At 59.8% G+C, this 56,677-nt stretch carries 52 protein-coding genes and 1 pseudogene; 28 read left to right on the plus strand and 25 right to left on the minus strand.

The features are described from left to right. Nucleotides 1–262: 262 nt before the first annotated feature. Both ACIQTW_RS20475 and ACIQTW_RS20480 read left to right on the plus strand, forming a co-directional pair. Nucleotides 263–340, plus strand: a pseudogene (locus ACIQTW_RS20475) (SEC-C metal-binding domain-containing protein); the annotation flags it as partial. 135 nt (nucleotides 341–475) lie between these two features. Then, nucleotides 476–1,831 carry a hypothetical protein gene (locus tag ACIQTW_RS20480; RefSeq protein WP_402941075.1) on the plus strand — a complete coding sequence of 452 codons (1,356 nt, stop codon included), beginning with the start codon at nucleotides 476–478 and terminating at the stop codon, nucleotides 1,829–1,831. A 381-nt stretch (nucleotides 1,832–2,212) separates the two neighbouring features. Here the strand turns inward: ACIQTW_RS20480 and ACIQTW_RS20485 are convergent, their stop codons facing one another. Further along, nucleotides 2,213–2,953: an ANTAR domain-containing protein gene (locus ACIQTW_RS20485; protein ID WP_402940935.1), complete on the minus strand. Its 741-nt coding sequence runs from the start codon at nucleotides 2,951–2,953 to the stop codon at nucleotides 2,213–2,215. A gap of 185 nt (nucleotides 2,954–3,138) precedes the next feature. On the opposite strand from ACIQTW_RS20485, the gene ACIQTW_RS20490 reads away from it, so the two are divergent. Next, nucleotides 3,139–3,318: a hypothetical protein gene (locus ACIQTW_RS20490; RefSeq protein ID WP_402940938.1), complete on the plus strand. Its 180-nt coding sequence runs from the start codon at nucleotides 3,139–3,141 to the stop codon at nucleotides 3,316–3,318. A gap of 1,011 nt (nucleotides 3,319–4,329) precedes the next feature. On the opposite strand, the gene ACIQTW_RS20495 is transcribed toward ACIQTW_RS20490, so the two are convergent. Continuing rightward, the gene (locus ACIQTW_RS20495; RefSeq protein WP_402940941.1) at nucleotides 4,330–4,512 is read right to left on the minus strand and encodes a hypothetical protein; all 183 of its coding nucleotides are present in this window, start codon (nucleotides 4,510–4,512) and stop codon (nucleotides 4,330–4,332) included. A 489-nt stretch (nucleotides 4,513–5,001) separates the two neighbouring features. Here ACIQTW_RS20495 and ACIQTW_RS20500 point away from each other — a divergent pair, with 489 nt between their 5' ends. From ACIQTW_RS20500 to ACIQTW_RS20510, 3 genes are all read left to right on the plus strand, one after another. Then, nucleotides 5,002–5,772, plus strand: coding sequence for a hypothetical protein (locus ACIQTW_RS20500; protein ID WP_402940943.1), 771 nt, complete (start codon nucleotides 5,002–5,004; stop codon nucleotides 5,770–5,772). Between the two features lie 42 nt (nucleotides 5,773–5,814). Next, complete coding sequence (locus ACIQTW_RS20505) at nucleotides 5,815–6,600, plus strand: DUF2382 domain-containing protein (protein WP_402940946.1); 786 nt, start codon at nucleotides 5,815–5,817, stop codon at nucleotides 6,598–6,600. A 69-nt stretch (nucleotides 6,601–6,669) separates the two neighbouring features. Then, on the plus strand, nucleotides 6,670–7,293 hold the full coding sequence (locus tag ACIQTW_RS20510; RefSeq protein ID WP_402940949.1) for a hypothetical protein: 624 nt from the start codon (nucleotides 6,670–6,672) through the stop codon (nucleotides 7,291–7,293). A gap of 850 nt (nucleotides 7,294–8,143) precedes the next feature. Here the strand turns inward: ACIQTW_RS20510 and ACIQTW_RS20515 are convergent. After that, entirely contained in the window at nucleotides 8,144–9,208 is a 1,065-nt protein-coding gene (locus ACIQTW_RS20515; RefSeq protein WP_402940952.1) for a ketopantoate reductase family protein, read from the minus strand. A 360-nt stretch (nucleotides 9,209–9,568) separates the two neighbouring features. Here ACIQTW_RS20515 and ACIQTW_RS20520 point away from each other — a divergent pair, with 360 nt between their 5' ends. Further along, nucleotides 9,569–10,990: an MFS transporter gene (locus ACIQTW_RS20520; protein WP_402940955.1), complete on the plus strand. Its 1,422-nt coding sequence runs from the start codon at nucleotides 9,569–9,571 to the stop codon at nucleotides 10,988–10,990. Nucleotides 10,991–11,057: 67 nt separating this feature from the next. Here the strand turns inward: ACIQTW_RS20520 and ACIQTW_RS20525 are convergent, their stop codons facing one another. The 3 genes from ACIQTW_RS20525 to ACIQTW_RS20535 all read right to left on the minus strand — a co-directional run bounded on the left by ACIQTW_RS20525 (nucleotide 11,058) and on the right by ACIQTW_RS20535 (nucleotide 13,155). Beyond that, nucleotides 11,058–11,459: an SRPBCC family protein gene (locus tag ACIQTW_RS20525; RefSeq protein ID WP_402940958.1), complete on the minus strand. Its 402-nt coding sequence runs from the start codon at nucleotides 11,457–11,459 to the stop codon at nucleotides 11,058–11,060. Between the two features lie 152 nt (nucleotides 11,460–11,611). Beyond that, entirely contained in the window at nucleotides 11,612–12,559 is a 948-nt protein-coding gene (locus tag ACIQTW_RS20530) for an alpha/beta hydrolase (RefSeq protein ID WP_402940961.1), read from the minus strand. Beyond that, nucleotides 12,556–13,155 (minus strand): TetR/AcrR family transcriptional regulator, encoded by a 600-nt coding sequence (locus tag ACIQTW_RS20535; RefSeq protein ID WP_402940963.1) that lies wholly within the window; start codon nucleotides 13,153–13,155, stop codon nucleotides 12,556–12,558. The genes ACIQTW_RS20530 and ACIQTW_RS20535 overlap by 4 nt, the downstream gene beginning before the upstream one ends. A gap of 325 nt (nucleotides 13,156–13,480) precedes the next feature. Between ACIQTW_RS20535 and ACIQTW_RS20540 the strand changes: the two genes are divergently transcribed. Together ACIQTW_RS20540 and ACIQTW_RS20545 are read left to right on the plus strand one after the other, a co-directional pair. Next, on the plus strand, nucleotides 13,481–14,233 hold the full coding sequence (locus tag ACIQTW_RS20540; protein ID WP_402940966.1) for an SDR family NAD(P)-dependent oxidoreductase: 753 nt from the start codon (nucleotides 13,481–13,483) through the stop codon (nucleotides 14,231–14,233). Nucleotides 14,234–14,389: 156 nt separating this feature from the next. Then, nucleotides 14,390–15,619 (plus strand): MFS transporter, encoded by a 1,230-nt coding sequence (locus tag ACIQTW_RS20545; RefSeq protein ID WP_402940968.1) that lies wholly within the window; start codon nucleotides 14,390–14,392, stop codon nucleotides 15,617–15,619. 37 nt (nucleotides 15,620–15,656) lie between these two features. On the opposite strand, the gene ACIQTW_RS20550 is transcribed toward ACIQTW_RS20545, so the two are convergent. From ACIQTW_RS20550 to ACIQTW_RS20585, 8 genes are all read right to left on the minus strand, one after another. Continuing rightward, on the minus strand, nucleotides 15,657–16,259 hold the full coding sequence (locus tag ACIQTW_RS20550) for a TetR/AcrR family transcriptional regulator (RefSeq protein ID WP_402940970.1): 603 nt from the start codon (nucleotides 16,257–16,259) through the stop codon (nucleotides 15,657–15,659). Between the two features lie 525 nt (nucleotides 16,260–16,784). Then, nucleotides 16,785–17,249: a VOC family protein gene (locus tag ACIQTW_RS20555; RefSeq protein WP_402940973.1), complete on the minus strand. Its 465-nt coding sequence runs from the start codon at nucleotides 17,247–17,249 to the stop codon at nucleotides 16,785–16,787. Continuing rightward, nucleotides 17,188–17,679: a MerR family transcriptional regulator gene (locus tag ACIQTW_RS20560; protein ID WP_402941067.1), complete on the minus strand. Its 492-nt coding sequence runs from the start codon at nucleotides 17,677–17,679 to the stop codon at nucleotides 17,188–17,190. The genes ACIQTW_RS20555 and ACIQTW_RS20560 overlap by 62 nt, the downstream gene beginning before the upstream one ends. 150 nt (nucleotides 17,680–17,829) lie before the next feature. After that, the gene (locus ACIQTW_RS20565; protein WP_402940976.1) at nucleotides 17,830–18,171 is read right to left on the minus strand and encodes a hypothetical protein; all 342 of its coding nucleotides are present in this window, start codon (nucleotides 18,169–18,171) and stop codon (nucleotides 17,830–17,832) included. A gap of 3 nt (nucleotides 18,172–18,174) precedes the next feature. Next, the gene (locus ACIQTW_RS20570) at nucleotides 18,175–18,630 is read right to left on the minus strand and encodes a prevent-host-death protein (protein WP_402940979.1); all 456 of its coding nucleotides are present in this window, start codon (nucleotides 18,628–18,630) and stop codon (nucleotides 18,175–18,177) included. A gap of 128 nt (nucleotides 18,631–18,758) precedes the next feature. Beyond that, on the minus strand, nucleotides 18,759–19,310 hold the full coding sequence (locus tag ACIQTW_RS20575; RefSeq protein WP_402940981.1) for a hypothetical protein: 552 nt from the start codon (nucleotides 19,308–19,310) through the stop codon (nucleotides 18,759–18,761). Between the two features lie 189 nt (nucleotides 19,311–19,499). Next, nucleotides 19,500–20,078, minus strand: a complete 579-nt coding sequence (locus ACIQTW_RS20580) for a recombinase family protein (RefSeq protein ID WP_402940984.1) — start codon at nucleotides 20,076–20,078, stop codon at nucleotides 19,500–19,502. Between the two features lie 308 nt (nucleotides 20,079–20,386). Further along, nucleotides 20,387–20,677 (minus strand): hypothetical protein, encoded by a 291-nt coding sequence (locus tag ACIQTW_RS20585; protein WP_402940987.1) that lies wholly within the window; start codon nucleotides 20,675–20,677, stop codon nucleotides 20,387–20,389. Between the two features lie 511 nt (nucleotides 20,678–21,188). Here ACIQTW_RS20585 and ACIQTW_RS20590 point away from each other — a divergent pair. Continuing rightward, the gene (locus ACIQTW_RS20590; protein WP_402940990.1) at nucleotides 21,189–24,014 is read left to right on the plus strand and encodes an NACHT domain-containing protein; all 2,826 of its coding nucleotides are present in this window, start codon (nucleotides 21,189–21,191) and stop codon (nucleotides 24,012–24,014) included. 339 nt (nucleotides 24,015–24,353) lie between these two features. Here ACIQTW_RS20590 and ACIQTW_RS20595 read toward each other — a convergent pair whose 3' ends face one another. Together ACIQTW_RS20595 and ACIQTW_RS20600 are read right to left on the minus strand one after the other, a co-directional pair. Continuing rightward, nucleotides 24,354–24,854 (minus strand): hypothetical protein, encoded by a 501-nt coding sequence (locus tag ACIQTW_RS20595; protein ID WP_402940993.1) that lies wholly within the window; start codon nucleotides 24,852–24,854, stop codon nucleotides 24,354–24,356. Between the two features lie 85 nt (nucleotides 24,855–24,939). Next, nucleotides 24,940–25,926, minus strand: a complete 987-nt coding sequence (locus tag ACIQTW_RS20600) for a helix-turn-helix transcriptional regulator (protein WP_402940996.1) — start codon at nucleotides 25,924–25,926, stop codon at nucleotides 24,940–24,942. Between the two features lie 105 nt (nucleotides 25,927–26,031). On the opposite strand from ACIQTW_RS20600, the gene ACIQTW_RS20605 reads away from it, so the two are divergent. Both ACIQTW_RS20605 and ACIQTW_RS20610 read left to right on the plus strand, forming a co-directional pair. Further along, a complete protein-coding gene (locus tag ACIQTW_RS20605) occupies nucleotides 26,032–26,487 on the plus strand; it encodes a VOC family protein (protein ID WP_402940999.1) in 456 nt (151 codons plus the stop codon). Nucleotides 26,488–26,686: 199 nt separating this feature from the next. Further along, nucleotides 26,687–26,902, plus strand: coding sequence for a hypothetical protein (locus ACIQTW_RS20610; RefSeq protein ID WP_402941002.1), 216 nt, complete (start codon nucleotides 26,687–26,689; stop codon nucleotides 26,900–26,902). 96 nt (nucleotides 26,903–26,998) lie between these two features. Here ACIQTW_RS20610 and ACIQTW_RS20615 read toward each other — a convergent pair whose 3' ends face one another. From ACIQTW_RS20615 to ACIQTW_RS20635, 5 genes are all read right to left on the minus strand, one after another. Further along, nucleotides 26,999–31,726 carry a helicase-related protein gene (locus ACIQTW_RS20615; protein WP_402941070.1) on the minus strand — a complete coding sequence of 1,576 codons (4,728 nt, stop codon included), beginning with the start codon at nucleotides 31,724–31,726 and terminating at the stop codon, nucleotides 26,999–27,001. A gap of 329 nt (nucleotides 31,727–32,055) precedes the next feature. Further along, nucleotides 32,056–32,412 (minus strand): TnpV protein, encoded by a 357-nt coding sequence (locus ACIQTW_RS20620; protein WP_402941004.1) that lies wholly within the window; start codon nucleotides 32,410–32,412, stop codon nucleotides 32,056–32,058. Between the two features lie 573 nt (nucleotides 32,413–32,985). Beyond that, a complete protein-coding gene (locus ACIQTW_RS20625) occupies nucleotides 32,986–33,756 on the minus strand; it encodes a ParA family protein (RefSeq protein WP_193594585.1) in 771 nt (256 codons plus the stop codon). Between the two features lie 1,171 nt (nucleotides 33,757–34,927). Then, a complete protein-coding gene (locus ACIQTW_RS20630; protein ID WP_402941007.1) occupies nucleotides 34,928–36,769 on the minus strand; it encodes a MarR family transcriptional regulator in 1,842 nt (613 codons plus the stop codon). A 194-nt stretch (nucleotides 36,770–36,963) separates the two neighbouring features. Beyond that, nucleotides 36,964–37,197, minus strand: coding sequence for a hypothetical protein (locus ACIQTW_RS20635; protein WP_017197895.1), 234 nt, complete (start codon nucleotides 37,195–37,197; stop codon nucleotides 36,964–36,966). A 624-nt stretch (nucleotides 37,198–37,821) separates the two neighbouring features. On the opposite strand from ACIQTW_RS20635, the gene ACIQTW_RS20640 reads away from it, so the two are divergent. The 3 genes from ACIQTW_RS20640 to ACIQTW_RS20650 are packed head-to-tail and all read left to right on the plus strand — an operon-like array spanning nucleotide 37,822 to nucleotide 39,635. After that, nucleotides 37,822–38,271: a hypothetical protein gene (locus tag ACIQTW_RS20640; protein WP_402941009.1), complete on the plus strand. Its 450-nt coding sequence runs from the start codon at nucleotides 37,822–37,824 to the stop codon at nucleotides 38,269–38,271. Next, the gene (locus ACIQTW_RS20645; RefSeq protein WP_311214553.1) at nucleotides 38,268–38,714 is read left to right on the plus strand and encodes a hypothetical protein; all 447 of its coding nucleotides are present in this window, start codon (nucleotides 38,268–38,270) and stop codon (nucleotides 38,712–38,714) included. Before ACIQTW_RS20640 ends, ACIQTW_RS20645 begins: the two co-directional genes overlap by 4 nt. A 6-nt stretch (nucleotides 38,715–38,720) precedes the next feature. Next, complete coding sequence (locus ACIQTW_RS20650; protein WP_402941014.1) at nucleotides 38,721–39,635, plus strand: hypothetical protein; 915 nt, start codon at nucleotides 38,721–38,723, stop codon at nucleotides 39,633–39,635. On the opposite strand, the gene ACIQTW_RS20655 is transcribed toward ACIQTW_RS20650, so the two are convergent. Together ACIQTW_RS20655 and ACIQTW_RS20660 are read right to left on the minus strand one after the other, a co-directional pair. Beyond that, nucleotides 39,632–40,810, minus strand: a complete 1,179-nt coding sequence (locus ACIQTW_RS20655) for an alpha/beta hydrolase family protein (protein WP_402941016.1) — start codon at nucleotides 40,808–40,810, stop codon at nucleotides 39,632–39,634. The two genes, ACIQTW_RS20650 and ACIQTW_RS20655, sit on opposite strands and share 4 nt — an antisense overlap. Nucleotides 40,811–41,100: 290 nt before the next feature. Then, nucleotides 41,101–41,424 (minus strand): ArsR/SmtB family transcription factor, encoded by a 324-nt coding sequence (locus ACIQTW_RS20660; protein ID WP_402941019.1) that lies wholly within the window; start codon nucleotides 41,422–41,424, stop codon nucleotides 41,101–41,103. A gap of 352 nt (nucleotides 41,425–41,776) precedes the next feature. Between ACIQTW_RS20660 and ACIQTW_RS20665 the strand changes: the two genes are divergently transcribed. From ACIQTW_RS20665 to ACIQTW_RS20725, 13 genes are all read left to right on the plus strand, one after another. After that, on the plus strand, nucleotides 41,777–42,853 hold the full coding sequence (locus tag ACIQTW_RS20665; protein ID WP_402941073.1) for a CHAP domain-containing protein: 1,077 nt from the start codon (nucleotides 41,777–41,779) through the stop codon (nucleotides 42,851–42,853). After that, complete coding sequence (locus ACIQTW_RS20670; protein ID WP_402941021.1) at nucleotides 42,850–43,362, plus strand: hypothetical protein; 513 nt, start codon at nucleotides 42,850–42,852, stop codon at nucleotides 43,360–43,362. The genes ACIQTW_RS20665 and ACIQTW_RS20670 overlap by 4 nt, the downstream gene beginning before the upstream one ends. 39 nt (nucleotides 43,363–43,401) lie before the next feature. Beyond that, nucleotides 43,402–44,925, plus strand: a complete 1,524-nt coding sequence (locus ACIQTW_RS20675) for a chromosome partitioning protein ParA (protein ID WP_402941024.1) — start codon at nucleotides 43,402–43,404, stop codon at nucleotides 44,923–44,925. Nucleotides 44,926–44,958: 33 nt separating this feature from the next. Next, complete coding sequence (locus ACIQTW_RS20680) at nucleotides 44,959–45,567, plus strand: DUF6668 family protein (RefSeq protein WP_402941027.1); 609 nt, start codon at nucleotides 44,959–44,961, stop codon at nucleotides 45,565–45,567. 11 nt (nucleotides 45,568–45,578) lie between these two features. Then, complete coding sequence (locus tag ACIQTW_RS20685; protein WP_402941030.1) at nucleotides 45,579–45,848, plus strand: hypothetical protein; 270 nt, start codon at nucleotides 45,579–45,581, stop codon at nucleotides 45,846–45,848. A 28-nt stretch (nucleotides 45,849–45,876) separates the two neighbouring features. Further along, nucleotides 45,877–46,605 (plus strand): hypothetical protein, encoded by a 729-nt coding sequence (locus ACIQTW_RS20690; protein ID WP_402941033.1) that lies wholly within the window; start codon nucleotides 45,877–45,879, stop codon nucleotides 46,603–46,605. Then, the gene (locus tag ACIQTW_RS20695; RefSeq protein WP_402941036.1) at nucleotides 46,602–47,909 is read left to right on the plus strand and encodes a hypothetical protein; all 1,308 of its coding nucleotides are present in this window, start codon (nucleotides 46,602–46,604) and stop codon (nucleotides 47,907–47,909) included. Before ACIQTW_RS20690 ends, ACIQTW_RS20695 begins: the two co-directional genes overlap by 4 nt. Then, nucleotides 47,896–49,404 carry an SCO6880 family protein gene (locus ACIQTW_RS20700; RefSeq protein WP_402941039.1) on the plus strand — a complete coding sequence of 503 codons (1,509 nt, stop codon included), beginning with the start codon at nucleotides 47,896–47,898 and terminating at the stop codon, nucleotides 49,402–49,404. Before ACIQTW_RS20695 ends, ACIQTW_RS20700 begins: the two co-directional genes overlap by 14 nt. After that, entirely contained in the window at nucleotides 49,404–50,999 is a 1,596-nt protein-coding gene (locus ACIQTW_RS20705; RefSeq protein WP_402941042.1) for an ATP/GTP-binding protein, read from the plus strand. Before ACIQTW_RS20700 ends, ACIQTW_RS20705 begins: the two co-directional genes overlap by 1 nt. Nucleotides 51,000–51,001: 2 nt before the next feature. Then, on the plus strand, nucleotides 51,002–51,664 hold the full coding sequence (locus ACIQTW_RS20710) for a hypothetical protein (RefSeq protein ID WP_402941043.1): 663 nt from the start codon (nucleotides 51,002–51,004) through the stop codon (nucleotides 51,662–51,664). After that, complete coding sequence (locus ACIQTW_RS20715; protein ID WP_402941046.1) at nucleotides 51,661–53,430, plus strand: type IV secretory system conjugative DNA transfer family protein; 1,770 nt, start codon at nucleotides 51,661–51,663, stop codon at nucleotides 53,428–53,430. Before ACIQTW_RS20710 ends, ACIQTW_RS20715 begins: the two co-directional genes overlap by 4 nt. A gap of 11 nt (nucleotides 53,431–53,441) precedes the next feature. Then, a complete protein-coding gene (locus tag ACIQTW_RS20720) occupies nucleotides 53,442–53,885 on the plus strand; it encodes a DUF4913 domain-containing protein (protein ID WP_402941049.1) in 444 nt (147 codons plus the stop codon). A 244-nt stretch (nucleotides 53,886–54,129) separates the two neighbouring features. Next, nucleotides 54,130–55,179 (plus strand): YhcG family protein, encoded by a 1,050-nt coding sequence (locus tag ACIQTW_RS20725; RefSeq protein ID WP_402941051.1) that lies wholly within the window; start codon nucleotides 54,130–54,132, stop codon nucleotides 55,177–55,179. Between the two features lie 257 nt (nucleotides 55,180–55,436). On the opposite strand, the gene ACIQTW_RS20730 is transcribed toward ACIQTW_RS20725, so the two are convergent. Both ACIQTW_RS20730 and ACIQTW_RS20735 read right to left on the minus strand, forming a co-directional pair. Beyond that, entirely contained in the window at nucleotides 55,437–56,009 is a 573-nt protein-coding gene (locus tag ACIQTW_RS20730) for a hypothetical protein (protein ID WP_402941053.1), read from the minus strand. 109 nt (nucleotides 56,010–56,118) lie between these two features. After that, nucleotides 56,119–56,535 carry a carboxymuconolactone decarboxylase family protein gene (locus ACIQTW_RS20735; RefSeq protein WP_402941055.1) on the minus strand — a complete coding sequence of 139 codons (417 nt, stop codon included), beginning with the start codon at nucleotides 56,533–56,535 and terminating at the stop codon, nucleotides 56,119–56,121. Nucleotides 56,536–56,677 lie beyond the last annotated feature (142 nt).

A 56,677-nucleotide genomic window follows, 5' to 3' on the forward strand; every position in this document is an offset into this window, starting at 1 on the left:
CCCGTACTAGGCACGCCATAGAACGCGCGTCGGAATCGTTGGATCAGCCAGCCGCACCAGAAGGAGATCTTCAATGGCACGTTAAGTAAAGATCATTACATTTATGAGGTCAAGACCTTGTTTTGAAACACGGGTTTCACTACCATCCGATGCCAAAGTTGCGTGCCCATCCGCTCCGTAAGGAACCGTAGTACGTCCTTGCGGGAGAATGAGACTCGCGCCGGGGTCGTTCCCTGCCACATAGACAACCTGAAGGAGACCCGTGGATCCGCTGGCACCGTTGAACCGCCAAGACCCGTGCTGGTGCGGTTCGGGGAAGACATACCGACTTTGCCACCGGAAGTTCCACACCCCGCGCTCACAGCCAGGGGACCCTGTACCGGAGGATGATCACGATACGACCTGGTTAAGCCCAAGCATCCGAATAAGCCGCTCACTCTTGCCGGAGATGATGCCTGCCGGGGGATTTCCCATCATGGCCCCGACAGCCGAGCCCGGCCCCAGGTCAGTCCACTACAGCGAACTTGATCGCCTTGCCGCCCACGGCCGACACGAAGGTGCAGTAAAGAGCCCTGAGGCGCTCGGCAAGCTCCGGGTGGAAGTTCTCAAAGAACTTGTGAAGTGCCCTGATAATGACGCATCCGTCTCAGACGCCCATCTCGAAAGCATCCTCGCCTTAGCGGTCATGACCATTCAAACCGCCAGCAGCCTCACCAAAAGGAAAAAGGACCTGACGGTCTTGTGGAACGAGGACCTCGAAGCCGACGTATTCCTCAGTCGCACTCTTCTGCTCGCAGACCACATTTTCGTTCCCGACTCCCTTCTAAAGGCAGTATCAGAAGACCCCACCAACCGCTCTTTGAAAGAAGCCGCCCAAAAGCTCCTCAGGCACAAAAGTCTCCTGACAGCCGGCATTGTGATTCCGATACCCGATGGTGTCAGTCGCGCGGTCCAGGGTCGCAGCGTCCAAGAGCAAACCGCCCAGGACCTCCACCAAACAGAGATCGTCGAGTTCGTCCGCAGCCAACTCGTACTTGAAGGCCCCACAGCCCGGGAAGTCATTTTTGGTTCGGTGAAAGACGACCTGCAGAAGGAACTGTTTTCTAAAATATGGTTCCATGCCCGTATCGACCCTGAAAGCGTCAACTCAGGAACCAGAGAATTCACCACCCAGCTGCTGCAGCGTTATGACACTGACTACGACTACACGCCGTGGATCCGTGAGTGCCAGAATGCTGCCATTTCCTATTACGTGCAGCGCACCAACGAACGGTTAGTCTCGGCAGATGTCTTCGGCGCCCAATACGTCTCAGCTTCCCCTTTCGAAGCCCGACTGCTGCAACGCCGGGCGGCTACGGTCTCACCTCACCCGGCCCAGGCAGCCATCTGGGCGGGTGTCCCGATGCTTAGCGATCTTTCCAGTGCTGGCTTAGCGTCCCTTCTACGGCATGAAGAGCCCATCCAAGACCTGCGTAAGCGCATCCGGCGGGCTCTCATGACGGCCCAGGACACCAACCAAGAAATTCTCGCGGTCCGACAAGTCGCGCAGGAAATTCAAGACGCCTCCGAGGCGCTGACCAAGCGCATTAGAACTGACCGGCTTCTGTCCGGCATTATTCCCGCAGCTGGGTCCACACTCGGCATGGGCATAGCCTCCGTTGGAGGCTTGCCCGGTCTAACCGGAGCGGCAGTTGGGACACTCACCACCATGGCCCCATACCTTGCGACCCGTATCGGCTCACGCCGAGAAGCCTCGTACCTATATGTGGCTGCTAGGCGAGTCCGTCAGCGCGAAAGCAAACGAGCGCAGAGGAGATCAAAAATACGATAGGCCCGCTCTTTCCCGCTTCTCGGTCTGTTTAGTCGAGACAAGCCTTCTAATAGAGGCTCCTGCATGCAGGTGTAAACGGCCCACGGGCGCTTCGCCCGCTCATGGAACAGCATGTCAGGTACTTCATTGTTCTGGACTAGGGATCGCACCTCACCCCCAAGGTCTCCCATTTCCTTAGAAGTGGGACAGCCATGAGTGGTTGCCAGGTGCTGAGGTCAGTAGTCGCGCTCAGCCTAGGGGCCAGTACATGCACTTCCCCACGTGTTAGTGCCAGCTCATTGGCGTTCGTGACGAGAAAACTGAGAGATTTTTGCAAACTCATCTGGGCTGGCGCTACTTGCGCTGGGGCGAAACGGCCGGGGCGCTGCGCTGGTTCGGCTTTCAGTTCTCGAAGTACGTCGTGGCCGGGCCGGTTTCTCCTGTCAGTCCGCTGATAATGCCGTCGGCGACGTCGTGAAGTTTTTGGTTCCGGTTCTGGGACGCTTTGTGCAGGAACGCAAAGGCTTCATCCTGGGTGCAGCGGTTCTGGGCCATGATCATGCCGCAGGCTACGTCGATGGCTGTCCGGCGTGCCATGGCCGCTTTGAGGTCTTCAGCGAGCAGGTCTGCAGCGGCGATCCTCAACACCAGGCGCAGGGCATGGGATGCGATGTCAGCGAAAACCTGTGCCTCAGTGGTGGCTTCTTCGGTGAATACCCCCGTTTCGGGGGCGAAGAAGTTCAGGGCCGCCGAGGCGTCCTGTCCCAGGGGCAGCGGCACACCCAGGACGCTACGGACACCGGCCAGGGCCAGGTCTTTGCAGTATTTGGGCCAGCGCGGATCCGTGTTTGTATCTGCCAGCAGTATGGGCCCGCCCGTTTCGAGCGCCGCCAGAGCTGGACCCTCTCCAAGGGATTGTTCGATGCCATCGAGCACGATCGCTTCATCGTTGCTGCCGGCGATGGTCACAGCCCGTTTGCGCCGCCCCAAGGTCACCCCGCATTCGACCGGGGCACCGGTGACCCTGGACATGGTCGTGGCCGCGTACCGGGTCATGCCGTTCAGGAAGGCCCTGATGTCGGCTGTGCTGGTGATGAGCTGGTGGAGGCGCTGGAAGTCCTCGTTCTGTTCCTCAGTGTCCACGCCCCCATAGTAAAACCAGAACCCCACGACCCACGCCTCACCCCAATCGAGGGTCACGAATGGACGAAGCCGATGCGTCAGGGCAGGATGGAGTCATCCGCTGAGGCAGTCCGGCGGCCAGGAGACAGCAGATCTCTTGACCACACCCACACCGGCTAAGGTTCATGTCCGGAGGAGCAGGACTCATGAGCAACCTTCAAATCGGCGATACCCTCCCGTTGGAACGACTAAGTTTCAGCGCCACCGAATGCCCGATCTCAACCGGAGCTCCTGGCGCGGAAGAGATCTGCGTCCTGGATGCCGGGCACATCGGCCGTCACCTGTCCGCAGGCGCAGACCTGGTAGTCCGCGCAGTCTGGGGCTAGCCAACCCATGCACCCACTGGTTCTGATGGGCATCGTTCTGGGGGTCGCCATCATATGGTCAGGGTTCGTCTTCTTCATGCTTTCACGACTCGAAAGAGAGGAACGCAGAGCCATGCGTGCCGCCCGTAAAGCAGCTGAAGCAGCCCTCACGCAGAAACGCTCTCCCCGGAAACCCAAACGGGCGTAGAAGAAGTGCCCACGCCCCGGACCCTGGGCCAGCCGAGCAGGCGAAAGGCCGGACAGGCTTCTGATTACCGCTATCCGGCCTTGCCAGCAGATACAGGGGCAAGTTGTCGGCCACTAGGGGGAATAGTGCCGGCTGCTGTCATCCGCTTCCTCCAGTAGACCCCTGAACGAGGGTGCGGGCACGAGTAGTCAGTACTCATCTTTTCGCCCTCAAGTAATGATGACTACCTAGGCTCTCTAGGAACTTCTCCTTTGTCCTGTTCACGGAGAGGAGATGCTCTGCGGAGGTTCCTTTCCTGGGAAGCTCCCAACGGGACCGAGTACACCCAAGTAGCCGCACAAGTGCGATGCCCGCAAACCCGAGTACCAATTACTGGTGCCCACGCGAAAACCATCCGATTAACTTGAAGCAAGCCGGCAGCGACAGAGTGACATCCTTTCATGAAGCTCTCCCCCAGCCGCTGCCGGCTCACAAGCACATGGGCGTTCCGGAAGAGCCGAATGCATCACGAAGTTCTCCCCGAAGGCCTCCACCCCTCAAGGGCCAACCGCGCGAGCATGTGCGCAGGCATAGGCACCTTGCGCGCTGCTTTCACATCGTCAGGAGCTTCAAGTAGTTCCGAAGGGGCCACTGACGTTCTGCCTGGGTGGGAGCAACCCGTTCCAGTATTCGTTGGTGGGAAACTCACCAAACCTCCACTGATACCCCTCGACACAGTCATCAGGGGTTACCAAGGGATTGTTCATAGGAACTCGGTATCGACAACGGTGCGCGTACCAATGCCTGGAGTCGGAACAGCGAAAGAGGCGGTCCGTTGTAGACCTCTAGTAGCCCACTTCAACATCAAAATCATCCTTGGACCGCCCCGTCAGGATTGCAGCTGCCTCTCTGACAGTCTCGGGAATCTCGGCAACCCTCTGCGCCTGAGCTTCCAGTTCGGGCAATTCGACCACGTACAGATCCAACCTGCCGTCCGTGGCTTTGCTGATTCGTACCGTGAGCCTCATACGGACCTCCTGCCCTGGTCTCCAAGCATTTTCATTTTTTGGACGTGGAACACTATGTAGGTTCGACGGATGAAATTCTCGGGGCCAGTCTATGGTGTTCCACTTCCTTGGAAGTGGGACGTCATAAACAGGCACACTCCCCGATCGCCGGCTTGATTGTCCGCCGAGATCCTGTGTAAGGGGATCCCGAACGGGCGGGGTGGCATCTCCGATCGACGGCAATGGGCCCCGGACCTCTCCTGCCGTAGCGGGTGGGGCTGCGGGCGGTATCTGTCCCCGTATGAACCGCTCTTAGCCCACCGACAGGTCTTCTCGCACACCCCAGCGAACCGTCTTGCAAGGACGAGTGGCGAAGATACCTAGATTTTCTATTAGTAAGGGTGCTTGCTATTTCGTGTGGGTTTGCTGTTTCATGGGTGGGACGGGTGGGGGGCCCGGGATCACCACGAAGCAATTCCATCTTCAAGGCTCGCACCCCCCGGAGGAAACATGCTCGAAACGCTGCAGGCAGGACTTATCCAGGTAGTGGAGTTCGTCCCGAAACTGCTTTTATTCCTGGTCATTTTGATCGTCGGTCTTCTGATCGCCAAAGCCATTTCCAAGGCGCTGAACAAGCTTCTGGAGAAAGTTGGTTTCGATCGGCTGGTCGAACGCGGCGGCATCAAGAAGGCCCTGGCCCGGTCCTCGATGGACGCCAGTGACATCATCAGCAAGATCGTTTACTACGCCTTGGTGCTGTTCGTTCTTCAGTTCGCCTTCGGCGTCTTCGGACCGAACCCGGTCAGTGACCTGCTCAGCGGCATCATTGCTTTCCTGCCCAAGATTGTCGTGGCGATCATCATTGTCATCATCAGCGCGGCCATCGCAGCCGGGGTGAAGACCCTGATCCAGGGATCCCTCGGGGGCCTGTCCTACGGCAAGGCCCTGGCCAACATCGCGAGTATCTTCATTCTGGGTATCGGCATCATCGCCGCCCTGAACCAGGTCGATATCGCCACCACGGTCACGACACCCATCCTCATCGCCGTGCTCGCCGCGCTGGTGGGTGTCATCGTCGTCGGAGTCGGCGGTGGCCTGATCGGACCGATGTCCCGGCGCTGGGAAAGCTATCTCAGCAAAGCCGAGGCAGAAGCACCCAGAATTAAGGCCGAAGCCGCTTCCGCCCCGCCGGCTACGGACCAGCTGAAAGCCAAGGCTCAGGAAGCTACCGGCACCCCTGCCACGGGCGGCGCCCACGCGACCCGTAATCCCATGGCCTGAAACCCCTCAAGAACCCAACCGCAGTAACAGAAGGAGAACATCATGATTAACGCTGAGAACCTCACTTCACTGTCCAACACCGGTGGCAACGTCATCGATCAGGACGGCACCAAAATCGGTGGCATCGGACAAATTTACGTTGATGACGAAACCTCACAGCCGAGCTGGGTCACGGTCAAGACCGGCCTCTTCGGCAGCGGGGAGTCCTTCGTCCCGCTGGATTCTGCCTCGCAGGACGGCGATGACATCGTGGTCCCGTACACCAAGGACAAGGTCAAGGACGCTCCCCGTGTCGCCCCTGACGGGCACCTGGAACCCGAGGAAGAAGAACAGCTCTACAGCTACTACGGACTCTCCGGCGGTTACACCCGGACCGGTACTGACGATACAACCGGTCGTGGAACAGGTGGCCGGGAAACAGTAGGCCATGACACCTCCGGTCCGACCACCGATGAGGCGATGACCCGCTCGGAGGAACAACTGAACGTCGGCACCCGCAGGGAAGAAACCGGAAAGGCGCGGCTGCGGAAATACATCACAACCGAGAACGTCACCACGACCGTCCCGGTCCAGCGCGAGGAAATCCGTGTTGAACGTGAACCCATAACCGATGCGAACATCGGCCAGGCCATGGACGGGCCCGAGATCAGCGAGGAGGAACACGAAGTGGTCCTCCACGAGGAACGCCCCGTCGTGGAGAAAGAAACCGTCCCGGTCGAACGGGTACGGCTGGACAAGCAGACCGTCACTGAAGAACGAGCCGTCAACGAAGAAGTCCGCAAGGAAAACATCGAAGTCGACGACGAGGGCCGCACCGGCCGCCAATAACAGCCGCCGGGCTGGCTGGCGTCCCCCGGGACAGCCAGCCGGCCTGCCCGGCTGGGGAAAGGACAGGACATGGCTGGCATCAACCATTCAGGATCCAGCAGTCCCCGCGGTCACCGGGACGGGCTCGTTGCCGCGGAAAGAGAACGCTTCGGCGGCATCAAATGGGGTTCAGCCTTCTTCGGGTGGTTGACCGCGATCGGCATGACGGTTCTCCTCAGCGCCCTGGCCACCGCAATCGGTGCAGGTGTGGGGGCGGCGAACACCACCAACGCCCAGGAGGCAGCGCACCAGGCAACGCAGAACGCCCAAACCCTTGGCATCCTCAGCGGGATCCTTCTGGTCATCATCTTGTTCCTCGCCTACTACTGCGGCGGCTACGTCGCCGGTCGCATGGCCCGCTTCGACGGCATCAAGCAGGGACTCGCTGTCTGGCTATGGGGCATCATCATCGCCATCATCGTCGCGGTCCTGGCCGCGGTGGCCGGTAGCCAGTTCAACATCCTCGGCAACCTCGGCGTCGCTCCCCGGATACCCGTCGATGGAAGCCTCCTGACCACCAGCGGCATCATCGGACTCGTCATCGCCGTGCTCGTCCCGCTCGCATGGGCCATCGTCGGAGGTAAAGCCGGAATGCATTTCCACCGGAAAGTGGACCAGGCAGGCATCAACCACCGCGCCGCAACCACCAACTAAGGGCCCAACAAAAGCCGATAGCCCACCAGCCCACGCCGGTGCGCTATCGGCGTGCAGGAGCCGTCCCGGACTCCGGACCCCCAGCCTCCCGGCGAACCCGGCCGACGGCCGGCTCGCTCCCGCCACCACCGAACCAAACGAGGGTGTGACCATCCCGGCGCGCTGACCGCACCCGCCCGTCCGGACAGCTTGCGAAAGACCCCTAGGGGAAATATTTGTTATCTCCTGCAAAGCTTTTGGGATTTTCGCGTCACGATCCTGGTCCTGCGCGCACTGTAACCGTATGGGCGTCTCTTGCCGTCTGTAGCAACAGTGCAGCGAAACGCGGCCCCCGCTACGGGCCGGTAAAGTACCCGCCCACCATTTCTGACGTGATGGAGAGCCGCCTCTTGATCGAATCTTGAGGTAAAGCATGCCTTGATCTTGAGAGGCAGATGTCACTTTTGGATGGTCTCGCGCAAGCACAGGCATTGATCGGGTGGTCCGTCATGCAGCCGGCCGCCCACCCGGTTCCTCCTCACCGTCAGCCTGTTCCGGACCTTGGCCGCTCCGGCCAACATCCTCATGGGGCTGACTGGGAGCCGCAGTCCCGATGGCTGCCCGTTGGCACTCCCAACGCCAACCCAGCCACGTTAGACCTTCGGACGCCCTCGGAATGGGCTGATGTGCCCGTTCGCTGTCTGCGCTCGTGGCTGCCCTGGGTTCAGCTTCTAGCGCTGTCCTGCACTTCAGGCAAGAACCTGGACCTCTCCAGAGTCGAGGGAATTACTAGGCAGTCTAGGTAGTCGTTGGGTTCCACGGGCGAAAAGACGAGTACTGGCTACTCGGGTGGGCGGGCTGCTTTCCTGTCTTACTTAAGGGAGCGGATGACAGCAGCCGGCGCTATTTCCCCCATAGTCAGCCGACACTTTGCCCCTGTATCTGCTGGCGAGGCCGGACAGCGGTACCCAGAAGCCTGTCCGGCCTTTCGCCTGCCCGGTTGCCCCGCCTGGTGAGTGATTCTGGCTTGTCGTTCGCGCGGCAGCTGGGACCGCAGAATAAACGAGTGGGTTGGGGTGGGCACCCCTGCCTGTGAGGCGCGGGCAACAATCGCTCCGGTCTGATTCTCCAATTCGGAAGGCAGCCCGGCGGCGAGGTCACGTTGCATTGATGACGTTGTTAATGGGTCGAAAACGTCAAGATAAACAGAGAAGACCTCCTTAATATCCTCCTCCGAGAACTTCACACCACAGGCATGAGCCACCGAAGCGCACTCGGTAATGCCCTCACGAACCATCGACCGGGTCTCGGGGTGCGCACGGCTCACTCCCACCGGGACACCGGCCACAGCCCCTACCCCACCATAGGAGGCGATAAGAGCAATCTTTTTCCACAAGGCACGCTGCACGTCTTCGACCACGGTGGTGGCCATGGAACTGCCGTTGAAGGCACCCGCCATCTGCTCTGCGATGCCGCTGCCGGCGCCGACGGCGTCGAAAAGCCCGGCGCTGAGAATCGCTTCCCCTCCGATCAATTCAACAGCCAGCGGGGCAGTTCGCTTGACTATCACCACGCACGTTGTGGCGATAACGGGAGAGTTAGGGAAGTGGCGTCGGGCGAGCTCGGGCGCGTCTATTCCGTTTTGCAAGGTAACCAAGGCCGTTCCATCATCAACCTTGCCCCGAAGGTCGCAGAGAGCTTCCTCCACCTGCCACGCTTTCGTGGCGAGCAGTACGGCATCGACTTCCAATGGGACGGGAAGCTCTGAAACGACACGCACACCTGGTATGGATTCTTGTTGGCGTGCACTGTCCAACTGTATCTGGGCGTCCTTGACGGTCGACCGGGCCTTGAGGGTAACGTCGTGCCCTCCCAGGGCAAGACGGGCAGAAAAATAGAGGCCCATGGCCCCGGCACCATATACGAGTATCTTCATCGATTCATCCTTACATTGTGGCCAGAACGGAGTTGAGCTGTGGCCCAGCTTGCCATTGGCGGGCATCTTGACGGCTGGATAGTAGAACTCACATCGCTGTAGACGTGCTCATTCATCTTCTCGGGATCTTTGCTGTGACCGGCATAGCTGGTCCACGGGACCTCGGTCGAGGGACTTGGGGAGTCCTAACCTCGCCTTCGCGCGAGCCATTACACGCCCCTAAGGCCGAGTGAACCGCAAGTGAGGTGGTCGCTCCAAATGATGTCCGGTTGCATTCGGTTACTAAGAAACACTCTGGTTACCCTGCCGAAAAGAATGTAATCTAACTCACATTCAGCATTATGGAATACCGATTCCATAATGCGAAATACTTCCGTCCACAATGAGGTGGCGGAAAACTCTTTGGGAGGCATCGTGGAAATCGCTAAAACTGGGCATCCGCCATCGACAACTTCAACTCTCGAGGAGAGGAACCGTACCTTCCGGCGTGTGGTGTTCCGCCTCATCCCTTTCCTTACCCTGGTATGGTTCCTGGCCTGGATTGACCGGGTTAACATCGGCTTCGCCAAACTGACCATGATGGATGACCTCCAGTGGACCGAAGTGGTCTACGGTGCCGGGGCCGGTATTTTCTTCATCGGTTACTTTTTCTTCGAGGTTCCCAGCAACTTGTTGCTGCAAAAGATCGGCGCACCGAAAACCATCATGCGGATAGCCCTGGGCTGGGGCATCGTTTCGATACTGATGGCCTTCGTTCAGGAGGAATGGCAGTTCTATACCCTCCGGTTTCTCCTCGGTGCCTTTGAGGCGGGGCTGCAGCCCGGTGTGATCCTGTTCCTGACGTTCTGGCTGCCGGCGCACCGCCGCGGTAAAGCCATGGCGATCTTCATGTCCGCTTCCGCGATGTCCCTGATGGTGGGATCCCCGCTGGCCGGGTTCATCATGGACACCTTCAACGGCTCTCTGGATCTGGCCGGCTGGCAGTGGCTCTTCATCATTGAAGGCATCCCCTCGGTAGTGGTGGGCGTCGCTGCGGTCTTCATTCTGACCAACAAGCCCATCAACGCCAAGTGGCTCTCACCCGCGGAAAAAGAGCATGTCGCCTATGAACTCGCTGTTGAGGACACCACGCTGGGGAATCGTGACCATAATTTCTGGTCCTCGCTCAGGAAGCCCAGCACATGGGTACTGATCCTCACCTTCTTTTGCATCGTCGCCGGCAACGCCACCCTGACTTTTTACGGCCCCAGCCTGGTCAAGGCTGTCGGCATCACCGACATCACGACATTGGGTTGGGTCATGTCCGGCATCTACGCCTGCGGTTGGATTGGGATGGTCGTTAACGGCTGGCTCTCAGACCGCAACCATGAATCACGATGGCATACCGCCTTCGCTGCAGGGCTGGGAGCTGCCGGACTCGTACTGGCTGCGATCTTCCTCAACCAGGGCAGCACCCTCGGAGTTATCTTCGCCTTGGCCCTGTCTGCTGCCGGGACCATGGGCGCTATTCCAGTGTTCTGGAACCTGCCCGCGCGCTTTATGTCGGGCACCGCGTTAGTGGCGGGTCTTGCGGTCATCAACTCCATCGCCAACTTGGCCGGCTACTTCGCACCCCAGGTTCTAGGGGGAATCAAGGCATCCACCGGTGACTACACCGGCGGGCTCTACCTGATTGCCGCAGTCGAGTTCCTAGCCGTCGGTCTGGTCCTGTTTTTCATCAAAAAACAAGCCAAAGCAAATGTGGAAGCACCCCAGGGTAAGGACATGACCGAGGTCCGCTGACAAGGGCGACAGAGGTTGCGTCAATCTGACGCAGCCTCTGTCCTTCCAAGGTCTAAGTGCGAGGTGTTCAGGCCTCACGTGAGGCGAGGTCGCTGATAACCCTCAGCTGCTTGCGCATCATCAGCAGGTCACCCCAGGCAAGGAGATAGCGTCGCAGCCGCGGCAGGAACCTCCCTACAAGGGGGACCCACATCTCAACATGGACAAACGTGTCTCCGTTACCGGTGTCTTCCACCGCGTAAACCAGGGCAATATCACCGAAGACTCGTGAGGGCCAACCGGCCGTTATTTTCAGGGCGATGTACTCTTCCTCGGCGAAACCAACCACCGTGAAGATCGTCATGAATTCCTGGTCAAGGGCAAGATCAGCGAAGCTGCGGTCAGCTACGCGCGGGCTGCGTTTTCCAAAGTTGTCGATCCAGTCGTAGCTGTATGGGGCTCGGCGCAGCTGGCACAACCACAAAAACACTTCCGGGGCTCTGGCGGGGCTTTGGATACTCCGGCGCAACCGTACCCAGTCAGAATCATAGAGCGGGCTCGTAAGGGGAGTTTCTCGTGTAGGCCCCCAGACCCACGGGAGCCCTCGCCCTTCATCAGGTTTAGGGCTGAACGGCCCGTTCATCAGCTTGATTCCTGAATCGTCGCCGGATGCCTGGGACCAGGGGTGCCAGTGGGTTTGGCCTGGACCGGGATGCGCTGGAGATCCTCAAGGAACGTTGACACGGCCTCGACGTAGAGGTCCGGGTGAGTTTTCAGTGCCTGCAGGTGCCCCGCGGGAAAAACCGCCACCCGGGCCTGTGCGTACAGCGCCGCGAATTGTTCAGTTTGGTGGGCACTGATGTATGCGTCATCGGCCCCCACCAGGTACAGCATGGGGATGTTTTGGACTTCGGCGGATCCCGGGTCCGGCGGCCACTCTGCTTCCAGCATGTCAACCGCAGCTGACGCGAAGCTGCGGCCAAGCGAGCGAGACCGCATCATTGTTTTTAGCGGGAAGGGGGCAGGTATTCCACCTCCCGTCAGGAACCCTTCCAGGACAGCGACCAAGTCCAGCCCCGGACCGCTGTCACAGATGACCGCGGAAATGCAGTGCGTGCTGTTCATGAGCGAGTACACAGTTGGAAAAGTGGAAAACGAAAACCCCCACACGACAGTGACCGTGGACTCGGGCCACAGTTGCGCAGCCAACTGCAGGCAGACTTGGATGTCGGCGCTGTAGCGTGCGGCCAGACCGGACCGTGCGGTATCGGTCCCGGAGAGACCATGGTTCCGGTGATCGAAAAGGATGACGTTGTATCCCAGCGAGTTCAAGAACTTGGCCTGGGCCAGGCTTGCCGATTTCGTGAGTCCTATCCCATGGCCCAGAATCACGTTGCCCTTGGCTCTACCTTCGATGATCCAGGTATGGACCCTCACACCATCGATCGCTGTCAGCTCCAAAACTGTAGCGTCCAACCCGAGGTCGGAAGGTTGGCGGTGGTGCTTCTTTCGGGGCGGGTGGAACAGCTTGAAGGCCAAAAAACTACCAACTTTTCCGAGAAGGACCTTGGTAACGTCAGCGGGTGTCATCGTGGTTCATCCGTGAGCTGGAGGACCGCATGGGCAGCGGCAAGAACGGAGCCAGTGAGCCATGCCGGCTGGGTAGTTCCTTCGATCAGGTGCTGCCGGGCTGCCGCGTAGGGAAGTTCCACCAGCGCCAGCCGCGTCCTGCCCATTCCCTCGGATGTAAATGCACCGAAATGTCCTTCGGTAAAAGTGCGTAACACCGCCTTGATCCCGTTGTTCAACTCCTTTAACTCCGCCCCCAGCTCATCAGGCCACCGTGCGATAAGGTCCTCGCGTCGATACAGCAGTAGCACCCGGGCTTCAATAGCGTGTTTCCGGGACCAGTCAAGGGTGTGGGAGACGGCCTGCCTGATGATCGCTTCGGTCTCGTCCCGTCTGAAGGATGCCAGGAATCCCTCCTGGAAGTTCTTAATGGTTTTGATCCACAGACGGGCCATGATGAAGTCCCGGGAGGGAAATCGGTGGTAGATAGAGCCGGACGGCGCTCCCATCCGTGCAGCAATAGCAACAGCAGTCGTTCCCATGGGGCCGTGTTCCGCGAAGACAGCCAAAGCTGCCGTGAGGACGTCTTCATCACTGAATTTCGCCGCCCTACCCATCGTCCTCCCCTACCCTTCATCGTCTGATCAATCGCATTTCACCCCATATTAGAGACACTTCTCTAATATAAGAAATGCAGCAGAGTCCGATCCGGAGTTGCGGCGGGACCTCTTTCCTCCAGGCGCAGCCGCTGCCGGCCGACGACCCGGCTGCGTCCGACCCGGCCACAAGCCCGATTGAGGGGCCATTTCCAAGGACCGAACCACGCCGCCATCACCAGCATTTGAGAGGGAACGATGGGAATCATTACCAACTTATGTATCGATCGTTACATAACATGCTACGGTCGATTCTGTAACGATCGATACAGAAATGGGGAATGAAATGGTTCTGACTGGAAAGACCGCGTTGGTAACGGGGGGCGGAAGGGGAATAGGTCGCGCTGTCTCCCGGCGGCTCGCGGCCGAAGGCGCCCACGTGATTATTCACTACGGCTCCAACGAGCAAGAAGCGAGGGCAACTGCGGCGGGTATCAGGCAGGACGGCGGGCGGGCCAATGTGATCCAAGCCGAGTTAGGCCGAGGGAATGCCGAGGATGAAGCGGCAGCACTGTGGAAAGAATTTGATGAGGTCACAGATGAACTGCACATCCTCGTCAACAACGCTGGGATCGCCCAGGGCAGGGCAACTATCGAATCGGTCGACTTCGACGGGTTTACCAAGCTGTTGGCCGTCAACACCCTAGCGCCCTTTTTCGTCACGAAGCATGCCTTACCCCGCCTCGCCGACGGTGGGCGGATCGTCAACGTTTCCACTCATTTGACGAGGGGTGCTGCACTGCCGGACTTGATCGGCTACTCGATGACCAAAGGGGCCATCGACGTCTTCACTGCCACTTTGGGTAAACACCTGGGGCCACGTGGGATCACCGTCAACGCAGTAGCACCAGGAGCAGTCGATACAGATATGAATGCGGACTGGCTCGGGGATGCACGCGAGGCGGTCGCTGGGCTGTCTCCGTTGGGCCGAGTAGCGGTTCCCTCCGACATTGGGGACGTCGTCGCCTTTTTGGCCTCAGACGACAGCCGCTGGATAACCGGTCAACATATCGATACCTCAGGCGGCGCCCTACTTTAGAGGTGACTCCCCTGCCATCAAGGCTCGTGGCGCAAAGAACAGGCGTGGGCGTCATAGCGCCGCCCACGCCAGTCCGCCACACACATGAATGTCTGCGGGTACGTTCGCCTCTGATCAATGCCCCGCGGAGACGGTAGCCATCGAAGGAGATTGGCCATGCAACAAGAAGTACACACGTCTTCCCTGCTGTCCAAAGTGCCTGCAGGAGTACACATCCTTGCTGTGGGGATTTTCGCGATGGTTATGAGTGAATTCGCTACCGCGGGCCTCATGCCTCAACTTTCCAAAGGGCTTCAAGTCTCCACGGCAGAGATCGGATACCTTGTAACGGTTTTTGCTGTTTCGATGGCAGTCGGCGGACCGGTGCTCGTATTTATTCTCCGGAAAACGGATCCGAAGACGTCTCTGATTCTCATTCTTGTCATCTTCCTGATGGGTAACGTCGTCGCAGTCTTCGCTGCCAATTTCGCCATGATGGTCCTGGCGCGGGTGGTAACAGGTGCAGCAGCCCAGGCATTTCTCGGGTCAGCTTTGTCGCTATGCGTTGCTTTGGTGCCCGAGCATATGCGGGGCAGGGCCATAGGGGTGGCCATGAACGGTCTGATGCTGGGAACACTTCTGGGACTCCCGGTTGCCACCTACATCGGAGGACAATTGGGCTGGCGCTACGCCTTCGTCGCCATCACAGCGGTTGCTGCAGGAGCGGGATTATTGTTCGTCTTCTTCGGCACCGCTGTGGGCTATCAGCAGCCAGAGGCCCGGACGGATTCATCCCAACCTTTGACGGTCCTGAAGCAGCCCCAGCTCATCCTGGCGCTTCTCTCCAGCACGCTGATCATCGGATCGACGTTTTCAGCCTTCAATTTTTTCGCTCCCATACTCACAGAGATCGCTTCCGTCGAGCTGGAAGCTGTGCCATTACTGTTACTGGCACATGGGGCAGCCAGCCTTCTTGGTAACTGGATTGTTTCCCGATTGGCTGACAAACACACAGTGCTGGTGTTGCTGGCAGGCACGTCCCTCAACGGCATGCTCCTTCTCGGCTTCACCCTCTGGACCAGCACTCAGCCGGCCGCAGTTTTCTTCATGATCGCCATCGGGATCACAGGAATAACCCTCAACCCCGCCATGACAATTCGGATACACAGAGCAGCCGGCAACGCCTCACCACTGATTAACACGATCCACTCGTCCTTCATATCGCTTGGCATCATCATCAGTAGCGCTGCCGGATCCGCCCTCGTCAGCCGGTTTGGACTCCACTCCACCCTGATTCTAGGGATCACCCTGGCCGTACTCGCCATCACAGCCATACTTCCCGCGCTCAGCAGCCCCTACATACGAACAGGCCAGAAACCGGCACCTCTAGCTGAAGCTAGCGGCTAGGTAAAGTAAGCAGTCAGCACTGTCACCGCCCCCGAAGTTAGGGCTTCTTTGGCCACGCCTGCATGGCCATTGACACCGCACTTTCGAGGTCTCGGCGTGGCCGACCATCCCGGGCAAGCTGTGCCAAGCCCTGCCAGACTGTGGCGGTAAACGCGGCAAGACTTCCAGAATCAGTCTCTTCGGGCAGTTCCCCTTTTGCAACGTCGATAGCTATTACCTGCTCAATCCGGGCAACGGTATCGGCCCGGCGTTGGCGAAGCCTTTCAGCGACACCTTCCGAACCCGGAGTATAGTTCGTTGCCCCATTCAGGATCAGGCACCCAGCAGGGCGACCCATAAGGGTCGATTGAATAGCTGACTGAAGGAGGAATCGTTCCACTACACGATAGGCAGTGGGCTCATCATCGATAGCCTCCTGAATATAGCTCCCATACTGGCTCGCATAAACTTCCACAGCCTCAAGAAACAGCGTCTCTTTGCCGGTGAAAGCCCCATACAAACTGGGCGACGCGATGCCCATGACGGCCGTCAGGTCCCGTACTGAGACGGCATCATAGCCACGTTCCCAAAACAGCAGCATGGCTTTCTCCAGCGCACTGTCACGGTCAAACTGCCTTGGGCGTCCCGCTGTAGTGTTCATCGAGCTATTTTATAACGACCGATCCATAATCGATGGGCTGCTGTTAGCGTCGGCGTAGCGGGCTACTAAGTCGACACGGCCCCGCTGGACGATGTTACTCACGAATTCAGGGCCCAATGGACGAATTCGCACGCACAATTAGCCACCCCCCGCGGGCCGTTACCGGCTCACGCTCCTGTCTGGCCAGAGGCTCCGGATCGTCGCCTGCCTCCAAGGCGGCTCACCGGCGCCAGCGAAGGAAGTGTCCCTGTATCAGGTCAGGGTTGTAGCCAAAGCCTTCGTCCCTGATCGACGCTGAAAGCTGGAGTAAAGTCCCCGTCCGATTTCCTTTGAAGTGGGACACAGACAGGAGGGGACTGCAGCAGTCCCAATGACGCTCATCATGCCGCCGAACCTTAAGGCTTGTCGTTAGGCAGTCGCGGCATCGGCCGCGACTTCTCGTGGTGGGTTTCGATGTGACCGGCGCTAAGTCTCGGCTTGGCACCGCGCCATGTTGGCGCCTTTGCAGCCCTCAAGGGGGATACTTTAGCGGCCCCGATGAGCGTCGGTGGTGAAGCTTTTCCTCCTGGCGCGTTCTTGCAAAGTCTCGAGTTCTTGGAAGAAGGTCAATTGCCAGCCGTCAGGACCTTGGACTCGTCCGTTGATGGTCTCGAAGGGGGTTTTGATTGGGGGCGCTAGTACCGTCAGCCCAGCCTCTTCGGCGCAGGTCATCGCAGCTTCGGTGTTGTCCACTTCTAGGGCGATGCGAAGTGTGGGACCTTCTGCAGATGGCGCATTTTCGATCGCATCGATGTTGCGAACGTGTGTGGGTGTGGCAAGTTCAATTGTCGCCGTCCCAATGTTCAGTATTGACACTCGATCCTCACCATCAGTTGCGAAAGCGGGCTGTTCTTCAAGACCAAGGACATCACGGTAGAAACGCAGGGCGCTATCGAAGTCGTCTGTTTCGATGATCAAACGCAGTTGCTTGGGCTGTTGTGGAAGAATCATGTTCCTCATTTTGGAGGGTGACATGGGCGTCAGGTTCAAGCCCGTACTGAGCGCCAAGCCGTTTCAGTTTCCTAAGTTCAGCTGCGATGGATTCCTTCTCGCTCTCGAGCCGCGCCTGCGCAGCAGCCAAGGCCGTTTGGAGCATCTCGCGATTTCCCACAGGATTGCTTAGAGCAGGAAGCAATTTCCGTATTACGGAACTGCAAAAACCAGCTTCAAACAAGTCCTGGATCTGACGTACTAGGGGTTCATCCTGGGGCGAGTAGAAACGATGACCTGCCGACGTGCGCTGCGGCTGAAGCAGGTCTTGCTGTTCGTAGTAGCGTAACGATCTGACGCTAACGCCAGTGTTATTGGATAATTCTCCAATCCTCATGCCCCCATCTTCGTTGATTCCGGCCTCCCGTAGCGAACAGGACTGTTGATACATCAAGGACACTCCCTGTTTGGGTGTTAGACCAACATCGGGGTTCCTAACCGCTACACCGCTGGGTGTGTCCACTTTCTTAAAAGCGGTTCATGCCATCGATGGGACTTCCGTTGCAGATTCGGGTTTCTTTTGGTACGGCCGAGGACGGCACTACTTTGTCTCGTTGGGGTGGCTGGTGTGAACCTGCTCCAGGTAGACGACCTGTCCCTCAACGTAGAACCAGAGGCGGGCGGTGCCCTTGAGGGTCGGCTTGTGCTGCCACCTGTCATGGGAGGAACCGTTTCGGGTCACCAGACCCAACTCACCCTTCAGCTGGTAGTTGAAGGGTGTTTCGAGTTGAGGTGTCCTGGTCAGGAAATCCCATGAATCGACAAGGGAGTTCCTGATCGTGGCCGAAAGATCAGTCCAGCCTTTCTTGGCTTGGGCTGAGGCGAATCTGATCTCATATTCGCTCTTTTTGGTTGGCCGCTCAACCTTAGATTCCTTCCCCATCTGTTAGGGGCGCTCGACAGCTTCGTCTTCTTCGAGCCATTCCACCGGCTCCCTGCCAAGTCCCGCAGCGATGGCAGTCGCCGTTTCGCGCCAAGAGGTAAGTTCAGCGATCGCAAGGTGGGGTTGGTGGGTGGCGAAAGAGGCACGAGCTGCGGCCAGCACAGCCGTCGCGCAGGCTTCCTGGTCAACCGGGCTCAGTGCCAACATCCAGGGGAACCGGTCACTCATTCGGCCGGCGAGGGTTCCATCGGTGCTCGTGGAAACAGCGACGAGCTGCGCTGCGAGCTCCAGCAGCGCATCGCGCGCTTTGTCGGCACTCTCGGACATCAGCACCAGGGATTCGCCGTCACGGCGTGTGACTTGGACAGGATGGTCCACCGCGGCCGCGAAGACGTCTGCGGATGCGCGGCTTAGCTCAGAGGACTTGAATGTCGTTTTTGATAGGGTTGCTGCGCTCATACAACAAACACTATCTCAGAACGTGTTCTGAAGTCCATTGATCCCGCGACCTGGCAACTACAGTCATGTGGAGAAGCCCAACCGTCTGCACGCGCCACCTCACGGCCGCCAGTTCTCAGGCCGGGCGTTCAGCGGGTGTTGGTCCGCAACCGAGCACGGAGCGCTTCCACCCGCTGATGTAAGTGCACGGAATACCTCCTCGACGCATCGAGGTCATCGATCTTGCGGTGCAAAATAATGACGAGGGTTGCGATGATTTGAGCGAGGCCCTTAGGGAATTCAGATCGTTTAGGGTCTACGCCGGCTATGTGGCGCAGCCGTTCGCTACAAGATCCCAAGAGTTGCGCCTGATCTTCTTCGCGCGGAAGGTCATGCAGGCGATGGGCGGCTCGATTTCTGAGTTGGTTGATCTGTCGCATAACTCGGGCCTCGTCTTCATCGAGCAGACCCAATGCATCGGCAAGGAGAAGCCGCTGATTAAAGGAGAGTCCAGCCTTCTCAATGGCTCTCGGGCGTGGCAGACTCCTTTGGACGAGGCTGGTCAACGCAGACTCGATCCAAAGGTGACCGCGGATTAGCAACTCCAGGGGCTCGTTGCTGTCGATATGTTGACCGAACGCTTCAGCCACGTCGTCGAAGCTGTCTGTCGTTCGGAAACGGTGGAGTTCATTCGGAGACATAGTACGAGGGTACTAATAGAGGATCACCTACTCTCCGCGGCCTTCCAATGGATCTCCCAGGTTTCAGGTCGACAGAATCTACACCCAACAGCAGGACCTCTCGTAACATTTTTGTCCCGGATGTTGTCCCAAACCATCTCCAGTGATCAGTCGTCACAAAGACAACTTCCGGGACAGTTACCTTGTGGCTCAGGAGTCCATCGCTAAGTAGCGGTATACGGTGGCGCGGCTGGCTCCGATGATCTTTCCGATGTCCGTCGGCTTGAGACCGCGAGCTTTCAGTTCATGCGCCCTCTTGACCTTCTCGTGCGCTGTCGTGACCTCCCGGCGGCCTGCTTTGCGGCCGTTAGCAGCTGCAGCGGCCATGCCGGCCTTGGTGCGCTCGGAAAGCTGGTCTCGTTCAAGCTGGGCGAAAGCGGAAATAATGGTGACCATCGCCTGGGCCATCGCTCCCCCGACCTCGCTGGCCGGGTCAGTGGCGATGCCATCCCTTAAGGAACGGAACTTGATGCCTCGCCCCTTGAAGTCATCCAGGAGCTCGAGCAGGTGGCGGGTGTTGCGTCCCAACCGGTCCAGCTTCCACACCACGACCTCATCTCCTGGGCCGAGTCGGTCCAGCATCCTGTCCAGCTCCGGACGACTTACTCGGGTACCGCTGATCCCCTGGTCTTTGTAGATTCGCTCGCACCCAGCTGCTTCCAGTTCCCGGATCTGCAAATCGGTGTTCTGGTCTGCCAGGCTGACGCGGGCGTATCCAAGGCGTGCCATCGCTTCTCCGGTTCTTATCAAAGGACAAATACAAGCGATGTTGAGAATATCTTAGTAAGACACATTGTTGGGACAGGCATCAGCCCGGAAACCCGCGAACTGAAGTCGACAACGAACCACAGCCTAACGGTTCCTATCAAAGGATCCATTGATGAGATGAGCGCAGGGAGCCGACAGGTTGCTGTTATCCCCCCGCTATCGTGCATTGTCACCGTGCGGGTCTTACGTACATGCCGGGGTCGTCATCAGACGGCGTCCCGGATACGCCTTCATGGATGGGCGCTGAGCGACCGGCTACGGGCGCGGTCCTAGTGGGCCTGCTGCTTGTTCGCTTCTGTTTTAGTTTTCTCCAAAATCTCGGCGAAGTGCTGCCGGTCGAGGAAGTCAGCGCCGGCGAGTCGGATGATGCGTCCCATGTGTGGGTCGCGTTGCATGAGCTTTTTGTCGCCAAAACGAAGAGTCGTATATCCAGCCTTCCGCTCGGCGCTTTCGCGCCGGCCCGCCCAAGCGACAAGAAAGGCCAGAACGAGTCCACTAACGAAGAGTAGGATCACCATCAGATTGGTGAAAAAGGATTGAGGGACACCTGCGTTGTTCATGTAGAGCGTTGCCAGGCCGATCGTCGCTAGGACGGCGGTGGCACGGTAGCGCCATCGCTGAAGCTCAAAGGCGGTTGGGCCACTGATCAGATCCTGACGGGATCCTGTGTTTACCAAGTCGTAGCTCCATATCAAGTGGTCCGTAGGAGGCAATGCTTCCGCTTGGGCAGTCTCCGACTCTCATCGTGTCACGGCCGCAGGACGTCTTGGGCAATCCGACTGTCCGGTTAGGGATCCCCTTACGTTCCCTCACTCGGAAACCCCCTCCCCCACCGATACTGAGACGCTTCACGGCGCGACGACTAAACGAGACCCCGCCGTGCGCGGAAATCCTGAGTAGCTGATGTGCCGGCCGCAGCTGAAGCACTGCCTCATAAACCTTTAGCTTTTCGAGACACCCCGAGACGTCATGCCCGAGTGCTTGAAGACGACAACCCCAAAACGCTAGTAATACTTGTGCGGGGCACCTCGTGGATCCGGGGGATAGGAAAGTCTGCCATAGCCTGTAGAAATGGAATACGACCTGGTGCGCATGGGCCCTACCCAATTCGAAGACATTGCAGTGGCATTGTGCAGTGCTGAGTTTGGCCCAGGTGGACAGTCCTTCGGCGTCGGCGCCGACGGCGGACGAGAGTGGACTTACACAGGACGCCTACCACTACCTCCTAACGGCCCCCGCGGCGAAGGCGACGAAGTCCTTGGGGAGACCGATGGCTGGTCTGGTTACACAGTCGTACAGGCCAAACACAAGCACGCCTTGGACGACGTGAAATCTGATGTGGACTGGCTTCTCACTACTATCCAGAAGGAAGTCAACGACTGGGTAAGCGAAAAGAAGGATCGCAAGCCAAAGCCTGAGAACTTCCTTGTGATCACCAACGTTCGGCTGTCCGCTGTCCAAGACCGCGGAGGAATTGATCGCGTGTCTGAAGCGATGAAGAAGCATGCCACCGCAATGAAACTAAAGGGGTGGGCTGTCTGGCCCTCTTCACACGTATCACGGCTTTTGGATAACCACACGGCCATTCGACAAAGGCATCTTGGACAGCTAGTCGTTGGCGACCTGCTGGCCGTGCTCATCGATGACCTGAAAGTCCACAACCCTGATGCAGTCCAGACCATCAACAACTTTGTGACCAAGGAACTGGTTGCTCATCGGCACCTCAGACTTACTCGTGCTGGCGGTGGGCCAGATCGTGAGCGCTTGGCTGACATTGGCATAGACCTACCGGCAATCGACCGGGCGCGTCCAGAAGATGAGAACGGACAAGAACTCACACTCGATGTAGCCAAACAGATAATTCAAGACGGCGACAGCCCCAAAAGCATCCACACAGGGCAATTCAGTACTGTGCTCATCGGTGGCCCAGGGCAGGGAAAGTCCACGGTGGGGCAGCTGATTTGCCAAGCCTATAGGGCCGCTCACTTGAAGGGCAGCTCCGATCTGCTTGCCCCTGAGCACAAACAGGTCCTCAACGAAACCCTTGATCATTTAGCCTCTATCGGCGTCCCGCTCCCTCGCATGCTGCGATGGCCCATATACATTCAGCTAAGCGAATACAGCGAACGAATTCTCGGCGCAGAAGATTTCTCCATCCAGACTTTCATTGCGGAGAAGATCACCCAGCGAAGCCCCGAGAGCCTGCAGAAGCATCAAATCCACACCTGGCTTCGGCAGTGGCCGTGGATGGTTGTGTTCGATGGTCTCGACGAAGTCCCAGACGCACATACGCGAACCACACTGATCGAGAAGATTAGCGAGTTTGTTGCAGATGCCGCCCAGCAAAAGGCAGACGTCAGCATTCTGGCTACAACACGGCCTCAAGGTTATCAACAGGATCTCAGCATCCTTGAACCCAGGGAACTCGAACTCATCGAGCTCAACCGTGAGCAAGCTTTGTCCTACGGCCAAAAGCTTCTGCAGTCCCGGAATCGCGGCGATGATGCTCGGGCCCTAGAGATCTACGAACGTCTCGAACTTGCATCAAGGGAATCAACAACCGCCAGCTTGATGGGAACACCTTTGCAAGTGAGCATCATGGCTTCGCTGCTGGAAGACCGCGTTAGATTGCCTAGAACGCGGCAAGCTCTATTTGCGGAGTTCTACGAGACCGTCTTCCGCCGTGAATCCAACAAGCTCGGAAGCGTTGGGGCCCGGGTGGAGCAACATAAGGCAAATATCGACGGTCTCCACGACGCGGCCGGGATCCGCCTCCACCTGGAGTCCGAAAAGTCGGGCCAAGCCGACGTCCACCTAACTCGCGATGATCTTAAATCAATCGCCAGCAATCATCTCGTTAGAGTCCAAACGTATGATCCTGCAGCGGCTGAGAAAACCGGTTCCCAGCTGGTGGATCTGGCAACAGACCGACTCGTCCTCTTGGTTGAATCCTCAAACGATCATTGGGGCTTCGAGGTCAGAAGTTTCCAAGAGTTCATGGCGTCGCGGTATCTCACTACGGGCACCGACGAATTAGTGCTGATGAGACTTAGGGCGCTGGCTCGGAGCAGCCATTGGCGTAACACCTGGCTGTTCGCTGCCGCTCACGTTTTCGAAACGCGGACCTACATTCGAGACCGCCTAGTCGACCTGCTCCTCGAAAGTGACAGCGATTCGGTCGCAAGCCAAATCGCCCAACCGGGCGCGATGCTCTGCGGGGATCTTATAGAAGACAATTTCGCAATCGACGCCCCTGGCATCAGGCGACGTCTCCTTCTTCACTGCGTGGAACTTCTGGACAGCCCCTTGCTTCGCCGGCATCTTATACCGCTACTCAACGCGGCAGCGGACCAGGACCCCGTTCTGCGACGCAAGATCCAAGAGAAGTTTAATGAGGCTCTAGCTGTGGGCGGCCACCGAGCCCGACGGGCAACGAGCGTAATGATCTTTTGGAACAAGCACTACAAAGGCGGAGTTGCGACCTACATACGGACCAAAATCAACGCCAGAACATCATCGCCGCAGATTAGCGAGCACCCCTTTGACAGAGAGAAGAATGTCGGCTTTCGTCAGGTGGTGGAGGGCCCGCTCCGGGACATTGACCTAAGTTCCGATGCTTCTGTCATCGTGAAAGACTTTTTGCAAGAGGAGGCGGCCGTCTTCCTCAGGTCAAAGGCAACTCGTCAGCTATTTATCTTCAATGAAAAGCCAATGACGCCGGAAGTAGCGTCTAGCCTGATCCACTCCGATGAGAGTTGCAGCGCGTTGGACGACGCTTGCCAGAAGCTGCCGATCGAAGACTCCCTAGCCGCCGACTGGTTCATCAAGCAGATCGCGCAAACCATTGGTCAAGAGATCGTGGGATGCGAGCCTCAGTTGAGTCTCAGTGATGCATAGTCTGCACTCAAGTCCTAGGCTCCTGTCCGCCCTAATAACCTGACACCCGGGGACCAAACCCTCCAACGGTTTGGAGAGCCAAAGCTGGCTCTTGACGGCGCTCCACGAGACGCTGGCTTCCATTCTCATCCAGCCAGCAAAATCACGCACCCCAACTTTTGACCAACTTTGATACCGGCAACAAGTTTTGACTGGCACAAGCTGGGGTGCACTCCCCGTTCCCAGTATTCGGGCTCACCTCAGGTCAGAAACGGTCGTTTCTGACCGATATCGCCGAGAGATGCCGCAGTGTGTCCGGGACGACCCAACCCAAACATGCCCTCATGGATCAGGAATCGTTCACCATCGCCCCTTCCTAACTGGTTGTAATTGCGTATACGACTCGGGAAGCTTGGTCTTGGCCCCGGAGATGCGAAGTGGATCAGGCGATCCCCGCCGGAGACGTTCCTCCCGACCGCGATACACAACCACCATTTCCCAGATGAGGTAAACGACTCCGAGGGCCATCAACACTGCACCGAACAAGGTTGCCCATTGCGCACTCGGCTTGCCAACTGGATTAGTGACGAATACGTATATGCCGAGGGACAGCATTGGGAGCAGGAACAGCAGCCCGGGCAGATTCTGCCACCAGCGTGTACTTCCGTTAGGTGGACCGCCCAGCTCTTTTTTGGTGTAGCTGTGCAGCATCCCATCCTTGGTTAAGTACAAAACCCGTTGCTCCCCACGGGCAAGAGCCGCTTCATGCTCGGCATGCACCGCATCATCGTGTTCCTGGTGGCTGTTGACTGCCAAAATTCCCCCCGACATCAAGCATTCTCCGGCCTTTCCGGCCCTCAAACCACCGATTTTACGGTCGTTTTGAGTGCCTCAAGGCCGACTGACGGATGATTGTGACGGGACGGCTGGGCGGGCTTGTGAGACCTCATTGGGTCATGGTGGCAGCGCTGCTGTAACGGTTGGCGAGTACGGCGAATGCCTCGGCGAGTTGAGGAGGATCGAGGACCTCCATCGGCACTTCGAAGCGGCCGTATGACGCTGCGAGTGAGCCCCACGACCACGATCCGGACTCGAGCGTGCAGCGCTCGTCGCCGTAGGGACGGACGGTGCCGTCGCCTGCGAACGGCAGCACTTCTTCGATGGGGAGGTCAAGAATAACGGTGCCGCGGCAGGGCCACTGATTGACATTGGCACCTTTGAAGCGGGCGGAGACGAATTCGTTCACGTCACCTCCCGGTACCTCGCGTGGGGTGAATCGGGGACCGGTGGGGGTACGCGGTGTGATCCGGCCGGCACTGAACATGCGCCAGTCGTCTCGCTGGAGGTCCCATGCGAGGAGGTACCAACGGCCCTGCGCGGCGATGAGGTGGTGCGGCTCGACCCGGCGAGGAGGGTGAAATGGGTCCTCTGGAGGCACGGTGCACGGCGCGTAGTCGAAGCGGAGAACCTCGCAGGCGCGGATCGTAGCCGCCACCGACAGAAGCACCTCCATGGAGATAGCGTCGGGCATTCCTGCTCCTGGCCGCTGCCGGATCGCGGTGACCTCCAGCGCGTTGAGGCGTTGACGTAGACGCGGGGGCATCACCTGCCGCATCGTTGCCAGGGCCCGGATGGCACCCTCACCGATTTCGGCCCCCGCGACGGTGGCGGTCTGCAGCGCGACAGCAATAGCCACGATCTGATCGTCGTCGAAGAGCATCGGCGGCAGTTCACTGCCTGCTGCGAGCCGGTACCCGCCGTCGCTTCCCATGGTCGCGTCAATCGAGTAGCCCATCTCACGGAGGCGCTCGATGTCTCGTCGCACGGTCCGGTCGCTGACCTCAAGCCGCTTAGCGAGCACTGAGCCCGGCCAGTCACGCCGGGTCTGCAGCAAAGACAGCAAGTTCAGGAGTCGCGACGTCGGCGTGGTCATGTCTCGAACTCTACGACCAAAGTAGGACACTATCTGACCTACTGGACTGGAAGGCTGAAACATACCTGCCGGGTTCGGTCGGTATCCAACGTTAAGGAGCAACAAATGAGCATCCAGACCACCACCCACCTGAACTTCCTCGGCGACGCCCGCGCAGCGCTGGAGTTCTACGGCTCAGTCTTCGGCGGCAACACCATGATCAACACCTACGCCGACTTCGGAATGCCCGCAGACGTCCCGGGCTCGGACAAGGTCGTCTTCGGCGCCGTAGCCGCCGAGAACGGCTTCCGCATCATGGGCTACGACATCCCCGGCCAGACCGAGGGCGGTATCGCCAATGGCGGCGCGACCCACCGCGAGAACCACACGACGATCACTGAGCAGGCCCTGTTCGTCTCCATCAGCTCCGACAGCATCGAAGAGCTGCAGGGCTACTGGGACAGCCTAGCGTCCGACGCCAAGATCATCGAGCCCCTCGCCGCCTCCGCTTGGAGCGCCGGCTTCGGAATGCTCACCGACCAGTTCGGCGTCACCTGGAGCCTCAGCGTCACCGCCTACTGATCGCACCCGGCACCCACCGCAGTACCGCCGCTGCAGTCCCCCGATAGAGCGATTCATCGTTCATATTCGCTCTGTTGCCCTCGCGACTGGCCATTCCCGGTAGGTGCCGTCGTCCAAGACCCGCCCAGCCCACTCCCCTCTCCGTTTTGCCAGTAAGGCAGGAGTTCCGGACACCGATCCACGCATAGTACGCATCACAATGTTCCTGGACGACCCCACGGTTAGCAACGTTCAGAGCATCCCGGCCACCGTTCATCTGACACTTGTTGACATTGTTGATGAACGGTTCGCCACGATTTCGTGGGAACTCAACAGAGCGGGCAAGTGGGCGGCCGTGGCCGTGTCTGCCCTGGGTCTGGGCCTCCCCTTGATCGTCCAGCTGTTGCAGCTCGTCCAGGTTGTTCGTCGCTTCTAAGCTCGAAGGCAGCACCTCGTTAGACCCGGGTTCCAGTAGACGGGAATGCCCTGCATGGCGGTGCGCTGTGCAGGGCATTCCCAGCTCTAGTGGTGGTCAGCGCCCGTAATCGGCGTCTTGCTGCCTTCCTTGTTCCGGTGTTCGTTGTTGGGCTGTTGAGGCGACTGTTGCTGTGGCCACCGTGCTGGGTGGTTGCGGGAAGGATGCCTTCATGAGGCGTTGCATCTTCTCCAGGCGTGGGTCGCTCTCGGGAGCGGCTTGGGGCTGTGATGGTTCTTCTGGTTTGGCGGCGTCGGCCATGAGCTGGTCAATGCGCGCCGAATTCGCCTGGGCGGCTTTGAGCGCCTCGGCGTGCTTGAAAGGTTCTGCCAGTGCCTTCTCTGCTTGCTGGACGCGGGTGAGTGCTTCCTGTCGTCGTGCTTCGACGTCAGCGGCGAGCCGTGGCAATGAGGAGACCCTGTTTTCGAGTTGCCTGATGGTGCCCACGTCAGCTGCCAGAACGGCCCTGCGGGATATCTGCGTAGTGGCCCTGGGTACGCCCTCGATCCGGACCTCAACGGTGGCATGGTCCAGTTCCCGCCCGGGAACGAGTTTGGCGCGCAGCTCATGGCCACCGAGGGTGGCGATGGTGCCGAGTTCGTCGTATCCGTAGAGGTTCATGAGCCGGTGGCCTTGTCGTCCTGCCCATGCACAGAGGGCTTCGGCAGCGTCGGCCCTGTTATCGAGGGTTTGGCCGCCGATGGTGGCTTTGAAAGCGTCCGCGGTGGTGTCCACGGTCCGTGCCACAGCGGCGTTGATCAACGGTAAATCTTGGGCTGCTGCGTCGGCTGCTGATTGCTCGCCGCGCTTGCTGTGGTTAACCGCGACGAGGTTGCGGTTGTATGCCCTGTCCAGGCGGGACAGGCGGGCAAGCTCTTGGTCCGCGACAGCCTTTTCCAGTACCAGCGGGTTGCCGCTGGTGATGGCTTTGGCTTGGGCGAAGTTCAGGGTGTTATCCCCGATGTCTTCGATTTCCCGGACGTCGAGGCGTCCGCGCATGATCTGGTTGATGAACCGGGACTTCCGTTCCAGTCCCTGCCACATGAAGGAGTCAAAGGATTCCTTGGTGACCACTTGGGAGATGCGGACCTCGGGATTCTGGTTGCCTTGGCGCAGGATGCGGCCGTGGCGCTGTTCGACGTCGGCCGGCCGCCATGGGGCGTCCATGTCCACCAGGTGCACCGCACGTTTCTGAATGTTCGTGCCGACACCCATTTTCGATGTTGATCCAACGAGCACGGCGATCTGTCCGGAACGGGCAGCCGCGAACAGCCGGCCTTTCTCGTTGTCGTTTTTGGCTTCGTGGATGAACCGGACCATGTGTTCGGGCACGCCCCGGCGGCGGAGCTGGTCCTTGAGCTCGCCGTAAACGTTCCACTTCTCCGACGGCGTGCCGAAATCACAGAAGACCAGCTGCAAGGCACCGGGCACCGTGTCCCGTTCCCCGGTGGAAGGGTCGGTGTAGAAGCGGTCTTTGTGTTCTTCGTACACGCTGGCCAGCAGGTCAGCTGTGGCGCTGATCTTTGTGGGTCCGTGCTGGAACAGTGCGGGATCCACGAGCCTCATGTCCAAGGCGGCTTTGCGGCCGTCTGAGGAGACTTTGAGCATGTTGTCTTCCTCGGAGGGCACGAGACGGCCCTGGATGGCGTCGACGCGGTCGCCGATGTGCTGGATGTAGTCCCGCAGTTCAGGGCTTGGTTCGACCGCGAGCATGTTCGGCTGCCTCAGCCCGTCTCCGTCCCGTGGGGCGAGAGCCGGGATGGGCAGTTTGAGGTCTTCGGCGGTTTTAACGTCGGCGAAGGTGTGGAACATCTTCAGCAGTTCGGGGACGTTTTGGAACTTCGCGAACCGGCTCTTGAGTTTGAACCGGTCACCGCCGGCGACGGAGAGTTCCATTTCCTCGACAACCTGGCCGAACGTCGCGGCCCAGGTGTTGAAGTCCTTGATTCCGGCTGCTTGGAGCAGGTCCGGGCGCAGATAGCGCTGCATGACGTACATTTCCGTGACGGAGTTCGCGATCGGTGTTGCCGTGGCACCGGTGATCACGCGCCTCCCCTCGCGTTCGCGCAGGAACTCGGTCTTCATGTGCAGATCCGACGCCCTGTTGGAGCCCTGGATTGCCGCTCCCGGGATGTTGGACGGTGTCCGGAGGTTCTTGTAGTCGTGCAGCTCGTCCACGACGAGGTAGTCGATGCCGGTTTCCTCGAAGCTGATCCCGGGGTCGGCGGGAGTGTCGAGTTTGGCCTTCAGCGTTTCTTCCTGGGCCAGGACGGCCTTTTCCAGCCGTTTGATGATGCTGGCGTTGGCTCGGCCGTTGTCTTGGCCGTTGTTCTTGACGGCCTCCAGCTCGGCTCGCATCTGAATGACTTCAGCATTGATGTAGGCGGCTTCGGCTTCCGGGCTGAGGCTGACGCGTTGGAAGGCGGTGCGGGTCATGATTACGGCGTCCCACTGGTTTGCTGCCGCACGGGCAACGAACTGCCGGCGTTTGTCGCCGGCGAGGTCAGCCGATGAGGCGGCGAGGATGCGCGCCTGCGGGTAGATCTGCAGCCATTCCCGGGCGAATTGTTCGAGCATGTGGTTCGGGACGATGACGGCGGGCTTGTTGACCATGCCCAGTCGGCGTAGCTCCATCACGCCCATGACCATCTCTGCGGTCTTTCCGGCACCGACCTGATGGAACAGCCCGACTGCTGGTTCGGAGAGCATCCGAGCGACGGCCGCACGCTGATGTGGGCGTGGGGAGAAGTCCTTGGCCATGCCGGGCAGGGTCAGCCGCTCCCCTTCGATGTTGTAGTCCCGGAGCACGATGGAGTTGAAGCGGCGGTTGTATTCGTCGATGAGCCGGTTGGCCCGTTCGGGTTCCTCCCACGCCCATTCGCTGAACCGTTCCTGCAGCAGCTGGGCTTTTTCCTGCGCTGCTGCGGTTTCGGTGGGGTTCAGGATCCGGCGTTTGTCTTCGTTTTCGTCGGTGACGCGCACCGGCCTTTGTTCGAGGACTTGTTTGAGGATTTCGGAGGCGGGCATCCGCTGGGTGCCCCAGTTGCTGGTGGCAGCGAGGGTGTGGCGGTTGGCTTTGACGTCCCACATGGACCCGGCTGCGTTGGAGACGGTGGCGTAGGGGTCGTTGAGGATTTCGCGGACGAACTCCTGGTGGGTTTCGGCATCGATCCAGACGGCACCGAGGCGCGCTTCTACTTCGTCCATGCGCAGCGGTTCCGGAATGGCCTCGGTAAGGGCTTGAACGTTGGCGTTGAACCGTTCGTCGGTGAGCGCGGCGGCTTGGGCGATTTCAAGCTTTTCGCGGACGTTCCCGGAGAGGTATTCCGCCCGGGTCTGGAAGGTCTCGTCCGGGCCGGGGACTTGGTAGATGCTCTCCCCCAAGGCCGCACGGGTTTCTTCCGGGCTTATTCCCAGCAGGGACGCGGCGTAGTCCAGGTCAACTTCACCCACGGTATCGAGGGAGACGGTGAGGGCTTCTTCTGCGGTGTCGACGCCCAGGACGGGGCGGCGGGGCTGGACCTGGCGGCTGGACAGCAGGGCAGCCGGGGTGGCGGTTTGGGTGGCTTCGTCAAAGTTCTCCAGTGCCTTGACCAGGGGTCCGAACGGGTCACGGCTGAGGATCGACACTGCTCTGGGCGTGGTGCGGGCCTGGATGGGCTCCTGCGTCTCTTCGTCCACTCGCCCGGTGTCCCGGAGGGTGAAGCGGTTGATCGGACCGTAGGTGTCCACGTACTGGCCGTACGCGGCTTTCAGTTCGTCGCGCAGCGTGTCGATGTCGGCGGTGTCGTCGCGGCTGTCGGCTTCTGCGGTGAGGAGCTTCCGGCCAGCGTCCCTGAGGCCGAGCAGGGCGCGTAGTTCGGCGGCTTGGGTTTTGGGAACGGCGAGATCGGTGTGGGAGCCGTTTTCGACGACAGTGAAGCCGTTGTCGGTGGCGCTGATGTGCCCTTCCCATTCGGTGGCTGCTGCCGGGACGTAGGCGGCGCGCTGGCGTTCCTGTTCTGCTGTGCGTGGCGTGATGACGAGTCCGGCGGACCTGGCTTCGGCCACGACGTCGGCCAGCGCCGTTTCCAGGCGGTCCGGGACGGCGGAGAGGTCATCAGTGGTCAGTTGTAAGGTTTCGGCCCCGTACATGCCGTGGGCCACGTGCAGCTCCCCCAGCAAACGTTCGGGGTGCTCATCGAAGTAGGAGTTCAGGCGGGTGATGGTCCCGTCGATCCGGCGGGCGCTGACGGTCTCCCAGAGTGTGGAGGCCGGTTCCTGTCCGGATTCCCTGCGGCGGAAGATCAGCAAGTCGGTCATGGCGTCGGTGCCGGCTGCTTTGCGGTGCGAGCCGGTCGGCAGGCGGACGGCTCCGACGAGGTCGGCCAGCTGGTTCATTTCCCGGCGGGCTGCCGGGTTGGTGCCGTCCAGGGTGAAGCTGGACGTCAGCACAGCCACCATACCGCCCGGGCGGGTCAGTTCCAGGGATTTGAGGATGAAGTGGTTGTGGATTGAGTGGCCGCCGGCGTTGTGGCGGGGATCGTGGAGCGTGACGTTGGCGAAGGGGACGTTGCCGATGGCCAGGTCGAAGTGGCCTGTGGGCAGTTTGGTGTCCGCGAAAGATTCCGCCCGGACCGTGGCTTCGGGGTAGAGGGCCTGGGAGATGGCTGCGGTAGTCGGGTCCAGCTCGACACCGGTCATCTCGGCGCTCTCCGGTGCGAACCCGATGAAGGTCCCGACGCCGGATCCCGGTTCCAGGACGGCGCCCCCGTCGAATCCGAGTTCCTGCACCGCTGTCCACATGGCCTGCACGTAGGCGGCGTCGGTGTAGTGGGCGTTGATTGTGGTGCGGCGGGCAGCGTCGTACTGTGCCTCGCTCAGGAGGCTGCGCAGGTGCTCACGGTCCCCGGCGTATTCCTCACGGCTTTCATCGAAGATTTGGAAGACACCTTGCGCTCCCCAACTCCCCCACCGTGCAAGCGAAGCCTTTTCGGCGTCCGTGGCGGCCCGGTTCTCGGCCTGCAGGGCCTGTAGCACCTCGAGGGCTTCAAGGTTCGCCCGGATACGACTCCGCGCACCGGACGGCGCCAGATCCTCCTGAGACGTCGGGCGGAACCTGCCCGCTTCATCGGCTAGTAGAGCTGTTCGCGGAGCTTGTCCACTTCCCTCATCGAATCCAGGTACGCCTGAATACTCGGATTCACGTACTCGTCCTCTTCGTCCTCGCCCTCCGTCCCCGGCGGCGAAAGGAGGTCGTACCGGACGATCTCCTCGGCTTGGTTCCGTGCTGCGTTCAACCGTCCGACCTTCTCCAGGTACCCCTCCCCTTTCGGGTCCGGTCCCGCGATCTTGACCTGCAGTTCGTCCACTTGTTCCTGGGCCTGTTCCCCCAGGTTCGTGAAGAACTCGTCCGGGTTCTGAATCTGGCTGTAACGAGTTGGGCTGGCTGTCTTCCAGGCTTCCTGTGCCTGCCTGCCGTACTTGTTCATCACGGTCCTCCTCCGGTGCCGCCCACAGAGCCTCCAAGCTCAGTTGTCCATCAATTTGTTTCTTGCGTCCCGCCATGGACTACTCCCCCTGGTGCCTCTTCTGCATCGAAGCTCACGCTAGCGGGAATTCCCATACAATGCCTGTCACAGGGAACCTTTGCTCGGTTGCGCTCAGTTTGCCAGCGGAAGACTTCAACTCAGCCCAAGTAAGAATAATTATGTCCAGATAGATTTATTAGCGACGAAGCCTCTCTCGCAAGGCCTCGTCAAGCAGATCCGTAATAGTGATTCCGTACTTCGTCGAATAGGCGTCCAATTCGTCTCGAAGACTAATCTCTATCTTCGATGAGAAGGGTTCCATCCGGCGCTTACCTCTCGGCCGTCCAGGGCCAGGACGCCTTGGTTCGAGATCAGTGTGGGCCGACTCCATCTGGATGTTTCCTTGCCCAACGGTGGCCTGAGAAGCCTCCCCCTGTTCCACTGTTTCGGTTCGTTTCTCCGCAGAAGTCAGGACATCCACAACGTCGGCGACCGGTGCTTTGCGAATCGACGATTTGCGTTCCAAGGCCATAATTAGTTCACCCCATCCAAGTAGCGCGCATGCGCAACAAATTTTTCAGTCATGATTGCGGCGCCCCGGCCGGCGAGCTTCGTGAGCGGCGAGCGTGTACTGACGGAGTCCTGCATCGCCGTTCGGAGAGGAAGATGAGGCTCTCTTACGTCGGTGCCGTAAGTGCTCTCTAGCTCTCCGATTTGGAAGGAGTGTTCGGACGTGAGGGGTGAACTCGTCTTATTGATGATGATGCCCAAAAATTCCAGCTGGGGATTCAAGTGCGGAAGCGACCTGACCTTCTTCACCGTGTCGAGGAACTCCGTCACGCCCTTCACAGAGAAGGCCGCTGGTTCAGTGACGGCAAGTACACGGTCAGCCCAAATGAGTCCGTTCAACGTCAGTCGCCCAAGGGCTGGTGGAAGATCTATGAGGATGTGGTCGTATTGTTGAAGCTCGTCAGCTCCGTACGCTGCCGTCTTGAGTCGCATCTCGGGCGTTAGCAGAGCTTCCGATTCAAGTCTCGCCAGGGACTCAGAACTCGGGATCAGATCAATGCCCGGCCATGTGCTTTGAGTGATGGCCTGCCCGAGGGTGCCAGCCTCTCCCCCGTACAGCACGTCGAAGACGTCAAACTCCCCAGCCCCTTCAAGGGCTTCCGTTACATTGGATTGAGGGTCGAGATCGATGACCAACACGCGCTTTCCAATTAGACGCAGGCCGGTAGCCAAGCCGAGTGTCACTGACGTCTTGCCCACACCGCCCTTGCGGTTACCTATAGCCGTAACTTTCATACCGGTCCTCCGAGACGCGCCGGTATTGATGGAGATCCATCAATACATCAGTCATTCAATCCAGCCATCAATATATCAAGCAATCAATATATCCCGCAATCCATCAATACACCCAACAATCTTTCTGTCATGATTTAATTATTTAAGGGTCGCCATGGGTCGCCTGGCAGACCAAGGCCCGAGGGGGGGGTCGTGAGGCTGAAGTCAGGGCCTGCACCGGGCGTCCTGGGCGAGTGAAAAGTTCAACCCATCAAGACCTGTCCCGGAACTGGAAACCCATGCCCGGGACTCCTGCGGGCAAGAACCGGGGAGTCAATGACGAGTGACAGAGAATCGACATGTATCAATCAATCTTTCTGTCATGACATAATTATTTAATTATAGCCTGAAAACTATTATGGGTTCCTAGGTGGCATCTCAAGGTCACGAGGCCTCAGTCCCCCAGTTCCTGAGCGCACGAACAGCAGCACGACATAATCCGGCACAAGCCACTAGCGCCTGCAACCCGTAGAGTGGGGGATCGTCAACAAAACCTGACAGATAGGACGCCGCATGGAATGGGATCTAGGAGACGGATTCCACTGCGGACGACTTGGGGTCCTTTTGAGTGATGGTCGGCTGGGATCCAGCCACCAACATGACGGGACGATCAGCGTCCAAGGAATCACTGGCCAACACAAACGAGACCCGCAAAGGCCAGGCTATGAGCTGGTGATGGAAAGTGCAGCCGCAGGTTGGCAAGGTAGCTGCGAATGCGGCTGGACTGGTAGACAGTGGCAGCGCGTCCTTGGGGCAGGCAGTACCGACATGGCGAGATACCGAGCAAAAGCACTGATTGGATCACCAACTATACCGCCCTTATCGGTAGAAGAATCGATCTTGAGCGAATGGCAGAAACATGTACAGGCTTGGGCACTGCAAATGGCGGCTCGCAGTTATGACCGTGCAGCTGCCCGTCTGGACGAGGCTGTCAACGCTGCACGAGACTCTGGTCTGACATGGGCCGATATAGGCGCCGAAACCGGAATGTCACGCCAAGCAGCGCATCAACGATGGAATCGATCTAGCTAATTCTCCTCAGATGGAGCTACACGACCTTTACAACAATGGCGTTCTACCTGCGCTTGCTAACGATCTCGTAGTCTGAGGCCCGTGATCGTCCCGCCCCCGGTCACATCGCTGTGGTGAACGCCATATCAGCGAGGGTCCATTCGTCAGGTGGTCCTTCATAGGCTTCCCAGGGGTAATCTTCAGTGGGGGAGAGGAGTTCCACTACCGTATTCACATTTCTCGAAAGCCACTCCCGCCATATGACCCGCTCGATGCGGTACCTCTGAAGCTGTCCGGCCACAGACTCGAGCACTCCAAAGTATTCAGCAAGTTCGTGGAGGGACGTCGAAGCGATGACTATCCAGGATCTTCCACCATTCCTCGACACCATGTTCCAGGCGGCCAAGGTCTCAAGACTTTCGCTCACGGCGGTCCTGGACAGTTTTGTCTGACCCACCAACTCCGTGGTGGTCAAACCGGGGGTGCGTTCCAGTGCTTCGTAAACAAACGCTGCAGGCAGACCCAGTTCCCTGAAGACGGGTCTGAGCGCATGGATCTTTCCCTTTCGCCAGGGCAAATCTTCGGCGCCTGGCCGAAGACCTTCAGGAATCGTCAGCATGTATAGATCGCCCTTTGTCCCTCGCCCTCGCTCAACCAAGGTCACCAAAGGATCCTTTTCAGAGCGCAAGGCTCTCAGGTGGGAGCCTACGGTTGTGTGGTCCAGACCTGTCGCGACGGCAATTGACCGATCACCGAACTCAACGAAGCGAGAAGCGGTCATGTGAGCGGCTGCTCCGAGAGCTCTTAGAATCACGCGCCGGGCCAAGCCGGTGCGCGAGCTAGCGTAAACAGGCTCTCTTAGTCGAAGTGCGTTTTCCCAAGTCCGCAGGTAGCGGTGTTCGCTGGAGGCATCTGAGGTTGGTGCGGTTCCTAGCGGGGGCTGTGTATTTGGCTGGCTTGTGGGGGATTTACGTGCATTGTTATTCCTTGTCTCGTTAATCTGGTTTTTTTGTAGGTAAGTGATCGCGTTTTTCCAGTCTCGCTTCAGGGAGGGAAGCCTGTGGCTGGATCGGTAGCGGGCATAGAAGGATGCGAGTCCGGGCCAAACGCCCTGGAGGACTCGCCGTTCTACATCGATGAGTTTCATGCCTGCTGCGGCCGCCGCAGTCAGGACTGCCTGACGTGCTTCTGAATCTGAGGCGTACCGGTTCGCGTCGTACAGACCTGATAGCGCCATCTGCTGCATCGGCCTGGACATCCGACCGGCCATTTGTGGTAATTCATAAGCTTCGTTGTCTGCCGACAGTGGCTGCTCGAGTCTCAGCCTTCGTACGCCGGCGATTTCGTCCTTTAGGTCTGCGCGAATTGTTGCCCATACTTGTTCCTTGTTTGGGCGTCTCGCAATGTCGTAGGCCGTGCTGAGGCTCATGGCGAGTTCCTGGTAGCCGCCACGCTTGTGCGGTGACCCTGGGGTCCTCATGCAACCGTGAAGCATGTTCTGGTGCGGAGTCTTGTCCAACGTGCGGTATCGGGTGCCTAATGCCTCGACAACATCTCGTGCTTCAGAAAAGGCAATCCGTTTTTCTAGTGGGATGTATACGTGCCGTCCGCCATTGGGCGAGCGATCTTCAATCCACCGAGCCCCACAGCTGTGCAGCCACGTTTGAAGTGATTTCACATCGGCTTCGACCCAGTCGATGCCTGCAATCGACGAGTCGAAGTCCAGGAAGATAGCCGAGCAGCTGCCGTCTTTGCCGAAGATCCGGACGGCCGCAGGAAAAGTGGGGAGGGTCTCAGTCAGAGCGCGTTCATGCTTCTGGGGATAAGTCTTTCCCCCGTCCCGGGAGAGGCGGATGCGGGGTTGACCTGCGAGAAGAGGTGTCAACGCAGCCCACGCCTGAGCGGCGTTGGAGGTTTGGGATGGCTCCTGAGACACGCCAGTAGCGTCGGCTGCTGGCAGCACGGGAGCGTGCTGTTGTACGATGATTTTGTTCCTGTTCAGGGAATGACCGAGGGCCGATCCTGCCAGATCGGTTTGTTACACAAATGAAGGCCTGTTAAGGACTTCCATACGATTTACGATCTGTCTGCCGGCAAGCTATCCGGATCGTGAATCTTCAGCTTCGAAGGCCCGCTAATGGCGGGCCTTCCTTGTATCTACGAGGCCATACGGATCGGTAGTTCATCCTGCTGAGTGAACTGATCCAGCAAAGCCAAATCTTCGCGCAAGGACCGGTCGACTGCAGAGGCAACATAGTCGGTGACAGTCATGCCTTTAGCGGCGGCGATCATGTGAACGTCCTCCGCAGTCTTGGCCGGTGTGCGGAAGCCAATGTATTTGCGGAGGCCCTTGCTGGGCCGACCGCCTCCACGATTGATTACTGCGCTCATTGTCAGGTCCTTTGAATCTCGCACAACCAGGGGTTGTAGCTGGTTCATCGTTGGTGCCACGTGCAGTCGATTGAATTTCTGTTTACAGCTATCGACTGAATCGAACCTAGCACCGCGCCGAGTCCGATCGGGGGATTTGTTTACAGAAAACGGCCCTGCGTGTCGCCGCCCAATGCTTATGAAGCTGATCGGCCGGCTTCAGTCTTGCTGCGCGTGAAGGTGCGGTCCGTCTATTGACGCACATAGGCTCGGCGGCCAGCCAGTTGGGGCGGGCAAGAAAACATGTCTGGGTAGAGCTCCATGAAAACAATGTTGAAGTGCCCGCGGCGGCCGTCTCTTGAATTCAAGCCACGCCATCCTTTCGTTCCAACGACAAGCGCCCGCCGAAACCCGGTCTTCAGTGAACCCGTAGGTTTCCGTACGGGTTCCGGCGGCATCAACTTGAATCCCCCAAGAAATCAAGTATAAGACAGCCTACAGACATGCTTCGCACATGCACAACTCACTTATTACTCGTGGCCTATACGCTATGAATGACATCAGGTAAAGTTTTGTGTCGGCTGTCCGCCTGCTCTACAGCGGTCGCATCATAAGCAGCTGACCTTTGGCTGAAGGAGCTTAGAGATGGCAAATGGGGGTCGTAGCGTGTTCCTTACGCAACAGCAGAAGAAGGAGCGCCTGGCAGATCGCATGGGCATCCTGGTGGATATCTGGGAGTCCGACAACAACGCGGCGCTTACGTACAATCACGTGGAGGAGGCACTTTCTGCCAACGGGATCCATCTGTCGCGGACACGGTGGTCATATTTGATCAATGGCAGTGGCAGCCTGGTGACCGATCAGGAACTTCTGAAGGGAATCGCAGAGTTCGTTTTTGCCGTTCCGGCCAGCTACCTCGTTGATCTCAACAGTGCGACTCCTCCCGAGGTGGAAGCGCGGATGGAGTTCCTTGTGCAGATGCGCAAGCTCAAGGTGAAGAACTTCGCCGCGAGAAACTTGGGCGCGACGTCGCCGGAAACCCTGCGGATGATCACCAGGATTATCGACTCGTCGATGAACGGTGAGGATGAATGACTCTCCCACCTGTACAGGACAAGGTTCGGGAGCTGTGCGGTGACGGCACGACGTCGATGAAGGAAGTCGTCGAACGCCTGACCATGATCTGCGAGAAGCCGATCAATCTGATCGAGTACAACGAGTCCTGGGGTTCCCTGACGGCATTCAAGGCCGAATTTGAAGATCGCATCAACGTCTATTTCCCCCCGCAGAAGTCCCAGCAGTACAAGCTCCACTGCATCTATCACGAGCTCGGACACATCTACCTGGAGAGCCTTCCGGTAGCCCTTGCCCTGCCGGATCTCTCTGGAGAGATGCTGAGGGAAACCGCGGACGCCATTAGTATCACCTGCCGGTCGGTTCCGAATCACCCCGTCGAGCGGTGGGTGGAGGATTTCGCGTTCGAGATGTCCAAGAAGACGCGTTCACGCAGCTCGTCCGATCTTGATCCCTTCCTCTGATAAACCATGAAACTGTTGCTCTTTGGGCTCCTAAGCGCCCTATGCCTCCTTCGGATCCCCTCGGTGGTCAAGGTCCCGGAATCCCGGGCCTCGTGGGTGGCGTCGATCTTCGGGCTCGCGGCACTCTATGTCTTGGGAACGGTCACACCGTTGGAAAATATTGACCGCTACCTCGGTGGCATCAATATGACGAACCTGCTCCAGGCCGTCTTCGCGCTCCTGGCAATTTTTTTCTTCAACGACAGTGTGCGGCGCCTGGCGAACGTACCCATAGTCAGATGGACCTACTACGCGCCGCTGCTGAGCATTCCCATCATGATCGTCAGCTTCACCTTGATCCAGGACAAAGCTCCAACGGCCGCTGACTTCATCGATACCCGCATGGACCAGCTCGCTACCGCCGTGTACAGCGGCATATACATGCTCGCGCTGTTGTTCACCGTCCTCAGGATCATCTACATGCTTCGGCACAAAGCCAGGGGATTGTACGCCACATTCTCAGCGGGCCTGCTGGTTGTGGCGGTCGCCGTTTCGTGCCACATCACCTACGTGGTGCTGTTCTACTTCTCGCCCTGGGACGTCCTCGCCCGGGAGATCGGTGCCTGGTTTGACCGCCTTTTCTATGTAGGCCTTTCAGTGACTGCCGCGGGATGGCTGATTCTCTTCCTGTCGAAGCAGCTGCCCAGATTGCGTCTCTGGATGATTGATGCTCTGTGGCTGACCGCGTTGAGAATGCGGGTCCGCGCCGATCGGTCACGAGTCAGTCCTGCTTGGGACCTCTTCAATGAAACGCTCGAAAACGGCGTCTATAAAAGCCTGATTGTTCTGCACAACTACGAGCGGGTGAACTTGATGGACTTCCCGGACTCTGTTCAAGGCAGGATCAGCCACATCGAAGCCAAGCTGGACGCGCGGACCTAGCTCTGTTCGGTCAGGATCGTGTTGCTTACCCACCTGGTCAGTTCGTTGGTGAAGGTAGAAGGCGAAGCGTTCCACTCCTGGGTGTGGTGCGCCTCAGGTAGCGATATCAAGGTGACGGTGGCCGGATTCGCGCGTTGGAATGCGGCCGAGATCTCCCAGGGAACCTCTTGGTCAGCGGTCGACTGCAAGACCAGGGTCGGGACATCCACTCTGTTGGCTACGTCCACCCAGTCGAGCGCATCGAAATCAATCGGTTCTTCCAGCCCGAGCATTCTCGCGAACACACGGGTACCCAGCAGGCTCATAACAAGGTCTGCGCCAGCCGCCGGGACCCGGGCCTGCGCTGCTCCTGCTCTAATGGCTTTCCGCCAGCTGGTGACGGGACCTACTAGGACGAGCCCGATGATCCTGTCCCGGTAGGCGCTGCGCTCTGAAGTGAGCAGGGCCATGGTCCCGCCCATTGACCAGCCTGAGAGGATGATGCGCTTGGCTCCGTGAGCGACGGCATAAGACACGGCGCTTTCCACGTCACGCCATTCTGTTTGCCCCAGGTGACTCGAGTCTGCCTGTGGCGGCCTAACCTCGGCGTCGCTGCGAAATGTGGGAACCAGAGAGGTGAATCCTAAAGAGCTGAATGCATGGACATCTCGGAACATGATCGAGCGGTCCGTCCAGCTGCCATGGATATGGATCACCCACACGTCCTGATTTTCGGCTTCAAATAGCCATGCCGGCGCCGCACCGTACTCGGTGGGGACATGCACCTCTTGATAGTGTCCGCGGACAGCACCGGGTTCGAAGAAAACGTCGGGGGTCCAATCAACGATTGGGCCCAGACCCCCCGGCGTAGAGCTTGACTGATCGAGCAGCCTTTCTACGAATTTTTGTTCCTCGTCGATCAGGGTGACCTCACCGACTCGCGTGTATTTACCTGTCGCTGGGTCGAGCACGCCGAAGCCGCCCGGCGCCTTGGTGTAGTCGTCCAGATCAATGCGGATGCTACGTCCGCCGTGCACCATCTCTGCCCGCCGGTAATCCTTTGGGCCTCGCTTGACGATTTTCCGGGCCATGACGACAGCGAACCCGGACAGCCCTGCGGCCGGCACAAGGAGCGCCAAGCAGCTCAGGACGCGCCGTTTCGTCAGCATCAGGTCTTCGTCCTCCAGGCCGGTCAAAGGGGAAATGGAACCCAGACATCGTAACGCCCCTCTCTGGCTGATGTAGCGTAAATCATGCTCACTACAGGCGTTGCACATGTTCACTACAGGCATGTAACGTGCTTAGTGAAACAAGGAGGTTTGCTCTTTGACAAGGCTTGTTATGTACGGCGGGCGCTCGGCTACCGCGAAAGTCGTTGACATAGGCACGGTGGCCATGCCGTTGACCTGCAGGAGGGTCAGCCGTAACGGCACCAGCAGCTTCGAGGGCTTCCGGATCGTGAAGTTCAGGAGGCGGTCGATAGGCCCTATTTGCCGTCCAGGTACTCCGCATAGTCGGCCAAAGCCTTGTCGCGAGCGGCCTTGTTCAAGGTGTAGATGACCCGCTGGCCATGCCGATGCTCCCCGGCGTCCGATGCGACAATCCCTTGCTCTTCCAGGTCTTGAAGGTGCCGAAAGATGGTTTGGTATGTCGCGGAAAGTTCACGTGCGATCTGCCCCGATGTCACTCCAGCGGGGTTCAGGGCAAGGTGTCGAACAATGGCGGCTCGCACCTGGTTCATCCCGAAAGCCTTCATGGCCGCTTCCGCCTGAGGCTGGACGGAGGTGACGGGCTTTGCATATCGGGGCACTTGATTATTTTGCCGTATCTCATCACAACTGGATAATACACTAACATTTAATGTTAGACTCAGGAATGAATGGTTATACGTCTCACTGAGACCGTGTGACAAGCAAAGTTCCGGGATTCCATGGACAATAAGCGTTAGTACATCGTCTGGATTATCTAGGCAGAAGTTCCATTTCTGTCAGTCGAATCTGCTAGCTGTAGAAATGAGTGCCCATTGGGGGAGGGACAGTTTTGAAGAATATGCTGCCGTTTGGCGCGAAGGGCCCGAGGAACGCATGCTTGCGTACCAGCGTCACGGTCGGACGTGAGAGCTTCCGCTCTTGGCTGTTCGAAGCTGCTGGTGCCACCTCATGATGCAGCGTAAGTCGCTGGGCCTTGCGGCCCTCATTGCCATCCCCAGTCTGTTCTTTGGGCTGATCTTCTCCTTCATCCTCCTGCTTGCCCCTGCTAAGCCTGCTGCTGCGGACTGCGGCCCAGTGTCCGTTGTCGTTGACGGCGAGACGAAGGTTGACGGGTATTCCGCGGAGCAGCTGAAGAACGCCGCCGCTGTCATGGGAGCCGGCAAAGCGATGAACCTCTCAGTGAAGGGCCAGACCATCAGCATCATGGTGGCCCTGGGGGAGTCGGGGCTGCGTGTGCTGGACTACGGAGACGGTCCAGGCCCGGACTCCCGCGGCTTGTTCCAGCAGCGCGACAACGGCGCATGGGGCTCCTACACGGATCGAATGGACCCGACCATCAGTGCCACGAACTTCATCAAGGCTCTGCAGGCTGTCCCGGGCTGGGAGCAGCTGGAACCGACTATTGCCGGGAACAAGGTCCAGCGCAACGCCGACCCGTACCACTACCAGAAGTACTGGCCCGAAGCCGTGAAAATCGTCCAGGCGCTCTCTGACGGGAAGTTCTCCGTCGAAGGCAGTGACTGCGGGATCCCGGGGAAATCCGGGGCTGGGGATGACTACCCGTGGAAGGATTCACCGACCTGGTTGCAGGTCGGAGCGGGAGCAGCTGCGGCTTCACCGTTGGGCATGTTCTACCGCGAATGCGTGGACTTTGCCCTGTGGCGGGTCAACCAGCAGATGGGTTCGACCAGCGCGCCGTTCAAGTTCCTCAACGGCAACTTCCGCCCGGACGGGCAGGGCCTCGGCTCTGCTTTGACGTGGAAGGCCGGCTGGGACGCCAAGGGCTGGCCCTCCGGTAAGGAACCCCGCGTTGGCGCCGTCGTCTGGTATGCCCCTGGCACCGGGGGATCGGACCCGACGTTCGGCCACGTCGCTGTCGTCAAGGAAGTCAAGGACGACGGGACCTACGTCGAGGAGGGCTACAACGGCAACCCGCCCCCGGATGACCACAACTACTACACCCGGACCGTCAGCAGCAGTGTCCCGTCCGCGTTCCTGTACCTGCCCAACCAAGAGGAGAAGAAGTGAAAAAGCCCCTGGCCCTCATTGCAGCAACAGCCCTGCTGTGCGCAGGATGCGCACCAGCGTCGAACACCACGTCAGCGCCCACTGAGGCATCGCCCACGCCCTCAGCTCCAGTCTCCCTGAGCGTCGACAGCGGCCCGCAGGCACCGGGCGGTACCGTCCCTGCCACTATTGGCATTTCCTGGGATCAGGCAAGCAGGGACCAAGCCGTAGACGTCGCGCAGAAGGCCATGACCGACTTCGCCCGTCCCAAGCTCGAGGAACAGCAGTGGGCCAACGATCTTGCCCGCTGGCTCACCCCGCAGGCCACCGCCGACTATTCGGCCGTGGATCCGGCCAACATCCCAGCCAACCGCGTCACCGGCCCGGCCAAACTGACCGTCGATGAAGCCAACGGTTACGGGGTCACAGCTGCGGTCCCGACGGATGCCGGGATCTACACGTTGCAGCTGCTCCGTACGGGCAAGGACGCACCGTGGAAGGTCAACCGGCTCACGCCACCAGCGTCCTAAGCGCCGCCCCTGCCTCCTACACGTAAAGGAAGAAAGTTCATGGGTACTACACCAACTGAGGTCTTGGCTTTTCCCAATATCAAGGCCATCGTCCGTGACAACGGAACCGCTGAGGTTGTCGTTGCCGGTAACTCCCGCGTCGTTCCCGACGGGGACTCCCTGCAGGACCTCCGCAACAACGCCCTTGCTCTCGTCGTGGGCGAAGCGCAGACCCTGAAACGCCCGGTGAGGGTCCAGATCGAGGATCCCGAAGGTCACGGTGAACTGATCGTTCATCCGGACAACAAGATCGAATCCGTCACCTACGAATCGCGCCCAGCCCGCCGCCGGACCCAGGCCCCGGCGACCACGCCCGAGACCGTAGCGCCGGCCGTCATTGAAACCGTTCCTGTGGCAGCTCCTGAACCGAAAGCCACTCCTTCGCAGACCGCGACCGTCGAAGCGACGGCAGCGGCAGTCGAACGCCAGCCGTGGCCACCCACCCGCGTGGAGCCCGAAGCAAGCACGGACGTCCCGGCGACGTCTGAGGTCACTGGCTCGAGCGGGCAGCGGATCACCGATGCAGAAGTGCCGCCGGCAACTGCAGCAGCGACGGAAGTACCGGCGACTCGTCGCAGCCTGAAGGAATCCTCGTTCCTGGTCAGCGCACCGGTGCTGGAACCGGCTACCAAGGGTTGGCGGGGTAGTCTGACGCGGCTTGGGTTCCGCATGGACCCCTCACCCGAAGAGCTGGCCGAGCGCGAGGATATCCGGACGGTGTCCCAGCACTGGCCCGGGCCCCGGACCATTGCCGTGGTCAATCGCAAGGGCGGGGCTAACAAGACCCCCACTGTCGTGATGCTCTCGGCTATTCTTGCCCGCTACAGTGGCGCGGCGACGGTTGCGTGGGATAACAACGAATCCCAAGGCACCCTTGGCTGGCGGACAGAGAAGGGTGCCCACAACCGCAGCGTCCTGGACTTGATTGATTCCTCTACCGAACTGCTCTCACCGACCACCAACGCGGCTGAGATCGCCAAGTTCGTCCACCACCAAACGGCAGACAAGTTCGACGTGCTGCGCTCGGATGAGAACGAAGAAGGCGACCACGAAGTCACGGCCGAGGAAGTGGACATCGCCCACCAGGTGCTGACCCGCTATTACCGGCTGGTGGTCATGGACTCCGGTAACACCGCCCGGGCCGCGAACTGGCGTCGGATGATTGACCACACTAATCAGCTCGTTGTTCCGGTCACCGCTATCGAAGACCGCGCCGAAGCGGCCCGGCTGACGCTGCAGACGCTGGAATCCCGTGGTGGCCACGACGCTGAGCTGGCGCGCAACGCCGTCGTCATCGTCTCCGAGTCGACCGATGCCAAGCGCAGCATGACGGGGGATGCCCTGAAACGGGCGAAAGCAGAAGCCCAACGGATCGCTGACGGGTTCGAGCCGTTTGTCCGTGCCGTCGTGCGGATTCCCTACGATCCGGCCCTGGTCAACGGCCCCATCCGCTACGAAGCTCTCCAGCCCGCAACCCAGCGAGCCTGGCTGGCCGCAGCGGCCGCCGTCGCCAAAGGCTTCTAACCCATCCACACCGAACTGAAGAAAGGAGGAATCATGCAACTGTCACTGAACCCCTGGATCACCAGCCCGGACGAACGCATCGAAGAAGAAACACCTGACGTGTACGTCCCGCCGGCTGCCGTGATCAGCGCACCGCTCAAAGGCATGGTCGAACCCGACACCGCAGATCGTCTGGCAAGCCGCACCATGTCCGGCACCGCAGCGCTGTGGGTTGTCGGCAGCCACGGCGGAGCCGGTGAAAGCCGCACCGCTGACCTTCTCGACGGGGCACGCCCCACCGGGCATTGCTGGCCTGTCCTGCAGGAGGGCAGCAAGCCCCGCGTGCTGCTGGTCTGCCGGGCCGACCTACGGGGCCTCACCACCGCCCAAAGCGCCCTGACGCAATGGGCTTCAGGCGCCGCCCCCGCTGTTGACCTGCTGGGCCTTGCCGTCCTCGCGGACGCGCCGGGAAAGACACCCAAAGCGCTCCGTGACTTCGCGTCCATCGTCGGTGGGGGAGCGCCCCGTCTGTGGACCCTTCCATGGGTCGAGGCATGGCGGCACGGAGACTCCACCACCACTCCAACGGCCCGGGAATACCAACGCTTCATCACCGACGTAACCGCCCTGGTTACCGACTTCAACCCGAGCGCCAACCACTGAAAGGTCACATCATGAACGCGATCACGGCAATCACCACCAGCACCATCCCTAACCCGACCCCGGTCGTCCCTGCAGAGGCCGGCGGTCTGCTCACCGTCCTGAACTGGGCCTCCGGTATCGGCCTCGTTCTGGGCGTTCTCGGCGTCATCATCGTCGGCATCACCATGGTCATCCAGCTTCAGCGCGGCGAAGGCGGCCAGTCCCTGGCCAAGCTTGGCTGGGTCTTGCTCGGCTGCATCATCATCACCGGTGCCGCAGGCATCGTCCGCGCCTTCGTCTAAGCCAGCACCAACAACGGGAGGTTCACCCTTGAGCCAGTCAACAGAGAGCACCACCGAAAGCAATCCGTTCACCAAGCCCGGTTTCATCATTGCTGCCGCGCTGGTGGTCGCGCTGATCGCAGCAGCCGTCGTTATTTTCCTGATCCCCAAAGGACAAGCCCAGCCAGCACCGGCTGGCTCTTCAAGCGCGGCCGCAACCAGCCCCAGCACATCTGCCGCGTCCGGCAAGAGTGTCTGCGGGCTTCCAGCATCTACCGAAACGGCGTTGGGGAAGGCTCCGGTGAGTAAGTGGGAACTCGTTGGAACCATGGCGGCCCCGACAGATCCCAATGTCGGCCCGGGCAAGACCGATGGCCAAGGCATAAGGTCTTGCTTTGCCCATTCTCCGCAAGGGGCTCTTTACGCCGCGGTGAACCTCTGGGCCCTTGGCAGTGATCCTTCCAAAGAACGTGCCATTGCTGACCAGCTTGCAGCTAAAGGTCCTGGCCGAGACGCTGGCATGAAGGCTCCGCAAACGGCTGCGCCGCCGACAAACGTAAAGGTTCAGATCGCGGGGTTCAATGTTTCATACACAGCGAACCAAGCGGTGGTAGAGCTGGCATTCAAAGCTGACACTGGCGCTCTTGCGTCCGTCCGTACAACCCTCCTCTGGCAGGACGGGGACTGGAAGGGTGTCGTCGCGGATAGCGGTGCACCACTGGAAGAACCTCGGCAAATCCGTGACCTTTCAGGATTTATCCCTTGGAGTGGCGCATGAGGCCATTATGGAACCCGGTTGGGGACTGGGTCTCCGGTCTGACAGACGACGCCATGGGCAACATGGCCAAAGCCATTCTTGAGGGAATGAGTCAGATGGTGACGACCCTGTCTACCTTCTGGGTTTCAACTCCGGCGGTGAACCTAACTAGCCAAGACGGTTCGACGGCAAGCCCTGTTGTTTCCATCGTCAACAACGAGCTAACGCCGTGGACCTTGGCACTGGCGGTTCTCGCCGTGATCATCGGTGGTATCAAGTTGATTTGGGAACAACGCGGGGCCCCGCTCAAGGACTTGCTGCGTTCCCTCATAACGCTGACTTTGGTCTCAGGCCTGGGCTTGGGCGTCATCTCCATCCTGGTAATTGCGGCCGATGCACTGGCGGCCGGTGTCATCGACCGTTCGACCGACGGCAAGGGCTTTGCCGACTCGATGCAAGGGCTGATCCTGACGGACCAAACAGATGTTGGGGTTTTCATCCTCATCGTTCTGGGTCTTATCGGGCTGCTTGCGTCCCTTGTCCAGATAGTCCTCATGGTTGTGCGCAGCGGCATGCTGGTGATCCTGGCTGGCATTCTGCCCACCACGGCCGCGTTCACGAATACCGAGATGGGCCGGCAGTGGTTCCAGAAAGCCGTTGGCTGGACCATCGCTTTCATCCTCTACAAACCAGCCGCTGCCATCGTCTACTCGGTGGCGTTCCTGCTCATGGGAAACGGCGAGGGGAAAGACGCGTTGATCGGGTCGATCACAGGTTTCACGTTGATGGTCGTGGCGCTGTTCGCTATGCCTGCTTTGATGCGTTTCGTGACTCCTATGGTCGGTGCGGTGGCCTCCGGCAGCGGCGCCGCAGCGGGAGCAGCTGTTGGGGCCATTGCCACCGGCGCAGTCTCGCTTGGTCGTGGCGGTAGCGGCAGGGGCAACGCGTCACCGACCCCTCCATCGTCAACGAACACCTCGAACACGAACACTCAGAACACGCAAGCCGGCAATCCGCCCAAGGGCAGCGATGGAACGCCCGGCCCCCGCAGCGGGGGAGGGCAGCCCACCCCCGGTGCTACGGGTCCGGGTGGAGCGGCCGGTACTGCTGCAGCAGCCAAGGCAGGCGCGGTAGGGACCGCGGGATCTGCAGGAGCGGCCACTGGTGGCGGTGCGGTCACGGCAGGAGCCAGCAGGGCGGCAGCGGCAGCTGGTCCAGTGGGTGTGGCTGTAGCTACGGGAGCCACGATGGCTTCCAAGACGTCACAAGCAATCGAAAAGACAGCACAGGATTCAACCGGGGAGGGCCCCAGTGGCAGCAATTAGCACCGAATACAAAGAACCGTCCTACGGCAACTGGCGCGTGCCGCGCTCAGCCGGGCTGGCCAACCTCGGCGCGATCGGCACCGCAATCGTCTTTGCCGGCCTATTGCTGGGCATCGTGAGCTTCGCTATTTGGGGCCTGTTCGTCGGCCTGGGCGTTCTTGCCTTTGCCGGTGTCAGCGCGTTGCTGCTGACAGTCAAGGACAAGCATGGCCAGTCCGTCGTTGACCGTGCCGGCACCCGACTGGCTTTCAGAGTCTCCAAGTCCTCCGGGACGAACCTTTACCGCTCCGGGCCGCTCGGAGTGACCGAATGGGGCATGTACCAGCTCCCGGGATTGGCCGCGAAGTCGACCCTGTACGAATTCACCGACTCCTACAAGCGCCCGTTCGCCCTGCTGCACGTGCACACCACAAGCCACTTCACGGTCATCTTCTCGACCGAACCCGATGGGGCGTCCTTGGTGGACCCTGAGCAGGTCGATGCGTGGGTCGCGAACTGGGGCGGCTGGCTCGCCGGGCTGGCCGATGAGGCCGGGCTGGACGCCGCGGCCGTGACGGTTGAGACGGCCCCGGATTCGGGGTACCGGCTGCGGAACGAAGTGTTGATGAACATCGACCCGGACGCACCCGAGTTCGCCCGGGAATTGCTCAACGAGGTTGTGGAAACGTACCCGGAAGGATCGGCCACGGTCCGGGCCTGGGTGTCGTTGACGTTCAACTCCGCAATCCGGGCCGGCGCCAAGAAGCGAACACCGGAAGATGTTGCCCGCGACCTGGCCTCCCGGATCCCCGGCCTCTCGGCACGGTTGCAGTCCACCGGTGCCGGGATCGCCCGGCCCATGTCAGCGCAGGAACTGTGCGAGGTCGTGCGGATCGCCTACGATCCGCCGGCTGCGCTGATCATTGATGAAGCCCACGCAGCCGGGTCCCCGGTGTCGTTGAGCTGGGGTGAGGTTGGCCCCACAGCGACGCAGGCAAGCTGGGACGCTTACCGGCACGATTCCGCGTTCTCAGCGTCCTGGACCATGACCGGTGCCCCGCGTGGCTCGGTGAACTCTTCGGTTCTGTCCCGGTTGCTCGCCCCGCATGGGGACATTGACCGCAAGCGGGTTTCGTTGCTGTACCGTCCGATGGATTCGGCACGTGCCGCCGCGGTGGTTGAGCGGGACCAGAACAACGCCAACGTCCGCATCACCTCCGGAACCCGCCCGTCCGCACGTGCCCTGGTGGATGCCCGTTCAGCGGCGCAGACCGCGCAGGAAGAAGCCCAAGGTGCCGGGCTGGTGAACTTCGGCATGGTCGTGACCGCCACCGTGACCGACCGGGAACGCCTCGCGGACGCCGTCGCGGCTGTGGAGCAGACTTCCGGCACCGCCCGGGTGTTGCTGCGCCGTGCTTACGGCTCGCAGGACACCGCGTTCGCCGCGTCCCTGCCCTTGGGTCTGGTGCTGCCCAAGCACAGCATGGTCCCGTCCGAGATTAAGGATGCTCTGTAATGGCCTTTCCGAAACTCTTTGCCAGTTCCTCGAAGCACAGCACCAGCCCGGTAAAAGCTGCGCCGAAGAAGGCTGAGAAGCAGCCGCGTGAGGCCGGGCCTAGTGGCCGTGGCTGGCCGGGTCGCGGTGGTGGCATGGCCCAGCTCGTCCCGTCCGTGAAGGAGTACCGGGGAACGACGGTTCAGGTCTGCGGGCTGTGGCCGTTCTCCTCCGGCGCATCCTCGCCCATGATCGGCGTCCCGCTGGGACGCCACGAGGAAACCCAAGCCACGGTCTGCTGCGACCCGATCAGCTGGTTCCAGCGCGCGCGCCTGATCTCGAACCCTTCGGCCTTCATCCTGGGCAAGCCGGGGTTGGGGAAGTCCACCGTCGTGCGGCGGATGTTCATCGGACTCTCCGCCCAAGGTGTACACCCGCTGATCCTTGGTGACCTCAAAGGTGAGCACGTCAAAGCCGTCCGGGCACTCGGCGGGCAGGTCATCCGGCTCGGGCGCGGTGTCGGGTACCTGAACATCCTTGACCCCGGCCAGGCTGTCGAAGCCGCACAGCTCCTTGAAGACAACGGCCACCACGAAGACGCTGCCCGTGTACGGGCTGACGCGCACGGCCGCCGCCTGACGATGGTGGTCTCACTGATCACGATCAGCCGCAACCAGCCACCCACCGATCAAGAACAAACCATCCTGGACCGGGCGCTGCGGGTCCTCGATGACCGTTTTGACGGCGTCCCGGTATTGAAGGACCTGCTCGATGTCATCGTCTCGGCCCCTGACGAGCTGCGCCAGGTCGCGCTGGACCGTGGCGACATGAACATCTACTTGCAGGAAACCCGGGCCTTGGAAGCAACACTCCTCGGCTTGACCGGTGGTGGAAAGCTCGGAGAAATCTTCTCCCGCCAGACCAGCCAGCCCATGGTCCGCGACCGCGCCGTGGTCTTCGACGTCTCCAGCATCGACGAGACCGAAACGGACCTCCAAGCCGCCATCCTGCTCGCCTGCTGGTCCTACGGGTTCGGCACGGTCAACGTCGCCAACGCCCTCGCCGACGCCGGGCTGGAACCGCGTAGGAACTACTTCGTCGTCCTGGACGAGCTGTGGCGGGCGCTGCGTGCCGGTAAGGGCATGGTGGACCGTGTGGACGCCCTGACCCGGTTGAACCGCTCCGTAGGTGTCGGGCAGATCATGATCTCCCACACCATGTCCGACCTGCTGGCCCTGCCGGCAGAAGAGGACCGGATGAAGGCCCGCGGTTTCGTGGAACGCTCCGGCATGGTCATCTGCGGCGGACTGCCAGCCTCCGAGATGCCCCAGCTGACCTCCGCCATACCGTTGTCCCGGCAGGAGCAGCAGAAACTCATCGGCTGGCAGGACCCGCCCGCGTGGGACTCACGCGGCGTCGACGTCGAACCACCGGGCCGGGGAAAGTTCCTCATCAAAGTCGGTGGCCGTCCCGGGATCCCCGTCCAGGTCGGACTCACCTCCTTGGAAAAAGGCCCCGAAGGCGTCAACGACACCGACGGCAAATGGCACGCAGTCCCGGAAACCCTGCTCGAATCTGCAGCCCCGGTCCTGCCCAGTGGAGGAGTTACCCCGTGACAATGCAAGTTGAGACCAGTCAACCGAAACCGGCTGCGGTCCGTTGGTGGAGAGCCCTGAGCATCCTGGCAATTCTTGGGGCAGCGATCACAACGAGTTTGATAGTGGATTTCGTTAAGAATTCACCTTCACCGGGGCTCTATATCTCCACCGTGACGACATGTCTTCTGATTGCACTGGCGGTGATGATAGGCCTCCGTGGTGACTGGCGGGGCCTTGCTGCTCTGGCCATCCTGGCTGCGGGTGGGGGAGTTGTGACCCTAGGCTTCGTGGTTGACTTCATTCAAAATCTCCCCGCAAAGAGCCTCACCGTCCCTTCCCAGCTGGTGTTTACAACCTTCGCCACAGTCTTCTTGGCCGCTGCAGCAGTTATCGCTTCCGCTTTTACCAAGGGAGAAGGCCCCAGTTCGAAAATCACCTGGACGAACAACGGTATAACGCTGCTAGGAGTCCTGGCTTCAGCTCTGGCTTTCAACCTCCCTCCAGAGTTTGGACCCTGGATCGGCTGGCCAATTATCGCTGCCACGTTGTGGACAGTTTGGCCGGTCTTTGACACGGCCGATCAGATCACCCGGCTACAAATCCAGGTATCCGAGCTTAAGGACCAGCTGAAAAAGGCCAACCGGAGCGTGCCGTCTTCCGCCAACGAAGGAGAGACTCAATGAGCGCACCAAACCGTAAAGGGATCGGTCTGGGTGATGCCCTGTTGGTCTGGCTGGCCATCGGCTTCATCGTCGTCTTCGGCGGCGGAACCTACGCCGCCCTGCACCTCGGGTCCTGGATGGCGGGCATCGCCGCCCCACCAGCCCATCCCATTGATCTGATCGCCGGCCTCGCCAAGGGCCGCGTACCGTGGCCCACCGAAGCCACGGTCGTCGCCTGCCTCATGGCCGGTGTGGTGCTGGCACTGACCATCGTTGTCCTCGTGGCTTGGAGGAAGGGTGCGTCCAAGCGCGCCCGCGTCGATAAGGCCGCCCGCTACCTCGGACGGGGTAAGTCTCTGGCCGCATTCTCGGAAAAGGGAGCGAAAGCGACCGCCGAGCGCCTGGGCGTCACTGACACTCCCGGCATCGTCGTGGGCAAGGTCGTCTCCACCGGGCAGAAGTTCATCCAGTCCTGGGAAGACCTGTCCCTCGATATCTGGGGACCCCGTACCGGTAAGTCGACCTCACGGGTCATGCCCGCCATTCTGGACGCACCCGGTGCCGTGGTCTCGACGTCGAACAAGCGCGACGTCGTGGACGGCACCCGTGGCGTCCGTGAGGCCACGGCTCCGGTGTGGGTGTTCGATCCGCAGAAGATCGCCCAGGAAGAACCGGACTGGTGGTGGAACCCGCTCTCCTACGTCACCGACGAAGAGAAGGCGTACAAACTCACCCAGCACTTCGCGGTCGGTTCCCGTGTCCCCGGGTCGAAGCCCGACGCTTACTTCGATCCCAAAGCCGAGGACATTCTGTCCTCCTACTTCCTCGCGGCCGCGCTCGGGGAGCTGCCCATCACCCAGGTCTACATTTGGGTCACCGAACAGGTCAGCCAAGAGCCTATTGAGATTCTCCGGGAGCATGACTACGAGCTGCAGTACAAGGGCCTTGAATCCACGTTGAAACTCGCTGACAAGCAGCGCGACGGTATCTTCGGCACGGCCGAGAAGATGATCCAATGCCTCAAGAGCCGCAATACGCTGCGCTGGGTCGCTCCAACGGGTGGGGCGACGGTGGCCACGGATACCCGCCGCCAGTTCAACCCGCACGCGTTCGCTGCCTCGCAGGAGACGATCTACATCCTCTCCAAGGAAGGTGCCGGCTCAGCTGCACCGCTCACCACAGCCCTGACGGTGGCCATTGCTGAGGCCATGGAAGAGCGTGCCGAGCGCAGCGGCGGCCGGCTCCCCAAGCCCGCAGTGTTCGCTCTCGATGAGCTGGCCAACGTCGTCCGCTGGGCCGGGCTGCCGGACCAGTTCAGCCACTACGGCTCCAAGGGCCTGATCGTCATGGGGATCCTGCAGTCTTGGTCCCAAGGGGTCGAGCTGTGGGGCGAGGCGAACATGCGGAAAATCTGGTCTGCAGCGAACGTGAAGGTCTACGGCGGAGGCGTGGCAGAAGAAGGTTTCCTCCGGGCGCTCTCGGACCTGATCGGTGACTACAGCTACATCAACGTCTCCACATCCTCCGGCAAGTCCGGTTCCAGCCGCTCCCGTCAGGAGAGCAAAGAGCGCATCTTTGATGTCTCCAACCTCGCCGAACTCGACCGTGGCCGCGCCGTCGTCCTCGCCTCAGGCGCACCCGCCACGTTGGTGCGCACCATGCCCTGGTACACCGGACCCCACAAGGAGACCGTGGAGGCGTCCATCAAGCGGTACAGCCCGCGCCCCGAAGAACCCGCTGAGACTGTGCCCGCTGCATCGACAGTCAACCCTTGGGTGACAAAGTAGGAGCGTCCAAGATGACAAACAACATTGGTTTGTTCGCCCTAACGCCCGGCAGCGGGGACTCGGGAGTGCCGGTGGAGAAAGCAGCCGAGGACGCGAAATCCCCGCAGCTGGTGTACGGCTCAGCCGAAGAATTCCTACACGAGCAGCTGCTCCCCACCTACGTGCGGGACGTAGACGGGCGCAGCGCGAAGTGGTGTATCGAATGGTACTTTCACCCCGAAGCGCTCTCCCGCATAGAGGCACTCTGGAGGGCCTGGGAACACCTCAGACTCGACGGCGCTACCGGCATGAGCGTGTGGTGGAAAGACCATGCCGACCACCACATGGCCATCCTGCTGGACCCGCGCGGTCCCTTCCACAAATGCGACATGAAAACACACCGCGACCCCGAACACCTGGAGCCCAAGAAGGCACCAACAGGCTGGTTCCCCGATGTGAGAACCCTCCACCCTTAGCGCTGCCGTGCGTTTGCCGGCCGAGGACTGGGCACAGCGAGTGAATGTGCCCCAGCTTGTGGCACATTTGACGGCCACACGACGGGGAAGCAATGAAACACAAGAGTCAGTGGTGGTCATGCGAGGGCTTGATAGTCCCTGCGAGTCTCCGCCTCCAGGTCCATCTCTCCGCTCGTCGTCCGGCGGTTCATGTCCAGGACGGGTTCCGGTCCAAAGCGTCTGTGGCGCACATTAGGGTGGACTGATGACCGACTCGCGTGACCTGGACCTTCCCGCTGGCTACCTGGACCTTCTCGAGGATTTGAAGGCCACAGTTAAAACGGCAAGGACTCGTGCACTCAGGACCATCAACACACAGCTCATTGAGCTGTACTGGGCAATAGGCCAGGGAGTTCGGCAGCAACAGGACCAACAGGGCTGGGGGAGCGGGGTCATCAAACGCCTCTCCGAAGACCTGCGCCAGGAGTTCCCCGATATGAAGGGCCTCTCGCCCAGAAACATCCAGTACATGACGACTTTCGCCGCAATGTGGCCTGATGGGGCAATTGCGCAGCAGGCTGCTGCGCAATTACCGTGGGGCCACATTATGGTCCTGCTGGATAAGAAACTCGAACCAGGAGCTACGAACGCCTACGCCGCGGCCGCAGTGCAATACGGCTGGTCCCGGAACGTGCTGCTGAACATGATCATGAACAAAACCTTGGAACGTACCGGGAACGCCCCGTCGAACTTTGCGCAGCAGCTTGCTGCGCAATCATCCGAGCTGGCCCAGCAGGTTGCCAAGGACCCCTACAACTTCGAATTCCTCGGCCTTTCCGGGGAGGTCGCCGAACGCGATCTGGAGAATGCCCTCACCAGCCGGATCACCGAAACCCTCCGGGAACTCGGCCCCGGCTTTTCCTTCGTCGGCCGTCAGGTGCACTTCGACGTCGACGGCGATGACTTCTACGTGGATCTCCTCTTTTTCCACGTCGACCAGAACCGCTACGTCGTCGTCGAACTCAAGACCGGCAAGTTCCAGCCGGAATATGCCGGCAAACTCAACTTTTACGTCGCCCTCGTCGATGACATGCTGCGCCGGGAACACCACAACGAAACCATCGGGATTCTCATCTGCGGTACCAAGAACGATCGCAGCGTCCGATACAGCCTCGGCCGCTCAACCTCACCAATGGCTGTCGCAGCCTACACCTACGACAAACTCCCGGCAGACGAAAAGCGCGCACTGCCCAATGAAGGGGATGTTGTCGCTGCCCTCGAATGGGCCGAGCCAACCACGGACTCAGAGAACTGAACCACCCCAGCCCAGCTGGAACGCCGATAAGCGCCCATATGTCGTGTTTTCGTGGGACAGAAGTGCAGGAACGACCGTGCGGCGAACGCGAACACGAAAGTAGGCGGAGGTTTCCTTGACTGTCTCGTGTCCGCGCCCATTACAACGTGCCACATCGGCGCAGTCCGTCCGCACCAAGAGATCTGGGCGTTTCCCTCGATCGAATTCAGTATCCGTGACCGTCGGCCGAGAGCAGACTTCACTGTTCAGATTCGGCACTAGCTGCCCTCAGTTGCTGTTAGTAAGCTGACATCCCTGGACTCGCGGTCTGAGGCAAACGCCGCAATGCATTGCGCGTAGTAAGGCGTCTCCAGTAGGCAGCGCTCACCTAAGGCCCGCTGACGGGCGGCAGCGACATCCTCGAACGTTTGCCCGCTCCCGAAGATAATCGTCAGGAAGTCATCAGTAGGGTGCGACGTCACGGTGTTTGTATACCTCAGCTCATCACCCTTCAGCTGCTCAATACTAAGCTCCCAGATGACCTGTGTAGTGGCCCTCCCTGATGATGATGGGAAAGCATCGGGGACTGACACCATCTTGCAGTAGTGGGGGGTGCCAACTTCCATGCGGTATCGCTCGCTTACGATGCCTTTTCCAATCACCTCAGCATTGATCGACATCGCTTCGCTGTAGCCGGCGTTCTTGTTATGCCCAGCTGCGCGCTGCTGATACTCAAGGGCCTGCTGGGTTTTCAACCATTGCTCTATATTGACGTGCGCCAACGGCGCACTCACATCGGCTGTGACGACCGCACGTGAGAGGACTAAGTCGTCCCGAACAACAGCACCCACCGGCTCTGCCCTTCCTGCTGTGCCGTGATCCGGCAGAGACTGCCATGGACAACACGGCACTTTTCGTTACCGGACTGACAAACGACAGTGGGTGGGTGTAATACACCCGTCATGCCCGTTTGGTGGAGAAACTTGCGTCATGGTGATCGGCGATCGCCTCTTCGGCGACCCGAAACGACGCCAGGGCAGCAGGGGCACCACAATAGACCAAAGTCTGCAGCAGTACTTCCTGGATTTGTGCTTCCGTGAGCCCGTTGTTGAGGGCTGCGTGGACGTGTCCTGCCAGTTCCTGAGGACGGTTCAGTGCCGTGAGCATGGCCAGATTGAGCATGCTGCGGGTCTTGTGGTCAAGTCCGGGCCTGGACCAGATTTCTCCCCATGCATACTCGGTAACAAGTTCTTGAACGGGACGGCAAAATTCACTGGTTTGTTTGAGAGCCAGTTCCACGTGGGCACTCCCCATTACTTTTGTTCGCAGGCCCAGACCTTCCGCGTACCTCTGTGATTTTTCCTCGCGTTGTGACACGGCATCCTCCTTTTCTTTTTCAGCTGCTGAGGTCCTGCTCGGTCGTTTGTGTTTGTTTGAACCGATGCAGGGTTGCCTCGGCATGCTTCAGGATCGGACCGTCGATCATTTTGCCGTCGAGCCGGAACACGCCATTTTCGGC

This window comes from Paenarthrobacter sp. NPDC090517, from assembly GCF_044769165.1.
Classification (GTDB): Bacteria; Actinomycetota; Actinomycetes; order Actinomycetales; family Micrococcaceae; genus Arthrobacter.

Excerpts from the sequence above, each read along its gene's own strand:
- ACIQTW_RS20480 (WP_402941075.1), top strand. The coding sequence starts at position 476 with ATGGCCCCGACAGCCGAGCCCGGCCCCAGGTCAGTCCACTACAGCGAA.
- ACIQTW_RS20490 (WP_402940938.1), top strand. The coding sequence starts at position 3,139 with ATGAGCAACCTTCAAATCGGCGATACCCTCCCGTTGGAACGACTAAGT.
- ACIQTW_RS20495 (WP_402940941.1), bottom strand. The coding sequence starts at position 4,512 with ATGAGGCTCACGGTACGAATCAGCAAAGCCACGGACGGCAGGTTGGAT.
- ACIQTW_RS20500 (WP_402940943.1), top strand. The coding sequence starts at position 5,002 with ATGCTCGAAACGCTGCAGGCAGGACTTATCCAGGTAGTGGAGTTCGTC.
- ACIQTW_RS20505 (WP_402940946.1), top strand. The coding sequence starts at position 5,815 with ATGATTAACGCTGAGAACCTCACTTCACTGTCCAACACCGGTGGCAAC.
- ACIQTW_RS20510 (WP_402940949.1), top strand. The coding sequence starts at position 6,670 with ATGGCTGGCATCAACCATTCAGGATCCAGCAGTCCCCGCGGTCACCGG.
- ACIQTW_RS20515 (WP_402940952.1), bottom strand. The coding sequence starts at position 9,208 with ATGAAGATACTCGTATATGGTGCCGGGGCCATGGGCCTCTATTTTTCT.
- ACIQTW_RS20520 (WP_402940955.1), top strand. The coding sequence starts at position 9,569 with ATGCGAAATACTTCCGTCCACAATGAGGTGGCGGAAAACTCTTTGGGA.
- ACIQTW_RS20530 (WP_402940961.1), bottom strand. The coding sequence starts at position 12,559 with ATGACACCCGCTGACGTTACCAAGGTCCTTCTCGGAAAAGTTGGTAGT.
- ACIQTW_RS20535 (WP_402940963.1), bottom strand. The coding sequence starts at position 13,155 with ATGGGTAGGGCGGCGAAATTCAGTGATGAAGACGTCCTCACGGCAGCT.
- ACIQTW_RS20540 (WP_402940966.1), top strand. The coding sequence starts at position 13,481 with ATGGTTCTGACTGGAAAGACCGCGTTGGTAACGGGGGGCGGAAGGGGA.
- ACIQTW_RS20545 (WP_402940968.1), top strand. The coding sequence starts at position 14,390 with ATGCAACAAGAAGTACACACGTCTTCCCTGCTGTCCAAAGTGCCTGCA.
- ACIQTW_RS20550 (WP_402940970.1), bottom strand. The coding sequence starts at position 16,259 with ATGAACACTACAGCGGGACGCCCAAGGCAGTTTGACCGTGACAGTGCG.
- ACIQTW_RS20555 (WP_402940973.1), bottom strand. The coding sequence starts at position 17,249 with ATGATTCTTCCACAACAGCCCAAGCAACTGCGTTTGATCATCGAAACA.
- ACIQTW_RS20560 (WP_402941067.1), bottom strand. The coding sequence starts at position 17,679 with ATGTATCAACAGTCCTGTTCGCTACGGGAGGCCGGAATCAACGAAGAT.
- ACIQTW_RS20565 (WP_402940976.1), bottom strand. The coding sequence starts at position 18,171 with ATGGGGAAGGAATCTAAGGTTGAGCGGCCAACCAAAAAGAGCGAATAT.
- ACIQTW_RS20570 (WP_402940979.1), bottom strand. The coding sequence starts at position 18,630 with ATGAGCGCAGCAACCCTATCAAAAACGACATTCAAGTCCTCTGAGCTA.
- ACIQTW_RS20575 (WP_402940981.1), bottom strand. The coding sequence starts at position 19,310 with ATGTCTCCGAATGAACTCCACCGTTTCCGAACGACAGACAGCTTCGAC.
- ACIQTW_RS20580 (WP_402940984.1), bottom strand. The coding sequence starts at position 20,078 with ATGGCACGCCTTGGATACGCCCGCGTCAGCCTGGCAGACCAGAACACC.
- ACIQTW_RS20585 (WP_402940987.1), bottom strand. The coding sequence starts at position 20,677 with ATGAACAACGCAGGTGTCCCTCAATCCTTTTTCACCAATCTGATGGTG.
- ACIQTW_RS20590 (WP_402940990.1), top strand. The coding sequence starts at position 21,189 with ATGGAATACGACCTGGTGCGCATGGGCCCTACCCAATTCGAAGACATT.
- ACIQTW_RS20600 (WP_402940996.1), bottom strand. The coding sequence starts at position 25,926 with ATGACCACGCCGACGTCGCGACTCCTGAACTTGCTGTCTTTGCTGCAG.
- ACIQTW_RS20605 (WP_402940999.1), top strand. The coding sequence starts at position 26,032 with ATGAGCATCCAGACCACCACCCACCTGAACTTCCTCGGCGACGCCCGC.
- ACIQTW_RS20610 (WP_402941002.1), top strand. The coding sequence starts at position 26,687 with ATGTTCCTGGACGACCCCACGGTTAGCAACGTTCAGAGCATCCCGGCC.
- ACIQTW_RS20615 (WP_402941070.1), bottom strand. The coding sequence starts at position 31,726 with ATGTGGACAGCGGTGCAGGAACTCGGATTCGACGGGGGCGCCGTCCTG.
- ACIQTW_RS20620 (WP_402941004.1), bottom strand. The coding sequence starts at position 32,412 with ATGAACAAGTACGGCAGGCAGGCACAGGAAGCCTGGAAGACAGCCAGC.
- ACIQTW_RS20625 (WP_193594585.1), bottom strand. The coding sequence starts at position 33,756 with ATGAAAGTTACGGCTATAGGTAACCGCAAGGGCGGTGTGGGCAAGACG.
- ACIQTW_RS20635 (WP_017197895.1), bottom strand. The coding sequence starts at position 37,197 with ATGAGCGCAGTAATCAATCGTGGAGGCGGTCGGCCCAGCAAGGGCCTC.
- ACIQTW_RS20640 (WP_402941009.1), top strand. The coding sequence starts at position 37,822 with ATGGCAAATGGGGGTCGTAGCGTGTTCCTTACGCAACAGCAGAAGAAG.
- ACIQTW_RS20645 (WP_311214553.1), top strand. The coding sequence starts at position 38,268 with ATGACTCTCCCACCTGTACAGGACAAGGTTCGGGAGCTGTGCGGTGAC.
- ACIQTW_RS20650 (WP_402941014.1), top strand. The coding sequence starts at position 38,721 with ATGAAACTGTTGCTCTTTGGGCTCCTAAGCGCCCTATGCCTCCTTCGG.
- ACIQTW_RS20665 (WP_402941073.1), top strand. The coding sequence starts at position 41,777 with ATGCAGCGTAAGTCGCTGGGCCTTGCGGCCCTCATTGCCATCCCCAGT.
- ACIQTW_RS20675 (WP_402941024.1), top strand. The coding sequence starts at position 43,402 with ATGGGTACTACACCAACTGAGGTCTTGGCTTTTCCCAATATCAAGGCC.
- ACIQTW_RS20680 (WP_402941027.1), top strand. The coding sequence starts at position 44,959 with ATGCAACTGTCACTGAACCCCTGGATCACCAGCCCGGACGAACGCATC.
- ACIQTW_RS20685 (WP_402941030.1), top strand. The coding sequence starts at position 45,579 with ATGAACGCGATCACGGCAATCACCACCAGCACCATCCCTAACCCGACC.
- ACIQTW_RS20695 (WP_402941036.1), top strand. The coding sequence starts at position 46,602 with ATGAGGCCATTATGGAACCCGGTTGGGGACTGGGTCTCCGGTCTGACA.
- ACIQTW_RS20705 (WP_402941042.1), top strand. The coding sequence starts at position 49,404 with ATGGCCTTTCCGAAACTCTTTGCCAGTTCCTCGAAGCACAGCACCAGC.
- ACIQTW_RS20710 (WP_402941043.1), top strand. The coding sequence starts at position 51,002 with ATGCAAGTTGAGACCAGTCAACCGAAACCGGCTGCGGTCCGTTGGTGG.
- ACIQTW_RS20715 (WP_402941046.1), top strand. The coding sequence starts at position 51,661 with ATGAGCGCACCAAACCGTAAAGGGATCGGTCTGGGTGATGCCCTGTTG.
- ACIQTW_RS20720 (WP_402941049.1), top strand. The coding sequence starts at position 53,442 with ATGACAAACAACATTGGTTTGTTCGCCCTAACGCCCGGCAGCGGGGAC.
- ACIQTW_RS20725 (WP_402941051.1), top strand. The coding sequence starts at position 54,130 with ATGACCGACTCGCGTGACCTGGACCTTCCCGCTGGCTACCTGGACCTT.